Source organism: Acinetobacter indicus CIP 110367 (assembly GCF_000488255.1).
GTDB lineage: Bacteria > Pseudomonadota > Gammaproteobacteria > Pseudomonadales > Moraxellaceae > Acinetobacter > Acinetobacter indicus.
Genome location: NZ_KI530745.1, coordinates 863,525 through 921,195, shown reverse-complemented (window position 1 = coordinate 921,195; position 57,671 = coordinate 863,525). Strand labels below are relative to the sequence as shown.

Annotated in this window: 51 protein-coding genes (2 of these 51 running past the window's edge); 26 read left to right on the top strand and 25 right to left on the bottom strand. The window is 47.1% G+C overall.

Annotation, left to right across the window (positions count from 1 at the left end; genetic code table 11):
* The 5 genes from P253_RS04435 to P253_RS04415 form a co-directional block, all read left to right on the top strand.
* Positions 1-741, top strand: partial view of a phosphotransferase family protein gene (locus P253_RS04435; RefSeq protein ID WP_016658072.1) — the 3' portion only. The gene continues 381 nt to the left of window position 1, outside the view; the window shows 741 of its 1,122 coding nt (coding positions 382-1,122); its start codon lies beyond the left edge, outside the window; it ends in the stop codon at positions 739-741.
* The gene (locus P253_RS04430; RefSeq protein ID WP_016658073.1) at positions 738-1,436 is read left to right on the top strand and encodes a histidine phosphatase family protein; all 699 of its coding nucleotides are present in this window, start codon (positions 738-740) and stop codon (positions 1,434-1,436) included. The genes P253_RS04435 and P253_RS04430 overlap by 4 nt, the downstream gene beginning before the upstream one ends.
* Before the next feature lie 15 nt (positions 1,437-1,451).
* Entirely contained in the window at positions 1,452-2,195 is a 744-nt protein-coding gene (locus P253_RS04425; RefSeq protein WP_016658074.1) for an SDR family oxidoreductase, read from the top strand.
* A 167-nt stretch (positions 2,196-2,362) separates the two neighbouring features.
* Positions 2,363-3,091: an SGNH/GDSL hydrolase family protein gene (locus P253_RS04420; protein ID WP_035363038.1), complete on the top strand. Its 729-nt coding sequence runs from the start codon at positions 2,363-2,365 to the stop codon at positions 3,089-3,091.
* A gap of 15 nt (positions 3,092-3,106) precedes the next feature.
* On the top strand, positions 3,107-3,697 hold the full coding sequence (locus P253_RS04415; protein ID WP_171065083.1) for a uracil-DNA glycosylase family protein: 591 nt from the start codon (positions 3,107-3,109) through the stop codon (positions 3,695-3,697).
* Here P253_RS04415 and P253_RS04410 read toward each other — a convergent pair.
* The 3 genes from P253_RS04410 to P253_RS04400 form a co-directional block, all read right to left on the bottom strand.
* Positions 3,694-4,203, bottom strand: a complete 510-nt coding sequence (locus tag P253_RS04410; protein WP_016658076.1) for a pyridoxamine 5'-phosphate oxidase family protein — start codon at positions 4,201-4,203, stop codon at positions 3,694-3,696. The genes P253_RS04415 and P253_RS04410 overlap by 4 nt on opposite strands.
* A gap of 196 nt (positions 4,204-4,399) precedes the next feature.
* Positions 4,400-4,837, bottom strand: a complete 438-nt coding sequence (locus P253_RS04405) for a hypothetical protein (RefSeq protein ID WP_035363036.1) — start codon at positions 4,835-4,837, stop codon at positions 4,400-4,402.
* 196 nt (positions 4,838-5,033) lie between these two features.
* A complete protein-coding gene (locus P253_RS04400) occupies positions 5,034-6,602 on the bottom strand; it encodes a phospholipase D family protein (RefSeq protein ID WP_016658078.1) in 1,569 nt (522 codons plus the stop codon).
* 123 nt (positions 6,603-6,725) lie between these two features.
* Here P253_RS04400 and P253_RS04395 point away from each other — a divergent pair, with 123 nt between their 5' ends.
* Positions 6,726-7,841, top strand: coding sequence for an S-(hydroxymethyl)glutathione dehydrogenase/class III alcohol dehydrogenase (locus P253_RS04395; RefSeq protein ID WP_016658079.1), 1,116 nt, complete (start codon positions 6,726-6,728; stop codon positions 7,839-7,841).
* Positions 7,842-8,154: 313 nt separating this feature from the next.
* Complete coding sequence (locus P253_RS04390; RefSeq protein WP_016658080.1) at positions 8,155-10,263, top strand: sensor domain-containing protein; 2,109 nt, start codon at positions 8,155-8,157, stop codon at positions 10,261-10,263.
* A gap of 65 nt (positions 10,264-10,328) precedes the next feature.
* Here the strand turns inward: P253_RS04390 and P253_RS04385 are convergent, their stop codons facing one another.
* The 3 genes from P253_RS04385 to hppD all read right to left on the bottom strand — a co-directional run bounded on the left by P253_RS04385 (position 10,329) and on the right by hppD (position 14,156).
* Positions 10,329-11,549: an amino acid aminotransferase gene (locus tag P253_RS04385; RefSeq protein ID WP_016658081.1), complete on the bottom strand. Its 1,221-nt coding sequence runs from the start codon at positions 11,547-11,549 to the stop codon at positions 10,329-10,331.
* A gap of 14 nt (positions 11,550-11,563) precedes the next feature.
* Complete coding sequence (locus P253_RS04380; protein ID WP_016658082.1) at positions 11,564-12,946, bottom strand: amino acid permease; 1,383 nt, start codon at positions 12,944-12,946, stop codon at positions 11,564-11,566.
* A 151-nt stretch (positions 12,947-13,097) separates the two neighbouring features.
* Positions 13,098-14,156: a 4-hydroxyphenylpyruvate dioxygenase gene (hppD, locus tag P253_RS04375; RefSeq protein WP_016658083.1), complete on the bottom strand. Its 1,059-nt coding sequence runs from the start codon at positions 14,154-14,156 to the stop codon at positions 13,098-13,100.
* A gap of 873 nt (positions 14,157-15,029) precedes the next feature.
* On the opposite strand from hppD, the gene P253_RS04370 reads away from it, so the two are divergent.
* Together P253_RS04370 and P253_RS04365 are read left to right on the top strand one after the other, a co-directional pair.
* Complete coding sequence (locus P253_RS04370) at positions 15,030-16,085, top strand: 3-deoxy-7-phosphoheptulonate synthase (protein ID WP_016658084.1); 1,056 nt, start codon at positions 15,030-15,032, stop codon at positions 16,083-16,085.
* A gap of 253 nt (positions 16,086-16,338) precedes the next feature.
* The gene (locus tag P253_RS04365) at positions 16,339-17,532 is read left to right on the top strand and encodes a PilT/PilU family type 4a pilus ATPase (RefSeq protein WP_016658085.1); all 1,194 of its coding nucleotides are present in this window, start codon (positions 16,339-16,341) and stop codon (positions 17,530-17,532) included.
* Positions 17,533-17,590: 58 nt separating this feature from the next.
* On the opposite strand, the gene P253_RS04360 is transcribed toward P253_RS04365, so the two are convergent.
* The 5 genes from P253_RS04360 to P253_RS04340 all read right to left on the bottom strand — a co-directional run bounded on the left by P253_RS04360 (position 17,591) and on the right by P253_RS04340 (position 22,907).
* Positions 17,591-18,772 carry an MFS transporter gene (locus P253_RS04360; RefSeq protein ID WP_016658086.1) on the bottom strand — a complete coding sequence of 394 codons (1,182 nt, stop codon included), beginning with the start codon at positions 18,770-18,772 and terminating at the stop codon, positions 17,591-17,593.
* A 255-nt stretch (positions 18,773-19,027) separates the two neighbouring features.
* Positions 19,028-19,402 (bottom strand): glycine cleavage system protein GcvH, encoded by a 375-nt coding sequence (gene gcvH / locus P253_RS04355; RefSeq protein ID WP_005178176.1) that lies wholly within the window; start codon positions 19,400-19,402, stop codon positions 19,028-19,030.
* Between the two features lie 68 nt (positions 19,403-19,470).
* On the bottom strand, positions 19,471-20,499 hold the full coding sequence (locus tag P253_RS04350) for a helix-turn-helix transcriptional regulator (protein WP_005178175.1): 1,029 nt from the start codon (positions 20,497-20,499) through the stop codon (positions 19,471-19,473).
* A 103-nt stretch (positions 20,500-20,602) separates the two neighbouring features.
* The gene (locus P253_RS04345) at positions 20,603-21,052 is read right to left on the bottom strand and encodes a MaoC family dehydratase (protein ID WP_016658087.1); all 450 of its coding nucleotides are present in this window, start codon (positions 21,050-21,052) and stop codon (positions 20,603-20,605) included.
* 1 nt (position 21,053) lies between these two features.
* Complete coding sequence (locus P253_RS04340) at positions 21,054-22,907, bottom strand: ABC transporter ATP-binding protein (RefSeq protein WP_005178171.1); 1,854 nt, start codon at positions 22,905-22,907, stop codon at positions 21,054-21,056.
* A 29-nt stretch (positions 22,908-22,936) separates the two neighbouring features.
* Here P253_RS04340 and P253_RS15735 point away from each other — a divergent pair, with 29 nt between their 5' ends.
* Complete coding sequence (locus P253_RS15735; RefSeq protein ID WP_155757083.1) at positions 22,937-23,101, top strand: hypothetical protein; 165 nt, start codon at positions 22,937-22,939, stop codon at positions 23,099-23,101.
* Between the two features lie 83 nt (positions 23,102-23,184).
* On the opposite strand, the gene P253_RS04335 is transcribed toward P253_RS15735, so the two are convergent.
* The 8 genes from P253_RS04335 to plsB form a co-directional block, all read right to left on the bottom strand.
* On the bottom strand, positions 23,185-23,547 hold the full coding sequence (locus P253_RS04335; protein WP_016658088.1) for a NirD/YgiW/YdeI family stress tolerance protein: 363 nt from the start codon (positions 23,545-23,547) through the stop codon (positions 23,185-23,187).
* A 204-nt stretch (positions 23,548-23,751) separates the two neighbouring features.
* Positions 23,752-24,990 (bottom strand): mechanosensitive ion channel family protein, encoded by a 1,239-nt coding sequence (locus P253_RS04330; protein WP_016658089.1) that lies wholly within the window; start codon positions 24,988-24,990, stop codon positions 23,752-23,754.
* 177 nt (positions 24,991-25,167) lie between these two features.
* A complete protein-coding gene (locus P253_RS04325) occupies positions 25,168-25,701 on the bottom strand; it encodes a DUF2058 domain-containing protein (protein ID WP_016658090.1) in 534 nt (177 codons plus the stop codon).
* A gap of 15 nt (positions 25,702-25,716) precedes the next feature.
* A complete protein-coding gene (locus tag P253_RS04320; RefSeq protein ID WP_005178167.1) occupies positions 25,717-26,391 on the bottom strand; it encodes a YoaK family protein in 675 nt (224 codons plus the stop codon).
* A gap of 35 nt (positions 26,392-26,426) precedes the next feature.
* Positions 26,427-27,620: a serine/threonine transporter SstT gene (gene sstT, locus P253_RS04315; protein WP_005178165.1), complete on the bottom strand. Its 1,194-nt coding sequence runs from the start codon at positions 27,618-27,620 to the stop codon at positions 26,427-26,429.
* A gap of 229 nt (positions 27,621-27,849) precedes the next feature.
* Positions 27,850-29,574, bottom strand: coding sequence for a SulP family inorganic anion transporter (locus P253_RS04310; protein WP_016658091.1), 1,725 nt, complete (start codon positions 29,572-29,574; stop codon positions 27,850-27,852).
* Positions 29,575-29,647: 73 nt separating this feature from the next.
* Positions 29,648-29,965: an ArsR/SmtB family transcription factor gene (locus P253_RS04305; protein WP_005178157.1), complete on the bottom strand. Its 318-nt coding sequence runs from the start codon at positions 29,963-29,965 to the stop codon at positions 29,648-29,650.
* 161 nt (positions 29,966-30,126) lie between these two features.
* Positions 30,127-32,622: a glycerol-3-phosphate 1-O-acyltransferase PlsB gene (gene plsB, locus P253_RS04300; RefSeq protein ID WP_016658092.1), complete on the bottom strand. Its 2,496-nt coding sequence runs from the start codon at positions 32,620-32,622 to the stop codon at positions 30,127-30,129.
* A gap of 298 nt (positions 32,623-32,920) precedes the next feature.
* Here plsB and cysK point away from each other — a divergent pair, with 298 nt between their 5' ends.
* On the top strand, positions 32,921-33,919 hold the full coding sequence (cysK, locus tag P253_RS04295) for a cysteine synthase A (protein ID WP_016658093.1): 999 nt from the start codon (positions 32,921-32,923) through the stop codon (positions 33,917-33,919).
* A gap of 55 nt (positions 33,920-33,974) precedes the next feature.
* Here the strand turns inward: cysK and P253_RS04290 are convergent, their stop codons facing one another.
* Both P253_RS04290 and P253_RS04285 read right to left on the bottom strand, forming a co-directional pair.
* Positions 33,975-34,982 (bottom strand): ABC transporter substrate-binding protein, encoded by a 1,008-nt coding sequence (locus P253_RS04290; RefSeq protein WP_016658094.1) that lies wholly within the window; start codon positions 34,980-34,982, stop codon positions 33,975-33,977.
* Between the two features lie 2 nt (positions 34,983-34,984).
* Complete coding sequence (locus P253_RS04285) at positions 34,985-35,572, bottom strand: ANTAR domain-containing response regulator (protein ID WP_016658095.1); 588 nt, start codon at positions 35,570-35,572, stop codon at positions 34,985-34,987.
* Positions 35,573-36,016: 444 nt separating this feature from the next.
* Here P253_RS04285 and P253_RS04280 point away from each other — a divergent pair, with 444 nt between their 5' ends.
* The 13 genes from P253_RS04280 to P253_RS04220 all read left to right on the top strand — a co-directional run bounded on the left by P253_RS04280 (position 36,017) and on the right by P253_RS04220 (position 51,692).
* Positions 36,017-37,357, top strand: coding sequence for an MFS transporter (locus P253_RS04280; RefSeq protein ID WP_016658096.1), 1,341 nt, complete (start codon positions 36,017-36,019; stop codon positions 37,355-37,357).
* Between the two features lie 31 nt (positions 37,358-37,388).
* Complete coding sequence (nirB, locus tag P253_RS04275; RefSeq protein ID WP_016658097.1) at positions 37,389-39,935, top strand: nitrite reductase large subunit NirB; 2,547 nt, start codon at positions 37,389-37,391, stop codon at positions 39,933-39,935.
* Between the two features lie 93 nt (positions 39,936-40,028).
* Entirely contained in the window at positions 40,029-41,639 is a 1,611-nt protein-coding gene (gene nirD / locus P253_RS04270) for a nitrite reductase small subunit NirD (protein WP_035363033.1), read from the top strand.
* 297 nt (positions 41,640-41,936) lie between these two features.
* Positions 41,937-44,714, top strand: a complete 2,778-nt coding sequence (locus P253_RS04265; RefSeq protein ID WP_016658099.1) for a nitrate reductase — start codon at positions 41,937-41,939, stop codon at positions 44,712-44,714.
* Entirely contained in the window at positions 44,711-45,340 is a 630-nt protein-coding gene (locus P253_RS04260; protein ID WP_016658100.1) for an NTP transferase domain-containing protein, read from the top strand. The genes P253_RS04265 and P253_RS04260 overlap by 4 nt, the downstream gene beginning before the upstream one ends.
* Positions 45,341-45,517: 177 nt before the next feature.
* A complete protein-coding gene (gene moaA / locus P253_RS04255) occupies positions 45,518-46,555 on the top strand; it encodes a GTP 3',8-cyclase MoaA (protein ID WP_016658101.1) in 1,038 nt (345 codons plus the stop codon).
* A 2-nt stretch (positions 46,556-46,557) separates the two neighbouring features.
* Complete coding sequence (locus P253_RS04250) at positions 46,558-46,809, top strand: MoaD/ThiS family protein (RefSeq protein ID WP_016658102.1); 252 nt, start codon at positions 46,558-46,560, stop codon at positions 46,807-46,809.
* Positions 46,810-46,812: 3 nt separating this feature from the next.
* Positions 46,813-47,337, top strand: a complete 525-nt coding sequence (locus P253_RS04245; RefSeq protein ID WP_016658103.1) for a molybdenum cofactor biosynthesis protein MoaE — start codon at positions 46,813-46,815, stop codon at positions 47,335-47,337.
* A gap of 50 nt (positions 47,338-47,387) precedes the next feature.
* Positions 47,388-48,311 carry a bifunctional molybdenum cofactor biosynthesis protein MoaC/MoaB gene (gene moaCB, locus P253_RS04240; protein ID WP_016658104.1) on the top strand — a complete coding sequence of 308 codons (924 nt, stop codon included), beginning with the start codon at positions 47,388-47,390 and terminating at the stop codon, positions 48,309-48,311.
* Positions 48,311-49,543, top strand: coding sequence for a molybdopterin molybdotransferase MoeA (locus tag P253_RS04235; protein WP_016658105.1), 1,233 nt, complete (start codon positions 48,311-48,313; stop codon positions 49,541-49,543). Before moaCB ends, P253_RS04235 begins: the two co-directional genes overlap by 1 nt.
* Before the next feature lie 11 nt (positions 49,544-49,554).
* A complete protein-coding gene (gene modA, locus P253_RS04230) occupies positions 49,555-50,310 on the top strand; it encodes a molybdate ABC transporter substrate-binding protein (RefSeq protein WP_016658106.1) in 756 nt (251 codons plus the stop codon).
* 12 nt (positions 50,311-50,322) lie between these two features.
* A complete protein-coding gene (modB, locus tag P253_RS04225) occupies positions 50,323-51,009 on the top strand; it encodes a molybdate ABC transporter permease subunit (protein ID WP_016658107.1) in 687 nt (228 codons plus the stop codon).
* Complete coding sequence (locus P253_RS04220) at positions 51,009-51,692, top strand: ATP-binding cassette domain-containing protein (protein ID WP_016658108.1); 684 nt, start codon at positions 51,009-51,011, stop codon at positions 51,690-51,692. Before modB ends, P253_RS04220 begins: the two co-directional genes overlap by 1 nt.
* Here the strand turns inward: P253_RS04220 and P253_RS04215 are convergent.
* Entirely contained in the window at positions 51,689-52,612 is a 924-nt protein-coding gene (locus P253_RS04215; protein ID WP_016658109.1) for a LysR family transcriptional regulator, read from the bottom strand. The genes P253_RS04220 and P253_RS04215 overlap by 4 nt on opposite strands.
* 237 nt (positions 52,613-52,849) lie before the next feature.
* On the opposite strand from P253_RS04215, the gene P253_RS04210 reads away from it, so the two are divergent.
* A complete protein-coding gene (locus tag P253_RS04210; protein WP_016658110.1) occupies positions 52,850-53,905 on the top strand; it encodes an aromatic ring-hydroxylating oxygenase subunit alpha in 1,056 nt (351 codons plus the stop codon).
* Between the two features lie 26 nt (positions 53,906-53,931).
* Here the strand turns inward: P253_RS04210 and P253_RS04205 are convergent, their stop codons facing one another.
* Entirely contained in the window at positions 53,932-55,023 is a 1,092-nt protein-coding gene (locus P253_RS04205) for a zinc-binding metallopeptidase family protein (protein WP_016658111.1), read from the bottom strand.
* 338 nt (positions 55,024-55,361) lie between these two features.
* Here P253_RS04205 and P253_RS04200 point away from each other — a divergent pair, with 338 nt between their 5' ends.
* A complete protein-coding gene (locus P253_RS04200; RefSeq protein WP_035363030.1) occupies positions 55,362-56,249 on the top strand; it encodes a DMT family transporter in 888 nt (295 codons plus the stop codon).
* Positions 56,250-56,369: 120 nt separating this feature from the next.
* Here P253_RS04200 and pcaD read toward each other — a convergent pair whose 3' ends face one another.
* Positions 56,370-57,149, bottom strand: a complete 780-nt coding sequence (gene pcaD, locus P253_RS04195; RefSeq protein ID WP_016658113.1) for a 3-oxoadipate enol-lactonase — start codon at positions 57,147-57,149, stop codon at positions 56,370-56,372.
* A gap of 60 nt (positions 57,150-57,209) precedes the next feature.
* Positions 57,210-57,671: the 3' end of a 3-oxoadipyl-CoA thiolase gene (gene pcaF, locus P253_RS04190; protein ID WP_016658114.1), read on the bottom strand. 744 nt of this gene lie beyond the right edge of the window; only the last 462 of its 1,206 coding nucleotides appear in the window; its start codon lies beyond the right edge, outside the window; the stop codon is at positions 57,210-57,212.

Below are 57,671 nucleotides of genomic sequence, written 5' to 3'. Positions count from 1 at the left end.
GAACTGAACTTTGATGAAAACCAGGTTCAGGAACTGTGCATTAATGTGATTGATAAATTAATCGAGCTGCATCAGGTGCCGTATCAGGGCACTGAACTGGAAAAACTCGGTAAAGGTGAGGGCTATTGCCGTCGTCAGGTGGAAGGCTGGGACAGCCGTTATGAAAAAGCCAAAACCCTGAATGTGCCGTCATTTAAATATGTACGTAAATGGCTGCACGAGAATATTCCGGCAGATTCCACCACCTGCATTATTCACAATGACTGGCGTTTTGATAATGTGATTTTAAATCCGCAGCATCCAACCGAAGTGATTGGCGTGCTGGACTGGGAAATGGCAACTCTGGGCGATCCGCTGATGGATCTTGGTTCCGCTTTGGCCTACTGGGTAGAAGAAACCGATAACCAGATTTTTAAAGCCACCCGCCGTCAGCCGACCCATTTAAAAGGCATGTTCACCCGTAAACAGGTGGTCGATTACTATCTGGAAAAAACCGGCCTGCAACCGGAAAACTGGACCTTCTATGAAGTGTTCGGGATTTTCCGTCTGGCAGTGATCGCCCAGCAGATTTACTACCGTTATTATCATAAACAGACCAATAATCCGGCCTTTAAAGATTTCTGGATTGTGATTCATGCCTTGCATATCCGCGCCTTAAAACTGATTGGGCTGCAAAAAATTGAAGTCAATGAGCTGGCACAAAAATATATGGCCAAATTTAAGGAGCTGCTGCCGAAATGACGACTATTTATTTAATCCGTCATGGTCAGGCTTCGTTTGGTGCAGAAAGCTATGACCAGCTTTCGCCGAATGGGGAATTGCAGGCCAAACTGTTGGGTCAGTATTTTGATAACATCTTAAAAGAAGAGCCCTATGTGGTGGCCGGCTCCATGCAGCGCCATCAGCAGACTGCACAGATCGCTCTGGCCGAATGTTTCCCTGAAGCTCATCTGGTCACCAATCCGGACTGGAACGAGTTTAATCATCAGCAGGTGTTTGCCCAATACGAACCGCGCTTTAATGAACCGCATTTATTAAAGGCCGATGTAGCCAAAGAGCTTAATCCGCGGGCGTATCTGGCAAAAATTTTTGAAGGTGCCATTGAACGCTGGACTGGCGGTGAATATCACCATGAATATGAAGAATCCTGGCCGCATTTCAAGGCCCGGGTCGAAACCGCCTTGCAAAACCTGTGTGATGAACTGGCCCAAACCAAACCGCGTTACGCGATTGTGTTTACTTCGGGCGGCGTCATTTCGGTTGTTGCTGGAAAAATTCTGGAACTGAATCCTAACCGGACTTTTGCACTGAACTGGGCCATCGCCAATACCAGCATGACCACTTTGCGTCTGGTTGGTAATGAGCCACAACTGTTAAGTCTGAATGAACATCATTTTATAAAAGCACAACATCCAGAATTATTAACTTGGATTTAATCAAGGAATAGACAGATGACCAAAACAATTTTAATTACCGGCGCAAGTTCCGGCATTGGTGCCGGTATGGCCCGCGAATTTGCGCAAAAAGGCTATAACCTGGCCATTTGTGCGCGTCGTATGGAACGTCTGGAAAGCTTAAAACAGGAACTGGAAAGCAAGTACGGCGTGAGCGTGGCCGCAAAAACCTTAGATGTGACCAATTATGATCAGGTATTTGAGGTGTTTCGTGCTTTTAAGGAAGAACTGGGCACGATTGACCGGATTATTGTCAATGCCGGGGTTGGTGAAGGCCGCCGGATCGGCAAAGGCAATTTTGCGATTAACCGCGCCACGGTTGAAACCAACTTTATTTCAGCGCTGGCGCAATGTGAAGCTGCGGTAGAAATTTTCCGTGCCCAAAACTCTGGCCATCTGGTGATGATTTCTTCCATGAGCGCAATGCGTGGTATGCCAAAACATCTGACTGCGTATGGCGCCAGTAAAGCCGGCGTTGCGCATCTGGCTGAAGGCATTCGCGCCGAACTGATTGATACGCCAATTAAAGTTACCACCATTTTCCCGGGGTATATCCGTACCGAAATTAACGAAGGCGCGAAAAAATTACCATTTGAAGTGGATGAGCAAACTGGTTCACGCTTACTGGCCGCAGAAATTGAAAAAGCACCGGTAAAAGCTTATGTGCCAAAATGGCCATGGTTGCCACTGGGCTTGGCCATGAAAGTCTTACCTTTAAAACTGGTCAATAAGCTCGGTTAATTCATATTAATATCAAGTGAAAAGTTCCATTTGGCGCTTTTCACTTTTTATTTTAAATGTTTGTTTTAAATATTTGAAAATTTAAAAATATTTCATAGAAAGACAAAAATACGGGGCTTATTTTGGTTAAAATAGGCCCGATTTTTTTGAAGATGATCGACAACGCGATGTTTCTGAAGCTTGCAACCTTGGGTTTAATTCCCGCCCTGATTATTCAAGGCCGCCGGGTCAAGAAAAATACCTTAAGACTGGCAGAGCCAGAAGGCGAACGTGAAGGCACGAGCGGTCAGGGACAGGCCTTATCCATTTTGATTCTGGGTGATTCAGCCGCTGCCGGCGTTGGCGTTAGCCATCAGGAAGATGCCTTGCTCGGCGCGATTCTGGCCGGACTCACTTCCGAATTTCAGGTCAGCTGGAAACTGCATGCCAAAACAGGCAATACCACGGGGCAGGTCATTCAAAGCGTTCAGCAGCTGGACACTGAAAAGTTTGATGTAGTGGTCACCTCGGTCGGGGTGAATGATGTCACCAAATTGATACCAGCCGATATCTGGATTCAAAAGCAGGCGCAGTTGTATCAGCTGATTGCAGCTAAATTCCAGCCACAGCTCATCCTTGCAGCAGGTGTACCACCGATGCAACTTTTCCCGGCTTTACCGAATCCGCTGGCGTGGCTGTTTGGCCAATATGCCAAGCAGATGAACCGTGAACTGCATAAATTTATTCAAAAGCAGCCAAACATGGACTGGATTGAATATGACATTGCACAATATCAGCAGATGAAACTGGAAATGGCCGAAGATGGCTTTCATCCGAGTAAAGAAATTTATCAAATATGGGGCAAAGAAGTAACACTCAAAATTAAACAACGGCTTAAGATGAATAAAGTGAATTGAGTTTGCTGCCTTATGATTGATGATCTTGAAATTGAAACCCATCCCTTTGAGCCTTTTTTACCCTCCAATGCCAAACTGCTGATGATGGGCAGTTTTCCACCGCCCAAAAATCGCTGGAAAATGGAATTTTATTATCCGAATTATCAGAATGATATGTGGCGGATTTTTGGTATCTGCTTTTTTCAGGATAAAAACTATTTTTTAGACCTGCCGAATAAAAACTTTCAGCTTGAACTGATTCAAAACTTTTTAAAAGATACCGGTATTGCACTGTTTGATACCGCCTACCGGATTAGCCGTTTAAAGGGCAATGCTTCAGATAAATTTCTGCATATTCACACCCCGACCGATTTAAATCGGCTGCTCCAGCAAATGCCGCTGTGCCAGTACATTATGACCACGGGTGATAAAGCCACTGATACCTTGATGGAATCAATGCCGGAAGGCACGCCGAAACCGGTAATTGGCCAATCTTCACAGGCGATCTTTGCTGGTCGAGAGCTGCATTTATACCGTATGCCATCTTCATCTCGCGCCTATCCCTTAGCGGTGGAGAAAAAGGCTGAACTTTATTGCGGTCTGTTTAAGGATGTCGGCCTGCTTTAAAAAAGAGAGGATGTCTTTGGCATCATTGATGGATATTCTACCCATCTAAACGCATGAATATGCACCTCCCGAACCTGGGTGAAATCCGACCAGATCAGCTTGCTGCCGCGTGTCCATTTTAACGGCGCAATTCTACGGCGCACCTGATGCATTTCCTCGGCAGTGGCCGGGCGTAACTCACCAATCTTGGCATATAAACGCACACCCGGATAAGTGCAAAATTGACCTGACATCATTGATTTTAGCCAGAACCCGCGGCTACTGTTTACGGCCTGAATACAGGCCTGCGCATTATGTTTGAGATGCTGTTGCAGCGTGGCAGAGTAGGTATCAAAAAAGAAATCGGTAGGAGAGCTGTCGTTTAAAAATAAGGTTCCAATCGGGGTGATATTCGGGATACCTTCTGGACTCACACTGGCGATGGAGCAGTGCATACTGGCGCGCTGCGCCTGCGCAACCACTTGTCGTATTTGCCCCCAGGTTTGAGCATCCATATTCTTGTTCATTTTTATACTCATTTTATAGTTAAAACCAGCATAATAAAGACCAGAACTATTGTTATGCGTGAAAGCGCAACTGCATATTCATCATAAATTGGATTTAAAAATAGAACGAGAGGAAATCTGACGAGCACAGCTCAGAAAAGAGCGAAAAACTTCGCTCTTTTTTCATGTTTCAGCAGTAAAAGCAGAATAAAAGGACTTAAGCTCCGTATTCCACATAATCCCATAAATTCAGGCGAGCTTTAATTTCCTTGCGGATTTGCGGCAACATCGGTAATAAAGTGCCATCAATCCATAAGCTGAGGGCTTGGATTGAGAGCGGTTGCTGTGCATCATCCACCAGTTGTGCACCTTTGACCATCACCAAGGTTTCCTGTTCAGCCGCAGTTTCTACACCCTTAAACAACACCTGCAATTCAAAACCGGTGTCCTGAATCAGCCATTCCAGTTCCAGCTGAATATTCTCATTCGATTGCAACACTACCTGACCTTCAAGCTGCTCCGAGTCGGACAGGCAATCATGTTCGACCCGCACTTTGGCCAGAAACCACTCTTGCTGGCCCAATTCATTCAGGGTTTTAGTCGGGCTGAGAATATCACTTAATTTAAATTGACGGCTTAAATCAAAAAATTGCATGGGGAGAGATCTAAAGAAAGAAGAAAAATAAAGCGTGAATTTTAAAGTAATGTAGCAGGAGAGTAAAACCTTCTGGCGATAAATACGAAGTGAGAGATCACAGAATCTCTCCGGGTATCGGGTTTGCTGCAAACCCATAGAGCAACTCGTATTCAATTATCTTGGTTAATGTATATTTACTGTAATGTGGATGTCATTACATCATCCACTCGATTGGGACATGGGTCATTAAATTCATCACAAAACGCTGGAAACTGGTGGTTTCCGGATCAACCTTGTGCTGAATCACTGAACCATCTTTTTGATAATCCAGCCAGATAATCTGTCCTTTCTCATCTAACCTTAGTTCATAGGCAATTTGCGGCAGGTACTGATTCAATGAATCTGAAATTTCATCCTGGAGTTCATCAGATTCCAGCACCAGCCCGACTTCGGTATTTAAAAAAGCTGAGCGCGGATCAAAATTAAAAGAGCCAATAAATACCTTGCCATCAATATCAAAGAATTTGGCATGCAGGCTGGAAGCACTGCGGCCTTTGGCTGGAATCACGTTACCGGTAATAATTTCATACCAGGTACGTTCTTCGCGCTGAATATAACGCTTGAACTCATACAGTCGAATGCCACTGGCCAATAGCTGCGGCCGGTATTGCTGATAGAAGGCATGTACAATCGGTACATCATTGGCCATATACGAGTTGGTCAAAACCCGGATATCAATGCCGTTTTCTGCCAGACGGCTCATATAATCCGTACCGCGTTGAGTCGGAATAAAATAGGCAGATACTAGTTCCAGATGCTGATCGGGCGTGCCCATAATTTGGATTATCTGATGGTAAATCATCTCTTCATCTTTGGCTTTGCCCTGGATTTTTTCTGGCGGGTCGGCCACAAAATGCGCTTTGGCCCAATGATAGGAACGCTGTTTTAAATACTGCGCCACCTGTTGCTCGGCAAAACTGATCCGGCGTTGCACCTCCTGTTCATCCAGCTGCTGGCTGGCATATTTTTCCCGCAGCAAGGTCAAGCTATTACGATGGTATTTATTGCTGTTCTGGTCCATCAGCTGGACCAGATTAAAACTCAGTTCATGGTTCCAGAAAGCACGGAAATTATCGTTGGCTTTTTTGACCGCATTACCGGCAAAGAGAATATCTACATCGGTAAACTGAAAGTCATCACTGGCATCAAAATATTCCCGGCTGATATTGCGGCCACCGGTCACGGCAATCGCGCCATCGGCAATAATCAGTTTGTTGTGCATGCGGTGATTCACTGCCTGCATCCGGAAGGCATAATCCAGTGCCCGAAAATGACGGAATTTATAAGGATTAAACAGGCGAATTTTAAAGTTCGGATGATGGCTGAGTGCCAGCAAGGTATCGTCCAGTTGGGTGCCATTCTGGTCATCAATCAGTAACCGGACCTGTACCCCGCGGTCGGCGGCTTTGAGTAATTCGGCCAGCACTAAATGACCAATTTCGTCATCGGTCCAGATGTAATATTGCAGGTCTAAATGATGTTTGGCGTTATGAATTAAATGTAAACGTGAAGCAATACTGATAAATCCGTCATACAGCGGTAAATAGGCGGTTTGTCCGCGTTGTAGTTGTGCCTGTGCCTCTGGTCGCGGCATCCAGTGTTCAAAATCTGGTTCAATTGGCGCATCCTGCGCAGCATAGTTCTGTTCAAGCGAATTACAACCGGTACATGCCAGAATCAGACAGCACAACCAGATCATGTTGTAATATTTTAATGGCATCATTTTTATGAAGTAGATTTTTACTGATTCATATAGATTATCATGATGTTATAGGTTGAATCTGTTGATAAAAAGCGGTTACTGTAAGACATCTGTTAAAGACGTATCAAAAGGATGATCAATTTCATGAAATCAAGAGCTGCGGTCGCATTTGGTCCGGGTCAACCCCTTGAAATTGTAGAAATAGACGTGGCTCCGCCAAAAGCTGGAGAAGTCTTGGTTAAAATTAGTCATACCGGTGTATGTCATACGGATGCCTTTACCTTGTCAGGTGATGATCCTGAAGGGGTGTTTCCAGCCGTGTTGGGTCATGAAGGCGCGGGTGTGGTGGTGGAAGTCGGTGAAGGTGTGACCAGCCTTAAACCGGGTGATCATGTGATTCCACTGTATACCGCGGAATGTGGTGAATGTCTGTTCTGTCAATCGGGTAAAACCAACCTGTGCGTGGCGGTGCGTGCTACCCAGGGTAAAGGTTTGATGCCAGATGGCACCACCCGTTTTTCGTATAATGGTCAGCCCATTTATCATTACATGGGCTGCTCAACTTTCAGTGAATATACTGTGGTGGCCGAAGTGTCACTGGCCAAAATTAACCCGGAAGCCAACCATGAACAGGTGTGCTTGTTGGGCTGTGGTGTAACCACCGGTATTGGCGCGGTGCATAACACTGCCAAAGTGCAGGAAGGTGACAGCGTTGCCGTGTTTGGTTTAGGCGGGATTGGTCTGGCCGTGGTGCAAGGTGCGCGTCAGGCCAAAGCCGGCCGTATTATTGCAATTGATACCAACCCGGAAAAATTTGAACTGGCCAAACAGTTTGGTGCGACTGACTGCATTAACCCGAATGATTATGAGCGCCCAATTCAGGAAGTGATTGTTGAAATGACCGGTTGGGGTGTTGATCATTCCTTTGAATGTATCGGCAATGTCAACGTCATGCGTTCCGCGCTGGAATGTGCCCATCGTGGCTGGGGCCAATCGGTGATTATTGGTGTGGCTGGTGCCGGTAAAGAAATCTCGACCCGCCCATTCCAATTGGTGACGGGCCGTAAATGGATGGGCACTGCATTTGGTGGCGTTAAAGGCCGTTCACAATTACCAGGCATGGTCGAGCAGGCCATGAAAGGTGATATTCAGCTGGAGCCTTTTGTTACCCATACCATGCCGTTAGAACAGATTAATGAAGCATTTGACTTAATGCATGAAGGTAAATCAATTCGTAGTGTAATTCATTTCGAGTCGTAATGACCTTATCTAAAAAACACCGGGCTTAGACCCGGTGTTTTTTTGTATCTGCACTCACAGAAACCATCACAACTGATATCTTTTTTCTATCAAAACTGCCCAGTCTCGCTACAAAGTAGAACTAGGCTGCATGCTTAAAGTCAGGAATATGCACAGAAAATTGTATATTTTTAAGCCATTTTAATTACAAAAAGAATATACAAAAACTGGGTATTTTTATTTACCGTGGGTTAAAAATAATTTTTATAGCTCTTATAATACATATTTGTATAGAGGTGTGATCTTGTTGGCACTATAACTTGGAAAATGCGATATGAGTCATATTAATCTGCTTGAGGTATTAAAAGACAAGTCCAAACAGGTCACGCCTAAACTTGAGAAATCTCCTTTTCAGAAAGACTTTATTCGCGCCATTGAAATGATGCCACAACTGATTTGGGTTAGTTCAGCCGGACATCATCTATATAATTCTAATTTTAAACAGTATCTTGCTTCAGATGAGCAAAGCCTGACTGCTCAAAGCTGGCTGAATGCCATTCACCCGGAAGATGCCGAGCATCTGTGTTTTTTATGGGAAAGTGCGCAAAAAAGTGGTCAGAGTTTTGAAAAAGAATGCCGGATTCGGGATCGCCAGCAGCGCTATCACTGGTTTTTGTTAATTGCCCGAAATTCGCAGCAGCTCGAGGGTTGTGACCAGTGGATGATCAGCTGTACCAATATTCATGACAGTGCGGTGAAATATCGGGAAACCAAAGATACCTTACGTGCCCACACCCATATGCTGGATGTCAGTGTTGACTGTATCAAGATTGTCAAACCGGATGGCTCACTGTCGCATATGAACCGTTCAGGTTGCCAGGCCTTGCTAGGCAAAGAGCGGGAAAAGAACTTCGGCATGAAATGGCTTGACCTGTTACCACCCGAAGCTCGTGAAAAAGGTCAGCAGGCCATTCGTGAGGCGATTAAAGGCAAAAATTCCCATTTCCCGGGTATGAGCATTAATCAGGATGAAGTGAAATACTGGGACAATATGCTGACCCCAGTGCTGAACGAACACGGCGAAACCACCAGTATTTTATGTGTGTCGCGTGATGTGACCTTGCAAAAAATTGCCGAAGATAAATTAAGACTCAGCAGTGAAGTCGATGATCTGACCAAGCTGATTAACCGCCGAACTTTCCGGAAAAAAACCAAACAGGCAATTCAGGTCGCCAAAGAAACCCGCACATTGGTCGGGGTCATGCTGATTGACCTGGATCATTTTAAAAATATTAACGATACCCTGGGCCATCAGGCCGGCGATCATTTATTAAAAGTATTGTCCAAACGCTTTCAGAAATATATTTCAGAGCAGGTCAGTATTGCGCGCCTGGGCGGTGATGAGTTTGCCGTGGTGGTGCATTCAGTTGAAAATGAACAGCAGCTGATTGAACTGGCCAAGAAGTTTGTCAAACTGCTGGATGCACCTATTACCTATAGCGGCCGGGTCATTAACTGCGGCATGAGCATTGGCTGTTCGATGTATCCCAAAGATGCCAGAGAAATTCCCGAACTGATGAAATGTGCCGATACCGCGCTGAATGACCTGAAAGCCGGTGGCCGAGGTGGCATCCGCATGTTTGATCATTCTATGCTGGCGGCGGTCCAGAGCAAGGCAGAGCAGTTGCAGACTGCACGCATGATTATTCGTGAACAGCGGATTGTACCGTTTTATCAGCCGAAAGTGTGTATTGAAACCGGTGAGCTGATTGGCTTTGAGGCTTTATTACGCTGGCAGGATGCACAGCAGCGTTACCGTTATCCGAAAGAGCTGCTAGAAGCCTTTAGCGATTATGAGCTGACCACAAAAATCAGCGAATTGATGCAGCAGGCCATTTTTAGTGATTTGCAAAGCTGGATCAAACAGGGTCTACAGACGGTGCCGGTGTCAATTAATGCCTCGCCGGTGGAATTGATGCGCGATAACTACGCAGAAGTGCTGTTAAAACGGATGCAGCATTATCAGATTCCGGCACAATTAATTGAAATTGAAATTACCGAGCAATCACTGGCCGAGCGTGGCTCTGAATGTGTGATTCGTACCATCCATAAACTGAAACAGGCCGGTATTCGCATTTCGCTGGATGATTTTGGCACCGGGCATTCTTCCTTAACCCATTTACGTGATTATCCGGTAGATAGCCTGAAAATTGACTGTGATTTCGTCAACCGCATCAATAGTGATAAATCAATTCAGGCCATTGTCGAAGCGATTATCAAGTTAGGGCCGGTTTTGTCCTTGGATATTATTGCCGAAGGCATTGAAACCAAGGAGCAGTTTGAAACCCTGAAACAGTTTGGCTGCCATTTTGGTCAGGGCTATTTATTTAGCAATGCTGTCAATCAGCTTGAAGCCAAGCAGATGTTAAAAGCCGCTTCATAATCTTCAAATTTCTACGATATAAAAACGGGCACATGGCCCGTTTTTATTTGCGAGGGAACAGAGGTTTAAGCAGTGAGAGCAGTATCACTATGCTGTAATACCTGTGCCATGGCATGTGCCACTGCATCGACATCGTTCTGGTTTAGTCCTGCCACACACATCCGGCCACTACGCACCAGATAAATACCAAACTCCTGCTTGAGCTGATCGACTTGGGCTGCACTCAAGCCAGTATAGCTGAACATGCCGCGCTGCCGGGTCAGATAGTCAAAAGATTGCCCCGGTAAGGCAAGTTCGAGCTGCTGTTTTAAACGCTCACGCATCTGTTGAATGCGCTCACGCATTTCGGTCAGTTCGTCCTGCCAGCTTTGGTACAGCGTCGGCGTGTGTAACACATGCTGAATCAGCATCGCGCCGGTAGTCGGCGGGCTGGAATAAATCCGGCGTACGGTGGCTTTCAGCTGGCCTAACACGCTTTGGGCGGTGGTGGCATCATCACAGACCGCACTTAAGCTGCCAACCCGTTCGCCATATAAAGAGAAAATTTTGGAAAATGAATGGCTGACCAGAAAATTCAGGCCGGCCCTGTCCATCGCCCGGATGGCATAAGCATCTGCGTGAAAATCTTCGGCGAAGCCCTGATAGGCCATATCCAAGAGCGGAATCAGCTGCTTCTGCGCCAGTAGCTCAATCAGCTGATCCCACTGCGCTGGCAACAAGTCGGCACCGGTCGGGTTATGACAGCAGGGATGTAGCAGAACAATACTTTGTGCCGGCAGTTGTTGCAGGCAATCCAGCATGGCAGCAAAGTCCACCTGACCGCTATGCGGATCAAAATACGGATATTCATGACAGCGAATGCCGGCGCCCTGAAAAATCGCAATATGGTTATCCCAGGTCGGGCGGCTGACCCATAATTCAGAGGCCGGGAAATAGCGTTTTAAGAAATCTGCCGCCACTTTTAGTGCGCCCGAACCACCCAGCGTTTGTAAGGTCACTACACGACCGGCCTGACAAGCCGGACTATCTTCGCCAAAAATTAGTGCTTGGACGGCGCTGTTATAAGCCGGCATACCTTGCATTGGCAGGTACAGTTTGACCTTCTGCTGCTCGGCATTTAGGTCCTGATAAGCCTGCTGGATGGCACGCAACTGCGGAACCTGCTGGGCCTCGTTATAATACAGCCCGATACTGAGATTAACTTTATGCGGACGCGGATCATGCTGGAATTCTTCCATCAGGGACAGAATCGGATCGCCGGCATAGGTATCGACATGTTGAAACATACAATCTTCCTGAATTAATAGCTTTTGGCTTTGATGAGCGCAGGATCGCGCGCCAGTTTTTTCTGTTTAAGGTAATAGGCCAGCGATAACAGGCCAATCCATACCGGCAGCAGACCGACTGCAATACGCATCGATGGGGTCTGGCTCATAATCACCAAGATACCGAGCATAAAGGCAATACACAGGTAATTGGTAAACGGATAGGCAATACTTGGGAACAGGGTTTGCTGTTGCTGCGCCAGCATCTGACGTTTAAATTTCAGATGGGTATAGGAAATCACCACCCAGTTAATCACAATGGCTGCCACCACCAGCATCATCAACAGGCTGAACGCCGTTTCCGGGAACAGGTAATTCAGCAGCACACAGAGCAGGGTGAAAAAGGCCGAAACCATCACCGCATTTACCGGAATACCGCGTGAATTGATTTTGCTTAAAAACTTCGGCGCATTGCCTTGTTCCGCAAGACCTAAAAGCATACGGCTGGTACAGTAGTTGGTGCTGTTATAGACCGACACCGCAGCAGTCAAGATCACGAAATTCAATACTGTGGCAACGCCTTGACTGCCTAAGGAGTCAAACATCATCACGAACGGGCTGCCGCCTTGTGCCATCTGGTTCCATGGATATAAGGCCAGAATAATCAGCAGGGTTAAAATGTAGAATAATAAAACCCGGTATACGATCTGATTGACCGCTTTCGGTAAGGTCTTTTTCGGGTTGTCAGTTTCTGCTGCGGCAATACCGACCAGCTCAATACCGCCAAAGGCAAACATGATCATGGCCATTGCCATCACCAGGCCCATCACACCATTGGGGAAAAAGCCGCCAAGTTCCCATAAATTGCTTAAATGCGCCTGTGGACCGCCCGTGCCTGAGGCCAGCAGATAGCTACCAAACGCAATCATGGCGACAATCGCCAGCACTTTAATAATCGCCAGCCAGAATTCCATTTCGCCGAACAGTTTGACATGCAGCAGGTTAATCACATTAATAAAAATAAAGAAGCCCAGCGCCGAGACCCAGGTCGGGATTTCCGGCCACCAGTAATGGATATACAGGCCAATGGCACTCAGTTCGGCCATGCAGACCAGCACATTCAGTACCCAGTAATTCCAGCCCGACATAAAGCCGGCAAACTTGCCCCAGTATTTATAGGCAAAATGACTAAAAGAACCGCTGACCGGTTCTTCGACAATCATTTCACCCAGTTGACGCATCATTAAAAATGCAATCAGGCCAGCAATGGCATAACCCAGAATGACCGACGGGCCGGCCAGTTTAATGGTTTGGGAGATGCCGAGGAATAATCCGGTGCCAATTGAGCCACCGAGGGCAATGAGCTGGATATGCCGGTTGCTCAAACCCTTATGTAGTTTGCCATCATGTTGTTGCATCTTTTATCATCCATGTAAAATCGACATCACTGTGTTGTTATTGTTTTGGCGCAGGTGATGTGATTGCTGAAATTTAAACATGCGTCGCCCCTGACACATGCCAAATCGCATGTGCAAGAGCGGCGTTGTCGGGATTTAGAACACCTGAAAATCAGGCAGAGACGTCAAGCACGCCACGTTTAATCTGGTCGCGCTCAATCGATTCGAACAGGGCTTTGAAGTTTCCTTCGCCAAAGCCATCATCTGCTTTACGTTGAATAAATTCGAAGAACACCGGGCCAATCATATTTTCCGAGAAAATCTGTAGCAGCAGGCGTTTTTCACCATCTTTGGTATTGCCATCCAGCAAAATGCCACGCTGTTGCAGCTCTGCAGTCGGTTCGCCATGTTCCGGTAAACGTTCTGCCAGCATTTCATAATAGGTTGCCGGCGGTGGGGTCATAAACTTGGCACCCAAGGCTTTGAGTTTGTCCCAGGTCGCCAGTAAGTCATCGGTTGAGAAGGCAATATGCTGAATGCCTTCGCCGTTAAATTCTGACAGGAACTCGGCAATTTGTCCGTTGCCTTTGTCCGAGTCTTCATTCAGTGGAATACGGATTTTGCCATCTGGTGCAGTCAGCGCTTTTGAGGTCAAACCAGTGTATTCACCTTTAATATCGAAGTAGCGGATTTCCTGGAAATTAAAGATTTTTTCATAGAAATTGGCCCAGTACTGCATCCGGCCTTTGTAGACATTATGGGTTAAATGGTCAATTTCTTTTAAACCAGTACCCACCGGGCGCGGATCAACACCTTCAAAGAACTCGAAATCCTGCTGATAAATATCGCAGTCGACCAGAAAGATTGGTGAGCCACCAATGCCTTTAATCGCTGGAATATTCAGTTCCATAGGACCAATCACGTTTTTGATTGGTTCGGCACCGAGTTCGAGCGCTTTCTGATAGGCACGGGTTGCATTTTTGGTCTTAAAGCCCATGGCACAGGCCGATGGACCATGTTCATTAAAGAAATACGATGCATAGGATTCTGGCTGATAGTTCAGAATGATATTGATGTCGCCCTGACGCCATAAGTAGACATTTTTGGATTTGTGCTTAGCCACTTGGGTAAAACCGAGCGTTTGAAAAACTGAATCCAGAGCGCCATTTTCCGAGACAAACTCAATAAATTCAAATCCGCATAGCTCTAAAGGGTTAGCTAAGTTGTGCATGTTCCATCCTCATGTATGGTGAGCAATCCAATTGCTTCACTTGTTGTTTTTGCAGGAATTTCCTGAAATCAGGGAGTTCCAGATGAAAATATCTTAGCAAGAGTTAATCTTTGTTCAATACGTAATATGATTACGTATTTCGTAATTTAAAACTCAAATCAGGCTTAATGATAAATTAAAGTAATGATATTTATAAAATATTGTTTTGTGTTTTATCGGTAAATAGGTAGGAAATATAATTGTAACTTTTTGTTAAAATGATGGGTAAGCTACGATTTAGAGTTGATTAGTTAATGATTTTAAAAGGTTTTTAGTGATGGTGTTTTGAATGTAAATTTTCAATAGAAGGTGATTTTGATGTGAATGATTTTTTATCCAAAAGTCGTTTGAGTTCTTCGACGCGATTTAAGCCGGAAGATAAGAGAACAATCGGGGAGAGTTGTGTTTTGCTAAATGTGAAAGGAAATCCGGAAGAATGCTAAAAAACATCCAGAAAACTATTGTCAAAGCTGGAAATAGCGCGTATTTTATTTTTCAGACACATACTTTTTTGAAGAAATAAAGATGTTAAAGCAACCTGTAATCTCAAACGCATACTATTACTTCTGGCAGTTTAGATAATTGCCTGAACGCGTTCGGGCAAAATAAGGTTGCCCACCAGTTGATACCTGATCGGCAACCCTGATCAGGTTTTTTTATATCTTTAATTTAATCAATCTATTGGAGATTATCATGCGTACATTTAACTATTCATACTTTAGCAACTTTTATTGGTTTTACTTTAGTCAAGCTATGACCAACCTGACCTGTATTAGACCCATATCGCTCAAATAAAAGTTCGGACTGTCAGACCACAGTCCAAAGGAAGAATCAATGAACGCTTTAAATACTGCATTACAACAATCCTCAGCCAAAGAAACAATTTTAAGCTTACCTTATCAGCTCAAGGCACAATTGCCGCTTTCTGGCGCGCTGGCACAGCAAATTGCCGAGCAGCGTCAAACCATTCAGAATATTCTTAACGGTATCGATTCACGTTTGCTGGTGATTACCGGCCCATGCTCCATCCATGATCCTGCGGCAGCACTGGAATACGCACAAAAATTACAACAACTGCAAAGCCAGGTGGCAGACCAGATTTTCCTGGTAATGCGCGCCTATATCGAAAAACCGCGCACCACGGTTGGCTGGAAAGGCTTCTTATACGATCCAGAATTAAACGGTTCATCCAATATGCAATTGGGACTGGAAAAGTCACGTGAACTGTACTTGCAAATTATTGAAATGGGGCTGCCTATTGCCTCGGAAATTCTAAGCCCGATGGCAACGGCCTACTTTGACGATTTACTGGCCTGGGGTGCGATTGGCGCGCGTACCAGTGAATCTCAGATTCACCGTGAAATTTCTAGCCACATGCCGTACAGCATTGGCTTCAAAAATGGTACCGATGGTTCGGTACAAATTGCTTTAGACGCAATTCAATCGGCTTCACATCCGCATCAGTTCTTAGGCATGAGCCAGCAAGGTTTACCGTGTATTTTAGAATCACAGGGCAACCCGAAAGCACATCTGATTTTACGTGGTGCCAATGCTGGCCCGAACTACCAGCTGGCTGAAATTGAAAAAATCAAAGCCAAAGTCAAAGGCGAGATGCCAGCGCTGGTGATTGATTGCAGTCATGGCAACAGCAGTAAAAATCCGTTATTACAACCAGAGGTGTTAAAAACCATTGTGGCAGAGCGTGCACAGACTCAGGTTCGCGGTGTCATGCTGGAAAGTCATCTGGTCGATGGACAACAGAAAATCTCGGATCAGATGACCTATGGCCAGTCCGTGACCGATGGCTGTTTAGGCTGGAACAAGACTGAACAGTTATTGTTTCAGGTCGCACAAGAACTGGTCTTACGACCGTTAAAACGTAGTGCTTAAACTGCAATTGTATTGAATGAATAGCCCCTGAACCTCAGGGGCTTATTTTTTATCAGCACCTTAAAATTAAAATAGAAAAGTTTGATGAAATTGGCAGATTATCTTGAATTTTTTGAATAAGTTGAAATTTTTATTGATTGTGAAATCAGGATGATTGATGCAATATCGACAACATGCTCAGCGCTGCCAATCGGTTGAATACCGGCGCGTTGGGGCCAAAAATGATGACAGAACAGATAGTGAATAATTGATGATGTACAGTGCAGAATTACTCGAAGATGCGCGTAAGTTTATGTTTCATATGCTCAGCAAAGTGGTTGAGTTTGGGGGATCAGATTTATTTATTACCGCGGATTTTCCACCGAGCATTAAACATCAGGGCATGATGAAAGCGCTGGGACAACAGGCGCTGACCGCAGAAAAAACCAAGCTGTTTGCCTACAGCCTCATGAATGAAAAACAGCGTAGCGAGTTTGAAACTGATCTGGAATGCAACTTTGCCATTAGTGTGCCGGAGGTATCGCGTTTTCGGGTCAATGTGTTTCAACAGCAGCTGCATGTCGGGATGGTAATTCGAACCATTAGCGCGGAAATTCCAAACTTTAGTCAGCTGAAACTGCCGGAATCGCTGAAGCATATTATTATGGAAAAGCGTGGTCTGGTGCTGGTGGTGGGGGGAACCGGTTCAGGTAAATCGACCTCTCTGGCGGCGATGATTGATCATCGTAATGAAAATTCAGCCGGGCATATTATTACCGTGGAAGACCCGGTGGAATATGTGCACAAGCATAAAAAGTCGATGATTACCCATCGTGAAGTCGGGGTCGACAGCCATTCCTGGCACAATGCGCTGAAAAATACCTTACGTCAGGCACCGGATGTGATTTTAATTGGCGAGATCCGCGACACCGAAACCATGGAACATGCGATTGCCTTTGCTGAAACCGGGCATTTATGTTTGGGCACCTTGCATGCCAATAACGCCAACCAGACGCTGGACCGGATTATCAACTTTTTCCCGGAAGAGCGCCGTAACCAGTTGCTGATGGATCTGTCGTCCAATATGAAGGCCATTATTTCCCAGCGTCTGGTGCGTACCGAAGATGGTAAAGGCCGCCGTGCGGCAGTCGAGATTATGCTGAATACGCCGCTGATTTCTGAACTGATTTTAAAAGGCCAGTTCCATGAGTTAAAGTCGATTATGGGCAAATCGCGTGAACTGGGCATGCAGACGTTTGATCAGGCTCTATTTGATTTGTATAATGAAGGCGCGATTTCCTATGAAGAAGCAATTCGTAATGCCGATTCGATGAATGAATTGCGCTTACAGATTAAATTGAAAAGTAACCGGCCAAGCGAAGCTTCGCCAGCTATGAGCTTTAGCATGCTGGAAGAGCCAAAACCGGAAGATGAAGATACGGAATCTGCTCCTCAACAGAGTGCTTAAGCTGAAATTTATCTAGCATCACTTAAAAAATAAAACGCCCAATTTGGGCGTTTTTTATTTAGGCCGTGGCTGGGTGATTAACCACAAACTTATAAAAGAGCAGACTCGACAACACCACCCCGGCACAGACCAGATAGGTGATACTATAGCCTTGCCAGCTAATCAGTAAGCCGACCAGTAGCGAACCGAGGGCAATGCCAATATCGTAGCAGGTGAAGAAAGTTGAGGTGGCATGGCCAATCCGCGATTTAGGCGCGCGCTGAATCGCCAAGGTTTGTAAACATGGTTGCAAGGTGCCGAATCCCATCCCAATAAAGATCGCAGAGACCATAAAACTGACCACACCCTGCATCTGGCTGAGCAATGCCAGACCTGCGGCAAACATTAAGATTGAAGGATAAATCACATAGCGCGGACCATAACGGTCATAAATTTTCCCGGTAATCGGGCGCAGGCTCATCATGGAAATGGCGAACACAATAAAGAACATACTGGCATAACTGAGCAGGTCTTTTTCTTCGGCATAGGTGGAAATAAAAGACATGATACTGGCATAGGAAAAGGCCACCAGCATCGCCATCACTGAAACTGTTAAAGCCTTTTTCTCCATAAAGTCATGCAGCGATAGCTTACGGCGAACAGTTGCAGCAGTATCGGTTTTTTCTGGCTCACGTAGCGGAATCATAAAACAGAAGGCAAAGCCCAGGCTAATAATCACCGCCAATACAGTAGCAATAATGCTATAGGACCAAGTCTGGATTAAGGAAATGCCCAGCAAAGGTCCGAGGACAATCCCTAAATTCACCGACATAACAAAATAACCCATACCTTCACCTTTACGCTGCTCCGGAATAAAGTCATTGGCAATTGGTACGGTAACGGTGGTTAAAATACTGAACCAGATACCATGAATAAAACGGATGATCAGCAGCAGGGTCAGGTTGTCAGCAAAAATATAGGCAAAAGACAGCAGGCAGAACATGCTTTCGGACAGGAACAAGGTCTTTTTACGGCCCAGCTTTTCAATAATCAACCCGCTAAATGGCCGCACCAGAATAGAGGACACCATAAACAGGGTCATGGCCAGACCGGCCTGTGCCAGTGAACCGTTCAGCTCATTCAGGATATAAATTGGCAAAATGGTGGTCTGGGCAAAATAGAAAATAAACAGAAACAGGTTATTGGAAAAACACAGAAGAAAAGGTTTGTTCCATAAAGGCTGTGACGCGGTGTTTGACATATTAAACCTTTGTGCTGGGATCAATAGGGCGTTTGTTGTTGTGCTGATCTGCCGCTATTGGTACATGGGAGAGACAAGGCCTATCTTAAATTACTTTATGGTAAAAATATAGTATTGCTATAATCTATGTTTATTTTAATGGTGTTTATTAGATTTCATTAATTAAATTATCTCAATATGATATTTATTGCACTTAATTTGGCTTTTAAGCTAAAAAAATCAGCCCGTAGGCTGATCTTCTTGCAAGATTATTTTTTATAAACCGGCTTCATATTCGCTGCTTGAAAGCAGTTTTTCGACATCGGCCAGGTTGTCTGGCTTGATTTTATAAATCCAGCCTTTGCCATACGGCTCATCATTCACAAAATCCGGGTCATCTTCCAGCGCAGGGTTAATTTCAACCACTGTGCCGGATACTGGTGCGTGAATGTCAGACGCAGTTTTCACAGATTCCACCACACCAGCTTGTTCACCCGCGGTCACTTGCTGGCCCACTTCAGGTGCTTCGACATAGACCAGATCGCCCAGTGCATCTTGAGCATGATCAGAAATACCTGTAACAACAAGATCACCTTCAATGCGTACCCATTCGTGTGTACGTGCATATTTCAGTTCTGAAGGGTGATTCATGATGACTCCTTAACTATTTAAATCATTTTTGGCATGTTTATACATGCTTTTGCAGAAAAACAAAAGTTTTATAAATACGGATCTTTACGCCAGTTGCTTGGACTGCGGCCACTCCAGCGCTTAAAGGCGCGGCTAAAATTGGCGACATCGCTATAACCCAGTTCATCGGCAATCTGTTCCAGGGTGTAATCGGTACGTGACAGCAGCGAGGTGGCATGCCGGTAACGGACTTCATCAACCAGGGTAGAAAAAGAGGTGCCTTCGGCTGCCAGCTGGCGTTTCAGGGTGCGATCTGACATATGCAGCTGGTCGGCGACATGCTCGATACTTAAATAATGCTGTTCGGAATTGGTCAGAATATCGCGCACGCGCATCGACAGGCGGCGCCGTTCACCCAAGGCAGAAAGTTCGGCTTCGCACTGGTTAATGGCAATCTGGCTGGCAATAGGATCGGCATGAATCATTTTCAGCCCCAAATACTGCTTGTCAAAACTCAAGATCAGATAGGGCTGGTCAAAACGGAAACTGTGATTCGGGAATTTGGCTGCATATTTTTCAAAGCCCAGCGGTTCCGGGAAATCAAAATCGACTTCACCAGAAAGATGCTCCATGCCGGTAATGGCTTTGGCCATGGTGATCATGCCAATAATCAGTGCAATCGCAATTTCGGTTCTGAGCGGTTCCAGATCAATTTCACCTTGCAGCTGCAGGGTGGCTTTTTCACCAAAGGTAGAGAAAAACAGCTGTAAAAAGGGCATCCGCAGCTGAATAAAGCGGTTGGCCAGCATTAAAGCATCACTAATATCATTGGCAGTCATAATCGCATAGCCGATAAAGCCATGAATCGAGATGCGCATTTGCGTGCCTAAATGATAGCCCAGCGTCGATTCACCGGTGAGATACAGCGCATGTTTGACCATGTCATTGGCCATGCTGGTCGGAATCCGAAAGTCAGGATCGGCCAGTTGTTCAGTGGTCAGATGGAAGGGAGCAAAAAAGGTTTCAGCGTTATATCCCCAACGGGAAACAACATCCAGAATAAGTAAGCCATAAACACCAGGAACACCCTGATCCTGACGCGGTAAAAGTGTTTTCATGCACGGTCCATTGCACTAATGAGTATTATTTTTTAAATTTGCTTGCCTATATTGGCATGAAAAAAACCGGAAAACTAGAAAAATTGTTTGACAAAATGACTGCTTAGGCCACCTGTGCATCCCGCCGGAACACCACAATTTTGGTGGTCGAAATCAGTAAAACTTCACCATGCTGGTTTAAGGCCTGTGTCACATAACTGACCAGACCACGGTCCAGCTTGGTTTTTGATGGACTGATGGCGGTAATTTCAACATCAACATGAATCAGGTCACCCGGACGGGTCGGACGCGGCCAGCGCAGACTGGATTCTGAACCAATCAGGCCATGTGCCACCGGAAAACATTCGGTCCATAAACGCATGGTTACCGCGGCAGTATGCCAGCCACTGGCGGCAATGCCTTGAAATACCGGATGCTGCGCGGCTTGCTGCACATCGGTATGGAAAATTTGTGGGTCATACAGGTGGGCAAACTGCTGAATTTCTTCTAAAGTCATTTCGTAGTCACGACTGACAAAGTGATCACCCACCTTCAAATCTTCCAGATACAACATATCAGGTTCCTTGTTTTTGCTTTAATTGTTGTTGCTCAATCAGAAAGCCACCAGTTTGGCGTTGCCACAGCTGAGCGTAAATTCCGTTCAGTGCCACCAGTTCATCATGCGTGCCTTGTTCGGCAATCTGACCCTGATCCAGCACAATCAGGCGATCCATCTGCGCAATGGTCGATAAACGGTGAGCAATCGCAATAACGGTTTTACCTTGCATCAGTTCATCCAGACTGGACTGAATTGCGGCTTCAACTTCAGAATCCAGCGCACTGGTGGCTTCATCCAGAATTAAAATGGGCGCATCTTTTAAGAATACCCGGGCAATCGCAATCCGCTGACGTTGTCCGCCCGACAGTTTCACGCCGCGTTCACCCACATAGGCTTCATAACCGCGTTTGCCACGTAAATCGGTCAGCTGCGGAATAAATTCTTCAGCCTTGGCTTTGGCCACTGCAGCATACATCTCTTCATCGCTGGCATCAGGGCGGCCATATTTAATATTTTCAGCCACGGTACGATGCAGCAGCGACGTATCCTGTGTTACCAGCGCGATATTCTTACGCAGGCTGTCCTGGGTGACATCGACAATATCCTGACCATCAATCAGAATCCGGCCCTGATTAATCTGATAAAAATGCAGTAACAGCTGGATGAGGGTCGATTTCCCGGCACCGGAACGTCCGACAATCCCGATTTTTTCACCCGGACGGATGGTCAGGTTAAACTGCTCAATTACGTTTTTGTCATTATAGGCAAAGCTGACATTTTCAAATTTGATTTCACCTTGCGCGACATTCAAGGTTTTGGCATCCGGTTTATCTTCAATTGTGATCGGGCGGCCGAGGGTTTTCATCCCGTCTTGAATGGTACCGACATTTTCAAACAGCGCCGAGGTTTGCCACATCATAAATTCAGCAATGCTGTTCAGCTTGAGAATCATGGCGGTGGTGGCGGCAATAATGCCGAGTTCTGCCTGGCCATTCATCCATAACCACAGCGCCGTACCCAGCACACCGACATACAGCACAACCGTCAGCAGGTTAATGCTGATTTCATACTGTGCGCCCAAACGCATCTGCTTATAGACCGTGACCATAAATTCCTGCATGGATTCTTTGGCATACTGGCTTTCGCGGCCGGCATGGGCAAACAGTTTCACGGTCTGGATGTTGGTATAGGCATCGGTCACGCGGCCGGTCATGACGGCGCGGGCATCAGCCTGGCTATTGGAGATTCTGCTTAAACGTGGAATAAAATAACTGGCTGCGGCAATAAACAGGCCCAGCCATACCAGCAACGGGATAATCAGCATAGGTGAAATGGCGCCTAACACCACGCTGATGGTAATAAAGTAAATCACCACATAGGCCAGCATATCGCCCAGAATAATCCAGAATTCTCGTACCGCCAGCGCTGTTTGCATGACTTTGGCCGATAGCCGCCCGGCAAAATCATTATGGAAAAAATCCAGACTTTGACGCAGCAGTAAGTTGTGAAAACGCCAGCGCAGGCGCATCGGGAAATTACTATATAAAATCTGATGTTTGATAATGGATTGCAAACTAGCAAAGAAAATATTGGCCAGCAGGATAAAAGTCAGAATAGTCAGATTGGTTTGATGTTCGGCCAGAAAGGTATCTGGCTGACTTTGACTGAGCCAGTTCACCAGCTCGCCAATTTTGGCATAGAGCAGGGCTTCAAAACTTGCAGCACCTGCGGTACACAGCACCAATAGCAATAAGTACGGACGAACACCGCGCGCGGCCTGCCAGACAAAAGGAAAAAAACGGGTAGGTAGTGGTTTATTTAAACCTTTGGTGGGGTATGGATTAACCAGGCTCTCGAACCACTTAAACATACACAATGTCCTTTTGAGCAAGCAGATTGATGATCATCATTGGTATCGGCCATGCGGCTTGTACAGACGAAGAGCATGTTCTATTCAATGCGCTACTGATCACGATTACCGCTTGCGAGATAAACAACAGATTTATTGCCAAGAATACCCAGTTTAAAAGAAAAGTAAAACTTTTCAGGGCGGTGCTGCTTTAAAATCAGGCAGATAAATAAGGCTTTGCAGTTGAAAGAAACCTCATATTTTTGCGAGCTTCGATCAGAAAATATCTGCCTGAAACTTACAGAATTTCAATCTCGACTACATCAATATCGGTTGGTTTATAACGGTGTGTATCCACTTCACCGACCACCCGGACTTTTTTACCCGGATTCAGCAATTGCGCCGGTGTCGCCAGATCATGATCAATTTCGACATGGATGATGCCGGTCTGATCCTGAAGCTGGTACATATCATCTTTAATATGTTTATGAATAGTGCCATATACCGTAACCGGTGTTTCAGCCGCGGCTTTCAGTGCCTGCGCAGTGGTCATAATATTTTTTGCTGCTTGCGCAATAATTTTCTGATCATCATCCGCAAAGGCAGGAGCTGAAAGTGCAAGCAGAACACTGGCGAAGATCAACGGCATTTTAATTTTCATGCAGGATGTACCTCTTTCTTTTATAAGCTTAATTTCAGTATACGTGGAAACAGACTGCTGCAATGCTGTGTCATTGTAAACATCTGCGGGCAGTGTTTAGGTAAGAAAGAACAGGGAAATGAGTCTGATACATTCGAAAGGGAAGATGAAAAAGAAAACCCACCAAGCGGTGGGTTCTCATGTGTTTAGTTTCAGTCTAAAAACTTAAGATGCTTTAAACGACTCTTTAAAATCGGTTCCAGATGGCGCCTGATATACCTGTAAACCAAACTCCGGAATAATTGCCAGTAAATGATCCATAATATCTGACTGGATATTTTCATACTCTTTCCAGACCGTGGTATTGGTAAAAGCATAAATCTCCAGTGGTAAGCCTTCGCTGGTCGGTTGCAGCTGACGCACCATCAGGGACTGGTTTTTGCTAATGCCCGGATGCTGCTGAAGATAAAACTCAACATAGGCACGGAACGTTCCCAGATTGGTCAGACGACGATGATTGTACTGGGCATGGTTGTTCAGTTGCTGGTTAAATTTCTCCAGTTCTTCCGCTTTGGTATTTAAATACTGATCCAGCAAAATAAACTCTTTCAGCTTGGCCTGTTCTTCAGCGCTCATGAAATGCACGCTGCTCTGATCAATATGAATCGAGCGTTTAATCCGGCGTGCACCGGCTTCCTGCATACCGCGCCAGTTTTTAAAGGTGTCGGTAATTAATTTATTGGTCGGAATGGTGGTAATGGTCTTGTCAAAGTTCTGTACTGTGACGGTATGTAATGACATATCAATGACATCACCATCGGCATTTAAAGATGGCATTTCAATCCAGTCCCCTAAACGCACCATGTCATAAGAGGCAATCTGTACCGAAGCCACCAGCGATAAAATCGTATTCTGGAACACCAGCATCAGCACCGCAGCCATGGCACCAAAACCGGCCAGCAAGGTGAATACATCTTTTTTCAGGAAAGTGCCCAGAATCATCAGACCACAGACAATAAAGATAATCAGCTTGACCAGCTGCAAATAGCCCTTAATCGGTTTATTGCGTGACTTAGGATTACGCTGGTAAATCAGATTAAAGATATTCAGCAATTCGCCAATGGCTAGGGCAATGGTCAGGAAGATAAAGGCCTGCGCGCCCATCTGCACAAAGGTGATGGCTTTATCGGACAAATGCGGAACGGTGGTAATCCCGTTCATGATCACAATCGCCGGCACAATATTGGCAATACGGCGGATAACGCTGTGTTCGGCAATAATTTCGTTGTGGGCAAAAGGAAGTTTGGAAATAAGCTTGCGAATGCCGCGTACCACCACTTGCTTGGCAATAAAATTGGCAATAATTGCCAATAAAATCACAATACTGAGAGATGACAGCATTTCTAGCCATGGGTATTGATCTATCCAGTCTTGCAGATTCTGGATGACGTCAAACTGTTCCAAGTGATCCTCGCTTAATTCATTTTAAAAATGTGATAGAGTTTAAAGGTTTATATTTAAATTTATAACCTCTAATAAAATTTTTATACATATCTTGTGCATCTGCTTACGTTCAATCGTGTCTGAATCACATGAAACGGCCCATAAAAAACCGGCCTAAGCCGGTTTTCTTGGAAATGCTTACCACATCAGGTCATCAGGAATCACATAAGCCGCATACGGATCTTCTTCATCGGTGGTATCTGCGTTGCTTTGTGAATTATTCACCAGAATAAAGCCTTCCATTTTCTGGTTAATACGCTCTGCCAACGCTTTTGGCAAGAAGGCATAAGCTTCATTTTCCTTGGCAATCACCAGACTGCCGGCCACCAGTGCATTATAAATCTGCTGGTTGATGTAGACTTTTTTAATGGTGCCATCAATAAACTGATACACGCTGTCGCCATCGGTGTCGCGGATTTTATGCTGGTTGATCATTTGCATGATGGCAGCTTTCAGCTCTTTTTCCTGCAAGGCGGCTTTTTTCTCTTGTTCCAGCGCCTGATCACGGGCCATTTTCTGCTGTTTGTCCTGCTCGATTTTGGCTTTTACTTCAGCATCTTTACTCACACCTGTGCGCTGCTCATGTACGGCCTGTTTAGACAGTTTTTTAGCCTTTTTATTATCGACTAAACCTGCTTTGAGTAACTGTGCCTGTAATGCATTTTTGACCATGAGAAAATGTCCGAACTATTTCTGAAAATGTCGATAACGAAAATAAATCACCCAGTACACCAGACTTAAGCTAAAGCTTAAAGCCACCGGCACCAGGAAAGAGTTTAATTGTAATAAAGGATAAACCGCTGTCGCAACCAGACCGCCAATAAAGAAGCCAATTAAAATCAGCAGGTGCAAAATCACCCGGCGTTTGCCAACATGCAGGCCACGCACGCGATAGCCCAAGGCCAGACCCAAATCGGTCAATACCCCGGATAAATGCGTGGTCCGGATGATGGTGCCTTTGTAATAGCTGATCATGGCGTTTTGAACGCCCATCGCTACACAGGCCCAGAGCAATGCATAACGCGGGAAATACGGCAGTAAAATCCAGCACAGCAGAATAAAAATAGCCACTAAACTCAGCGGCAGCCCATAACGGCGTCCGAGGAGAAAGTGGCTATTTCCCAAGATAAGTCCACTATAAAATGAACCAATCACATAACAGACAACGACCAGAAACAGATAAATTACCTGTGACCATTGCCAGTCCAAAAGTGCCATTGCCAGCATGCTGACATTACCGGTCATGTGGGAAACGGACTGGTGCAACACAGTCACCAGTCCTAGAACATTAATGATTCCTGCATTCACAGAAAGAAAAAATGCACCCAGCTGAACCCAGAGCGGTAATTTTTGAAATGGCATAATTCATTGATTAATCAACAGACGTAGTGCATATATTAACGCAAACTACGATCAACTGCGGCAGTAAATAATACATCGGTAGATGAGTTTAGTGCAGTTTCAGTTGAATCCTGCAACACGCTAATCACCATACCAATGGCCACCACTTGCATAGCGATGTCCGATGAAATTCCGAACAGGCCACATGCTACCGGAATCAGCAGCAATGAACCGCCGGCCACACCTGATGAACCACAAGCCGAAACTGTTGCGACCACGGATAAAATCAGCATGGTGCTAAAGTCAACCTGAATGCCTAAAGTATTTACCGCCGCCAGTGACAGCACAGTAATGGTTACAGAAGCACCAGCCATGTTAATCGCAGCACCCAATGGAATGGCGACACTGGCAGTTGATTCCTGTACCCCTAAACGCTTGGCCAAATCCAGGTTTACCGGAATGTTAGCGGCAGAGCTACGGGTAAAGAAGGCGGTAATGCCACTTTCACGTAAACATTTGAATACCAGTGGATACGGATTTGAACGGGTGACAAAGCCCACCATCATCGGGTTAATCACCAGCGCCACAAAAATCATGGTACCAATCAGCACAGTTAATAATTGTGCATAGCTAACCAGCGTACTCATACCCGATTCGGCAAAAGTCACCGCCACCAGACCGAAAATACCAAACGGCGCAAAGTTAATGACCAGACGGATCACTTTATTCACAGCATCTGCAGCATCGGTCAGGAAGGCTTTGGTATTGTCTGTTGCATGACGGAAGGCCACACCTAGAGCCACAGCCCAGGCCAGAATACCAATAAAGTTGGCTTCACTAATTGCTGTTACCGGGTTAGCCACAAAACTTAATAGCAGATTCTTTAAAATCTCAGCCAGACTGCCCGGTGGTTGCATGTCGGTATTGGCCGGAATATCCAGGAACAGCGTGCTTGGGAACAGGCTGCTGGCAATTACTGCAGCCAGGGCAGCCAAGAACATACCTGCGGTATACATCACCATAATCGGGCGGATATGCGCACTATGGCCAACCTTGAAATTGGCAATAGAGGATAACACCAGGACAAACACCAGAATCGGTGCCACGGATTTAAGCGCTTTAATGAACAAATCGCCGAGCAGGCTTAAGTAGGGCGCAAATTGTGGAAAAGCCACCGCAACTATCACGCCTAAAATGATAGCGATCAGAATTCGAGTGACTAAGCTCAAGCGCAGAAATGCTGAGAACATAGGAAGGCCTTGTCTGAATTACGGACAATATAGGGAAAAATTAGCGATGTATTTTATACCGAAAATTTAAATAGCTTACAAAAAAAATCATATAAAAATCAAATGGCTGTTTTTAAATAGAATATTCGAAAAATTAAGCTGTTCAAAAGTCATGATTTTTTCATATTTTTATGCTTATGCCTGCTTTTTAGGGCGAATAATTGCCTGAAAAGCAGGCAGTGCCGGCATTTTAGGTGATGTCCGGACTCAGCTCGCGAATGGCCTGATAATGGGTCAGGAAAATTTTACCGCTTAAATGATTCAGTAATTTAGAGCGTTGCAGTTTGTCCATGACCGGGCCTTTAACTTCGGAAAAATGCAGCTGGATATTCAGTTTTCTCAGTTCATTGTCCAGATCTTCCAGCATTTCCAGCGCACTTAAATCAATGGCACTAATACTGGAACCGTTAATTACCACATGCTCCAGTTCCGGTTTCTGGCTGACTGCATTAATCAGGAAACCTTTTAAGGTATTGGAGTTTAAAAAGGTCAGGTCTTCATCAATCCGGATCGACAGCACTTTGGCCGAGGTGATGACCTGATGACGCTGAATATTACGGAAATGCTGGGTGCCTTCGACCAGTCCAATTTCGGCAATATGCGGCCGGCTAATACGCCACAGCAGCAGAATAAAGGTTGAAACAATCCCGATAATCAGCCCGGTAGAAATATCAATAAATAACACGCCGAAGAAGGTAATCCACATCGCCAGACCATCAGCCTTGGAATAACGCCAAGTGTCGATAAACGGTTTTAGCTCGACCAGTTTCCAGATTGACACAATAATGGTTGCCGCCAGTACAGTCAGTGGCAGATCACGGAAAAAACCGGTGAAATACAGACTGACCAGCACAATAAACAAAGATGACAGCACGCCAGCCATAGAGGTTTTGGCGCCAGCATCGGCATTGACCACGGTACGTGATAGGCTGCCGGTCACCGGAAAGGCTGAACTGAGGCCGGCCCCAATATTGGCTGCACCCAAGGCAATGAGTTCCTGATTGCTATTCAGCTGGCTACGTTGCTGCAAGGCGGTGGCCTGGGCAATGGATAATGACTCCACAAAGCTGATCATGGCAATCATCGCGGCGCCGGGTAACAGTTGCAGTACCAGCTCCAGATTCCAGAACGGCATCGACAGCGCCGGGAAACCGGAAGGAATTTCACCGACAGTTTTAATGCCGACCTGTTGCAGATTGAAGAAATAGACCAGGGCAATGGAGACCACCACCAGCACCAGCGGTAAAGATTTAATAATAAATCCGCTGGCCCCGAGGCGCTGTTTGACTGCTTCCAGATTAAAAAACTTCGGCATGAAGACCAAAAACAGAATGGATGCAATACCAAAGATCAGGCTTTCCCAATGCATCAGGCCGATATATTCAAAGACACTCAGCACAAATTCCGGAATATTGTTGGTTTGTAGCGGCACATTAAACAGAAACTTTAACTGACCCAGCGCAATCAGCAGCGCCGAAGCAATAATAAAGCTTTTAATAACCGGATGGCTGATCAGCTGGATCAGGAAGCCAAAGCGCAGCATACCGAGCAGCAGGGAAATGACCCCAACCATCAGCGCCAGCAGACAGGCGGCCTGAATATACACCGGTGAGCCGACTTCAAATAAGGGATTTAAAGTGGCAAAGGTCATCATGGAGATGATGGCCACTGGGCCAATCGAAAGCGTAGGACTGCTGCCGAAAAAGGCATAGATGATCATCGGCAGTACACTGGCATACAGTCCCATCACCGGTGGAAGTCCGGCCAGCATGGCATAGGCCATACCTTGTGGCACCAGCATTGCAATGACAATCAGCGAGGCCAGCAGGTCAGATTTCAGGGTCACGGTATTATAATGTTTTAACCATTGCCAGGCGGGTAAACGATCGAGCAGGCGTGACTTAAAATCTGACATATAAAAATCTAAATCATAAATTTAGATATATTATGCATAAAAAATGCTAAGAAATCTGCCTATGCAAAATTTATTAAAGTGGGGTAGCCGGGCAATACAGTCGATAGAGCGTGCTGAGAACTTCAACCAGTTTCGGATCTTTAATGGTGTAATAAATCTGTTTACCGTCTCGGCGGGTGTTCACCACATCACTTTTACGCAGCATCATCAGCTGTTGCGACAGGGTTGGCTGGCGAATTTGAGTAATTTCCTCAATTTGCGATACATTCAACTCTTGTTGGGAAAGATGGCAAAGAATCAATAGACGGTCGGTATTGGCAAGCGATTTTAAAATCGTTACGACAGTTTCAGCAGAATCACGCATTACGTCTATTTCAAGACCATCACTCATAGTTAATTTCTCTAAAACACGTTGCTGCTAGTATAGAGCGAGTCGGGGCAAAGCGCTGAATAAAAGCGCCAAAACCCCATTGTTTTTTGTGAATAAATATATCAAATTAACTGATAATGTCGTGTGATTAGTATCACAATAATATCTGAGAATCTGATACTTTATTTTTTACTATACTCTTTAAACTGTTTGATTTCTTTCTCGGAGAACAGCAGCTTATCTGCAATCTGCTGTTGCAGCTCAGGGGCATACCAGCCCAGATAATCTGATATTTCTGTATCAAATTGTGGTTTCAGTTGTAACTGCTGACCTTGCATCTCCAGCAGTCCAAGCTGTTGTAAACTGCCCATAAAGCTCTTTAACGTGGCACTGTCGAAGTAATAGCCGCTGTTTAAATTGCCTGACTCTGCCAGCCGTTTAAATACGGTTTTGGCCATTTTTTCCAGCGCTTTTAAATCTAACTGATACGGCTCGGCATATTCCTGCAATAATTGGCTAATCAACACAAAGTTGTTCAGGCTGCTGCGTGCCAGCGTTGCCAGACTGTGCATTGGATGTGTTGATTGGAGTTCAAGCAGCTGAATGTTCTCCGATACCTCAATCCAGCCCAGTTGCTGCATGCTGTCGAGAATACGGTCAATCTGTGCAGGAAGTTCTGTGGCCGACCATTTTAAAAACAGCTCCGATTTCAAGAATGGATATAAGCGGCTGACGTGCTGCTTAAGCTGCGCTGTGGTGATCGCCGGCATATCCTGCACGAGCAGGGCAATCAGTGCCGGTAAGCTTAAGCAGTGCAGAATATTATTGCTAAAGTAGCTGAGTAAAATACGCTGACTCTCGGCCACACGAATCCAGGTCTGGTTATCCTGCTGATAATGCTCAACCTGTTTCAGTTTCAGCGCATATTCAATAATTTCCGGTGCCGACAGCTGGGTGATAATCATGCGATCATCATAATGCGTCGCTTTAAGCAGCTCACGATACTGTTCAATCTGGCGCAGTAAATCATCCTGGCTTAAGGCGTGTTGCGGTGCATTCAGCAAGATGGTGGAAATCAGCGAAATCGGGTTAATTACAACCGCTTTATTGATATTTTCCAGAATTTCCCGTGCTGCCTGATCAACCGTGTTGATGACTGGACGTGGCAATTCATCATGAATTGAAAGCTGGATTTGATCGGCCTGATTCTGTTGCAGAATATGGTCCAGGAACACCGGTTCGCCGAAGTTGACATAGACCTGGCCAAATACTTTTTCAATTTTCCGCGCCGAGTTCAGAATGCCCCATAACGATTCAGCTTCTTTGGGCTTGCCATTCAGCTCATTTAAATAAGAGGTACCTTCCATCAGCTTTTCATAGCCAAAATAGGTCGGAATAAAGGCAATCGGTTTGGTGGCACCGCGTAAATGGCTTTGCACCGTCATCGACAGCATGCCTTTTTTCGGTGGCAGCAATAAGCCGGTACGGGAACGGCCACCTTCAATAAAATATTCCAGCGGGGTATTGCGTGACAGCAGGCTGTGCAGATATTCCTTAAATACCGATGTATATAGTGCATTACCACTAAAGGTACGGCGAATAAAATAGGCACCGCCACCACGTAAAATTTGCCCAACCACCGGTAAATTCAGGTTAATGCCGGCAGCAATATGCGGCACCATCAGGCCACGGTTAAAAATCACATAGGACAGCAGCAGATAGTCAATATGACTGCGATGACACGGCGTATAGACAATTTCATAGTCTTTGGCCAGTTCACGCACGGTATCGAAATGATGCACTTCAATCCCGTCATAGAGCTGGGTCCAGAGTTTGGTCAGTGCCAGCTCGGCAAAGCGTAAAGTCGAATAGGAAAAGTCCGATACAATTTCGGTCAGATAGCTTTTGGCACGGTTTTCTGCCTCAAACATGCTGACTTTTTTATCAATACTTTCTTTACGAATCGCCTGTTGCACCGCCTCGGTTTTCATTAGTTTATTGATCAGGTTGCGGCGGTCGGACAGGTCAGGGCCTAAAATGGCTTCTTTATATTGGTTAAAGTTCTGGTCCAGGGTTTGCACCACAAAATGCGCCGGAGAAAAGTTCGGGCGCTCGGTCTGCGCGGTTTCCAGCAAAGCTCTTAACGATACCGGCTTGTGAAATTCAATATAGTTTTCACGGCCATATAAGGAAATATTCAGGGTTTGTTTCAGCTTGTTCGGTTTGGCCCAGGCATCGGCAAACAGGGCTTTAAACCAGGAATCTTCATATTCCGGCGCACGACCCCAGAGCACAGTTACCGGCACTAGCTGCACATCCTGATCCGGATGCTGCTGCAAGGCCTCAATTAGACGAATCAGTCGGGCTGAATAATGATAGCTGTCATGCGGATGATCCTGCTCATTCAGTGCCAGCATCGAGTTATCTTCATTGTACTGGCCTAAAATCAGTGGTGAAAACACCGAAGGCAGGCCACGCGCTTGCGCTTCTTTATCAATCAGTACAGTATTACTTAAAGAGGCATCTTGCAGTACATAGCAGATACGGGTATGTAGCTGATTCTGCGCCAGATTCTGTTCCAGTTCGCTGGTGCTGCCCAGGACTTGCGGGGTCACAATCTTATCTAGAATTTTTTGCGTCAGGTTACGATAAAGTCGGCTGTAACTCTTGTTAGACATTGCATTCCCTAAATATTTTCATGGGCCGGATGGGCTGTTTTTACAGTAGAACCTGAGGCCGGTGGGCTGACACGGTTGTCAGTCAAGATCAAAATTGAACTAAGTTTACAGCGATTTATAGGCTGGACTGAATAGATTTCATGGGGTGATCACCTAATTTAACGAAAAACTGGCCGTATTTGTGTGAAACTTATTCAGTTTTTATTGTAACTAATCTTAGAGAAATCGAATTTTAAAATTTAAAGAAGCCTGTATGATAGAAGGTGAGGTAAATGAAAAAAGACTTAAGGAAAACATGATGACAACAGATACAGCTTTTACCGCCCCGGACAATTTGGGGATTGCGGTTTATGCCAACAATGCCGAAGCCATTGGCAATACACCACTGGTGCGCATTAATCGTGTCATTGGCGGGGGAGCCAATGTATTTGCCAAAGTGGAAAGCCGTAATCCGGCATTTTCTGTGAAGTGCCGGATTGGTGCAGCGATGGTGGCCGATGCAGAACAGCGTGGCGCGCTTAAAGCTGGCATGCATATTGTTGAGCCAACCAGCGGCAACACCGGTATCGCGCTGGCTTTTGTAGCAGCAGCCAAAGGTTATCCGATTACTTTAACCATGCCGGCCAGCATGAGTATTGAACGCCGTAAAGTATTAAAAGCGCTGGGGGCCAATCTGGTACTGACCGAGCCAGCCAAAGGCATGAAAGGCGCGATTGAAGAAGCTGAGCGTCTGGTGGCCGAGCAACCGGATGTCTATTTTATGCCGCAGCAGTTTGAAAACCCGGCCAACCCGGACATTCATGAAAAAACCACCGGGGTAGAAATCTGGCAGGCCACAGGCGGTCAGGTCGATATTCTGGTTGCCGGCGTGGGCACAGGCGGTACGCTTACCGGTATTTCGCGTTATTTCGAAAAAGTGCAGAACCAGCCGTTGTATTCGGTGGCGGTTGAGCCGGCAGAATCGGCCATTATTGGTCAGGCCAAACGTGGTGAAGCGATTAGCCCGGCACCACACAAAATTCAGGGTATTGGCGCCAACTTTATTCCTAAAAACCTCGATTTAGACCTGGTTGATGAAGTCATTGCCATTCCAAGCCAGGAAGCAATTGATTTTGCGCGTAAGACGGCAACCCAGGAAGGCATTCTGGTTGGAATTTCCAGTGGTGCCGCAATGGCGGCTGCGGCACAGCTGGCTGCACGTCCGGAAAATGCCGGTAAAAATATTGTGGTGATTTTGCCAGATGGTGGCGAGCGCTATTTATCTTCAGTGCTGTTTGAAGATATTTCTGCCGACTAAGTCTGTCGACTGCAAAAATAGCCATAAAAAAGCTCGCCATCGTTGCGGGCTTTTTTTATTCGGCGTGACCTGAGGGTAGCGGATAAATACAGCGTTGACTGACCGCAGCACTCTCCACCTCGGGCACATCCAGCGCATCCCATTTCAACATTTGTTCGGTGAGCCAGACAAAATCCTGCGCTTGCGGCTGGGCTGACGATTCATCCACCAAACTGCGAATAATATTCTGAATAAAATAATAGCGCTCGACATGGACCTGTGCGGAGCAAGGAAACTGGATGATGCCGGCCTCATTTAGCATTTGCCAGACCGCTTGTACATCTTCCAGCTGTTGCAATTCGGCTTGCGCGCGCTGAATGGCAGAGGTCATGGCATTTAAGGTATTCGGATGCTGGGCGGCCCATTCTGCGGTTACCGCCAGTACTTTATCAGCCACTTGCGGAATAACCTGCTGACCCGAGAGCAGGATTTTAGAATAGCCTTGTAATTCGGCCTGGGTATTCCAGGGTTCGCCAACGCAAAAGCCATCAATCTGCTGCTGGGAAATCGCTTCGACCATATACGGTGGTGGCAGCGTAATGAGCTGAATATTTTTCGCCAGGATCGGGTCGGCCAAGGCCAGCCATTCTCTTAAACAGTAATGATGAATCGAGGCGTGAAAGACGTGCGCCAGCTGTATCGGGCGTTGCTGATGCGCGTTTATCAGTTTTTTGGCAATGTGTGCGGCATCATCTTCCGGCTGGATGCCCAGTTCAAAACACAGCGATTGACTCAGGCTGATGTAAGCCTGATTGGTACTTAGCACCAGCGGCGTTTGCAGCGGAATCCCCAGTTGGTCGGTGCCGAGCGCCGCCGCCGGTAACATGGCCGACAGGCAATGCGCGGCATCCATAAAACCAAAGGCCAGCCGGTCTCTTAAACTGGCCCAGGACGGTTCTTTTAGCAGTTCGACATTGAGGCCGGCATCGGCAAAAAAGCCACGCTGTTTGGCCCATAAAATGGCGACGCAGTCGAGCAAAGGAATATAGCCAATCTGAAGTTTGGTTTTTTCTAAGTTATGCATGGCTAATCCTTAAATTGTTTTTGCAGGAGTTGCTGGGCATCGAGCAGGCGCCGTGCCATTTCACCAATGGTCATCCGGTGGCTCATGGCATTTTTGCGTAGCAGGCCAAAGGCATCTTCTTCGCTTAAGGCATGCATCTGCATCAGCAAGACCTTGGCTTTTTCGATATCTTTACGGTCAGCCAGTTTGCCTTTGGTTTCTTCCAGATCGTGCAGCAGCTTTTTGTGTTTTTTAAACTGCTCGATGGAAATTTCCAGAATGCTGTCCAGTTTGGCCGGATCAATCCCATCGACAATATAAGCCGTAACACCGGCATCAATGGCATTTTTGATGGTGTCTTTGTGGCTGTTTTTGGTGAACAGCACGGTTGGTAAATCAAACTGGCTGACGCAGCTTTCAATAATGTCCCGATGTGGATGGTCCATATCCAGCAGAATCACATCGGCATGCAGTTGCTGTAAATGGAACATATTGGAATGATTGATAATTAAACAGGCAACCACCTCAAATTCATGCTGAATTAAGGAGGTTTTGATGAACTCTGCGCGCTCGAGATCATCATCAATTAACGCGATTTTCAGTTTTGGCATGCAACTCTCAATAGAGTCTGTACAACGAGTACTTTTAATAATGCAAAGATGGTGCCAAACCCGAATTTATTAAAATAAAACCTTTAAAATCAAAAATTAAATCTGAGCTTGACGGGAAGATGCACTTGCATGAAACAAAACGCACCAAGATAAGGCAGGGGACTTCAAAAAATAAAACAGGAGGCTGCCAGAACCGTGAAATCGGGAGGTAGACAGCATCTGAATACATTCACCCAGAATAAATAACTTTCAAAACCCAATAAAAAACAGCAAGCTAATGGGCTTTTCTAAAAAGTTGGCACACTATCTGCATTATTCCAGCTGAGTCAAAGAAGACTCCCAAAATTTGAAAGACGGCCAACGACGTCCGCTCTGTTCGAATCTGTTATGCAGCTATCCGTATAGCAGGTTAACCCACACGTTCAGTTCAGGTAGGAGATGGTTATGTCTTCAAATTTGCAAGCGAATAAAGCGACAAAAATAAGTCTATTTAACTTTAAAACTTCAGCGATGAGAGCCTTCCATATGAGTTGGCTCGCATTTTTTGTCTGTTTCTTTGCCTGGTTTGCCTGCGCACCGTTAATGCCAGTCATTGCCGGCGAGTTCAACCTAACCAAAGATCAGATCGCCAATATCAATATTGCCGCGGTGGCCATCACCATTCTGGTCCGTTTAATTGTCGGGCCGCTGTGTGATAAATACGGCCCGCGCAAAACCTATACCGCCTTGCTAATTATCGGCAGTATTCCGGTGTTTGGGGTGGCAGCTTCCAACAGTTATGAATCCTTCCTGTTTTTCCGTTTGCTGATTGGCGCCATTGGTGCCAGCTTCGTGATTACCCAATATCACACCAGCATCATGTTTGCACCGAATGTGGTGGGAACAGCCAATGCCACTACGGCAGGCTGGGGCAATGCCGGCGGCGGCGCTACCCAGGCGCTGATGCCTTTGCTGTTATCTGCCTTGGTGATGTTTGGGGTCGAGCAGGCCATGGGTTGGCGTATTGCTTTGCTGGTACCGGGCATCATGATGATTATTGTCGGCATCCTGTACTGGAAACTGACTCAGGACTGTACCCAAGGCAACTTTAAAGAATTACGCGAACAGGGCATTCAGGTCGGCAGCGACAAAAAAGGCGGTATGGCGATTCTGCTGCATGCTGCACGTAACTACCGCGTCTGGATTTTATTTGGTGCCTATGCTGCCTGTTTCGGGATTGAAATCTTTATTCACAACATTGTGGCGATGTATTACGTCGAACACTTCAGCTTTGGCCTGAAAGAAGCTGGCATGGCAGCGGGCATCTTCGGTTTGCTGGCCCTGTTTGCCCGTGCATTGGGCGGCATTGTCTCTGACAAGGTGGCACTAAAAAGCGGTCTGGATGGGCGTACAACAGTGCTGTTTGCCATGATTTTAATGGAAGGCTTGTTCCTGATTCTGTTCTCGCAAATGAACAGTGCCATGCTGGCCATTTTAGTCATGACCATTTTTGCCCTGTTTACTCACATGGCTTGCGGCGCGACCTATGCACTGGTGCCATTTATTGACCGCGATGCACTGGGCGGTGTGGCCGGCATTATTGGTGCCGGTGGGAACGTCGGCGCAGTCGCCGCAGGCTTCCTGTTAAAAGGCGTACTGGATATTCAGACCTGCCTGATGGTTCTGGGCGGACTGGTGGTAATTGCCGCAAGTTTTGTCCTGATGATTCGCTTCTCGGTGGAGCACAAAGAAAAAGAACAACGCCTGTTCGAACAGGCCATTGTTGAACGCAATAACGCAGCCTAAGCCAACACAGAATATTATTGAGGAGAACTGTATGAAACTTGTCATGATTGGCCACGGTATGGTCGGCCACAAATTTATCGAATCGGTTTTGGAAACTGCGGGCGATGAAGTTGAAATCACCATTTTGGCAGAAGAACCGCGTTTGGCTTATGATCGCGTACATTTAACTGAATACTTCACCGGCAAGTCTGCCAAAGACCTAAGTCTATGCCGCAGTGACTTCGCCGATGCCTATGGCATTGATCTGCGCCTCAATACCAAAGCCACGGCTATTGACCCGGTACATAAACTGGTCACCACCAATCAGGGTGATGTGATTGCCTATGACAAACTGGTACTGGCGACGGGCTCTTATGCCTTTGTGCCACCTATTCCGGGCAATGACCGTGAAAACTGCTTTGTTTACCGCACTATTGAAGATCTGGATGCAATTAAAGCCGCTAGTCTGAATGCCAAATCTGGTGTCGTGATTGGTGGCGGTTTACTTGGTCTGGAAGCAGCCAAAGCCTTAAAAGACCTAAATCTGGAAACCCATGTAGTCGAGTTTGCGCCGCGTCTGATGGCGGTGCAGGTTGATGACCTGGGCGGTAAGGTGCTGCGCAGCAAAATTGAAGATCTGGGCGTGAAAGTCCATACCCAGAAAGCCACCTCCTCAATTGAAGATGGCGCGTCGGCCAAGCATGTGATGAAGTTTGGTGATGGCGCTGAACTGGAAACCGATATCATCCTGTTTTCTGCCGGGATTCGTCCACGTGATGAACTGGCGCGCCAAAGCGGACTCAGCATTGGCGAGCGCGGCGGGATTGTGATTAATGATTACTGTCAGACTTCCAATCCGGATATTTATGCGATTGGGGAATGTGCGCTGTGGCAAAACAAGATTTACGGTCTGGTCGCACCGGGCTATGACATGGCTCGAATTGCCGCCAAGCATGTGATGCAGCAAAACCCGAACTGCTTTGCTGGCGCCGACATGAGCACTAAATTAAAGCTGATGGGTGTGGATGTGGCATCTATTGGTGATGCACATGCCATGACTCCAAATTCACTCAGCTATTTTTATGCCGATGAAGATGCGCTGATCTACAAGAAAATTGTGGTTAATGCGGAAAAAAACCGATTGCTGGGTGCGGTGCTGGTTGGCTGTGCTAAAGAATATAACGATCTACTGCAAATGATGCTGAATGGTCTGGCAGTTCCAGAACAGCCAGAAAGCCTGATCATGCCGGGCTTTGCTGAGTCAGGTGCCAAAGCCGGTGGCAGCGGTGTCGATTTGCTGCCAGACAGCGCCACCATCTGTTCCTGTAATAACGTGTCTAAAGCCGATATCTGCCAGGCGATTGAAGCCGGTTCAACTTCACTCGGTGCACTGAAGAAATGTACCCAGGCCGCAACTGCTTGTGGGGGCTGTGCACCTTTAGTGACTCAGGTATTAAAAGCCGAATTGCAGCGTCAAGGGGTGACGGTCAATAACCATCTTTGTGAACACTTTGCCTATTCGCGTCAGGAACTGTATCACCTGGTGCGTGTGAACGAGATCAAGACTTTTGAAGATTTAATCCAGCAACATGGTCACGGTCTGGGCTGTGATATCTGTAAACCAACTGTGGCCAATATTCTGGCCTCCTGCTGGAATGACTTTGTGCTAAAACCAAGTCATGCCGGCCTGCAAGATAGCAATGACTACTATCTGGGCAATATCCAGAAAGATGGTTCTTATTCGGTGGTCCCACGAATGGCCGGTGGTGAAGTGACTCCAGATGGCCTGATTGCCATTGGCCAGATTGCCAAGGAATACGGCCTGTACACCAAACTGACCGGTGGTCAGCGCGTGGATATGTTTGGGGCGCAGGTACATCAGTTACCGGAAATCTGGCAAAAACTGATTGATGCCGGTTTTGAATCGGGTCATGCCTACGGCAAATCACTGCGTACCGTGAAATCTTGCGTGGGTAGCACCTGGTGCCGTTATGGCGTGGATGATTCAGTTGGCTTGGCGATTTTCCTGGAAAACCGTTACAAAGGCCTGCGTTCTCCGCACAAACTGAAAATGGCGGTATCTGGCTGTACCCGTGAATGTGCCGAAGCACAAAGTAAAGACGTGGGCGTGATTGCCACTGAAAAAGGCTGGAACCTGTATGTTTGCGGTAACGGTGGCATGAAACCGCGTCATGCCGAGCTGCTGGCTTCCGATCTGGATACCAGTACCTTAATCAAATACATCGACCGCTTCTTTATGTTCTACATTCAAACCGCAGACCGTTTACAACGTACTTCGGTTTGGCGCGACAACCTGGAGGGCGGGCTGGATTATCTGAAAGACGTGATTGTGCACGATTCCTTAGGTCTGGCCGAAGAACTAGAACGCCGCATGCAGCATGTGGTGGGTACTTATCAGGATGAATGGCGTACCGCGATTGAAGATCCGGAAGTACGTAAACGCTTTAAAACCTTTATCAATGCCAAAGCCGAGCAGCAACACGATCCGCACATCCAGTTTGCCACCGAACGTGGGCAGATTCGCCCGAAAACGGCGGCCGAGCGTGATGAAAGCCGGATTCCGGTGATGCAGGCATAACCTTCAAGATCAAGACACATCTTCTGAAGCAAATCCGCCAGAAAAACCAAATGAGATATGCAGCAGAAGATGCCAAAGCACAGGATAACGATGATGACAATTTTAAAAGATATGAATGAATTGGATTGGGTAGAGGTCTGTCATCTGGAGGAGATTACACCACATACCGGCGTGGCAGCCTTGGTGGAAGGCCAGCAGATTGCAATTTTCCGTGTGGGGCAGGAACAGCGTGTTTATGCCCTGAGTAATCAGGACCCGTTTAGCGGCGCCAATGTGATGTCGCGCGGTATTCTGGGTGATTTGCAAGGTGAGCGTGTGGTGGCATCACCAATCTATAAACAGCATTTCAGTCTGGCCACCGGCCGCTGTCTGGAAGATAAAGACCAGAAATTACTGGTGTTTCCAAGCAAAATTGAACAGGGCCGGGTTTTTGTCAGTCCGACCGCACAAAAAACCTATATCACCAATAATGGCGTGCAACAGGAAAAAATGAAGCTGGTGCTGGTGGGTAATGGTCTGGCGGGCATGCGCTGTCTGGAAGATTTGCTGGATATGGCACCTGATCGTTACGAGATTACCGTGATTGGCGAAGAACCGTGGGGCAACTACAACCGGATTATGCTGTCCCCGGTCTTGGCCGGTGATAAAACGGTGGACGATATCATGTTGCATCCGCATGCCTGGTATGCCGAAAAAGGTATTCAGCTGATTGCCGGTGATGCTGCGGTGAAAATTGATCGTCCACGCAAGCAAGTCTTCACCCAGTCGGGGCAGGTGGTGAATTATGACCGGCTGATTTTAGCCACTGGCTCGCAGCCCTTTATTCCCCCAATTCCGGGCACAGAGCTGGACGGTGTGCTTAGCTTCCGCGATATCTATGATGTGAACCGGATGCTGGAATATTGCGAACAGAAACGAAATGCTGTGGTTATTGGTGGTGGTTTACTTGGACTTGAAGCGGCCTATGGTTTGAAACAGCGTGGCATGAACGTTACCGTACTGCATCTAATGGACCGTATTATGGATCGTCAGCTGGATAGCAAAGCCAGCTTAATGTTGAAAAACAGTATTGAAGAAAAGGGTATTCGCGTACTGACCGAAGCCAATACCGAAACGCTGCTTGGTGAAAATGGCCATGTGACACAAGTCCGGTTAAAAGATGGCACGCTGCTCGATGCCGATCTGGTGGTGTTTGCGGTGGGAATCCGTCCGAATATTGCCCTGGCGCAAAGTGCCGGCCTGCGCTGTCAGCGTGGGGTGCTGGTCAATGACACCATGCAAAGTTATGACCCGAGTATTTATGCAGTCGGTGAATGTATCGAACATCGTGGCCAAACTTTTGGTCTGGTAGAGCCACTGTGGGGACAGGCCTTCATTTGTGCCTCGCATCTAGCAGAGCACGGCAGCCTGACCTTTAAGGCACCTACTGTTCCGACCCAGCTCAAAGTCAGTGGTTGTGATGTGTTCTCGGCCGGTAATTTTGAACCGGAAGATGATTTTGAAGACATTGTCCTGAATGATGAAAAACGTCAGATTTATAAACGCATCATCATCCAGAAAGACAAAGTCATTGGTGCAGTACTGTTTGGTGATACCGAGGATGGTGCATGGTATGCCGAGCTGATTGCAGATCAGACCCCGATTCATCAAATCCGCAACAAACTGCTGTTTGGTAAAGATTTTGCATTAAAGAAAGCGGGTTAAGAACAAACTATTCTGTCCTGTACTTAAGCGGATACACGGAAACGTCATCCGCAACTGTTTGAGCCAGGACAAAATATGAAAATGAATGTTTCTGCAACCTTTTTGATAAATGCCCGATGAAGGCGAGTTTTGCGGTTCTTACGCCACAGTGTGGCTCAGGTTTTGCCTACTTTTCCCGAAAGAAAAGTAGGTCGAACCGAAGCTTAATCCAGATAAATGAGTTGCATTGAAAAGACAGCGTTGGAATGAATCTTTTTGAAAAGAATTAAATTGTGTTTCAGCACCTAAGGAGCATCCATGAACAGCATTCCCGTTGTGGAACTTGAAAGCTCCACAGAATTAAAAACGATGACTACGCAAACCACCTGTCCTTATTGTGGGGTTGGTTGTGGGGTGAGGACTCATGTCAGCCATTCACCACAAGGCGTGCAGGTGAAAGTCGAAGGCGATGTGCAGCATCCAGCCAACTTTGGCAAGCTGTGTATTAAAGGTAGCAATCTGGCCGATACCTTGGGGCTAGAGACACGGGTATTAACCCCAATGCTGGGCCGTAAGGACAACCGTCAGCCAACAGACTGGCAGACTGCCACCACCGAAATTGCGCAAAAATTCCAGCATTGTATTGAGCAATATGGCCCGGAAAGTATTGCTTTTTATGTTTCGGGGCAATTGCTGACCGAAGACTATTATGTGGTCAATAAATTCGTCAAAGGTTATTTGGGCACGGCTAATATTGATACCAACTCGCGGCTGTGTATGTCTTCTGCGGTGGCGGCGCATAAACGGGCCTTTGGTGAAGATCTGGTGCCTGCCAGCTATGCAGATTTTGAACAGACCGAGATGGTGGTGCTGGTCGGTTCCAATACTGCCTGGTGCCATCCGGTTCTGTATCAGCGTATTATGCAGGCCAAAGAACAGCGCAATCTGTTTGTGGTGGTGGTCGACCCACGCTTTACCGCGACCTGTGAAGCGGCCGATTTACATTTGCCGATTATGCTCGGGCAAGATGTTGCATTATTTAACGGCTTGCTGCAGTACTTACAGCAAAATGGTCATCAGGACCACAATTTTACCGCTGCCTATACCGAAGGTTTGCAGCAGGCGTTAGAAGCCAGCGCCGCGGAGCAGCAGCTGGAAAATGTGGCAGCGCGTACCGGGATTTCTGCCGAGAAATTACAGCTATTTTTTGAAAAATTTGCCCAGACTGACAAAGTCATGACCCTGTTTTCGATGGGGGTGAACCAGTCTTCACAAGGGGTCAATAAAGCCAACAGTATTATCAATTGTCATATGTTGACCGGCAAAATTGGCAAGCCGGGCGCAGCACCGTTTTCCATGACCGGACAACCGAATGCAATGGGCGGGCGTGAAGTGGGTGGACTGGCCAATATGCTGGCCGCGCATCTGGATCTGGATCAGCCAGCCCATCAGCAGCTGGTACAACAGTTCTGGAACAGTCCAAAAATTGCCACCCAAGCGGGGTTAAAAGCGGTCGATCTGTTTGAGGCGGTAGAAGCCGGGAAAATCAAGGCACTGTGGATTATGGCCACCAATCCGGTGGTGAGTTTACCCAATGCCGATCAGGTCAAACGCGCCTTGGCGCAGTGTGATTTTGTGGTGGTGTCGGATATCTGTCAGGATACCGATAGCACCGCCTATGCCGATATTTTATTACCGGCTTTGGGTTGGGGCGAAAAAGAGGGCAGTGTTACCAATTCCGAACGGCGCATTTCCAGACAGCGTGCCTTTTTGCCCGCACCGGGTCAGGCCAAGGCCGACTGGTGGGCGATCAGTCAGGTAGCCAAGGCTATGGGCTTTCACGGTTTCGATTATCAGCATGTGCATGAGATTTTTCTGGAACATGCGGCTTTATCGGCCTGTGAAAATGCTCCGGTGACACAGCGTCAGGACTATCCGCTATTTCGCTACTTTAATTTAAGTGGTCTGAGCCAGCTAAGCCTGCAACAGTATGAACAGCTGCAGCCGCTGCAATGGCCGGTGTTGACCACTCAGCAGAATCCACCGGTTGAACAGCTATTTGCTCAGGGACAGTTTAGCTTTCCGAATGGCAAAGCCCGTTTTATTGCCACTCAGGCCATCGACCCGGTGCATGGCGCTTGTGAAGATTATCCTCTCATTCTAAATACCGGCCGGATTCGTGACCAGTGGCACACCATGAGCCGTACCGGTTTATCGGCCAATTTAAGCACTCACAAAGTTGAACCCTATTGTGAAATTCACCCCAATGATGCACTGAAATATGGCTTGAAAGATGGGGAACTGGTGGAGCTGAAATCCCGTTGGGGCAGCTGTGTACTGCGGGTTGAAGTCTCGACTGGTATTCGCCGTGGCCAGCTGTTTGCACCCATTCACTGGAATGATCAGGTCGCTTCCGATGCGCGAATTGGAAAAGTGGTCAATCCGGTGGTCGATGCCATTTCCGGCGAACCGGAATTTAAAAATACCCCGGTCAGCATCCAGCCATTTTATACCGACTGGCAGGGCGTGCTGTATATTCGCCACGGTCATGAAGCGGCAGTTCAGGCTACTTTGGCGCAGGTGGCGTGGTGGAGCAAGATTCAGACCGCCAAAGCGGTGCGTTATGAACTGGCCGACCGGAAAAAATTTAAACATACCGCTGCACAGATTAAACAGCTGCTGCAGCTGGAAGATAGCCGCTTTGAATGGCTGCAGCTGGAAGATCCATCGGCATTCATCAGCCATAGCGTGGTATTACAGGACGGCATTTTAATCGCCAGCCTGTATATCGCGCCCAAAGCCTTATTGCCCGATCGGGACTGGGTCGCCAGCCTGTTTAAACGTGAGCGTTTAAGTGCCACGCATCGTAAAGCTTTGCTGGCCGGACAGGCCATGTCGGTAAAGAACAATGAAGGGCCGTTGGTGTGTAGCTGCTTTAAAGTCGGTAAAAACCGTATCATCCAGACCATTCGGGAGCAGCAGTTAAGCCATGAAAAACAGGTCACGGCCTATTTAAAAGCTGGCGGCAATTGCGGCTCATGTTTACCGGAAATTCGTGGCCTGATTAAAGCCTGTCAGGTGGAGGAAATGCCATGAGTCGCAACTCCGCCACCATGCAGGCAGATTATCCTGCCACGGATCTGGTCATTCTGGCGGGCGGCCAAGCCCGCCGCATGAATGGTATGAACAAGCTGCTGCAAAAGTTTGATGATGATATCCAGCTGCTCAAAATCCAGCGGCGCTTTAAAACGGAAATTCAGCAATTGTGGATCAATAGCCATCGTGATCGTTCCATTTATGCCAGATTGCTGCCGCAACTGCATTGTTATCATGATGATGAAGGCGGTTTTCTAGGCCCGTTGATGGGCATGAAAAGCGCCTGGGGCCATGTACAGGCCGACTATGTGCTGTTTATTCCCTGTGATGTGACCTATATTCCGCCCGATGTGCTGCCACGGTTGCATCAGCGTCTGGCCAGACAGCCGCAGGCCGACGTGGCCTATGTGATGATGAACGGGCAGGCGCTGTATCCATTTTGTCTGATGAAACGCAGCAGTTTGCCCACACTTCGCGCGCATCTTGCACAACATCAGCGCAGTTTAAAGCATTGTTTCGCAGAAATGCATGCTCAGGTGGCAAAATTTAAAAATCGTGCGCTATTTTTTCACAGTATTAACTCGCTGGATGAACTGCAACAGTATCGTCAGCTGAAATTTCTTTAAAAATCATCTCATTTCTTCGCTTCTAACATGTGCTGGGCAGAATTTAAACACTCTCTTTATCAAAAGCCCAAAGTTGGAACATTAATTGCAAATTCAAGCCTAAAGCGCGGCATGTGATCCGTGCAAACCTATTGCCCATTGCACAGCCATGAAGCAATTGCCCAGAGGATAACAGGCGTGATCAATCCCCAGATTCCCGTGAGACCCGCATATTTTCAGGATCAGTTTGGCCGGAGCAAACGCAAGCTGCGGATTTCTGTGACCGATCGTTGCAATTTTAAATGTGTCTACTGCATGCCTGAACATCCTGAATGGATGAAGAAACATCAGCTGCTGAGTTTTGAGGCCTTGCTGCAGTTTTGCCAGTTGATGGTTGAGCAGGGTATTCAGCATATCCGCATTACTGGCGGCGAACCGCTGATGCGCCAGGGTGTGGTGCATTTTATCCGGGATTTACAGCCCTTACGCCAATTGGGCTTGGCGCGAATTTCCATGACCACAAATGGCCATTATTTAAGCCGCTATGCGCAGGAATTAAAACAGGCCGGTCTGGATGATTTAAATATCAGTCTGGACAGTTTAGATCCGCAGCAGTTTTTTACGCTAACCCAAAAACAGTTACAGCCGGTACTCGACGGGATTCAGGCCGCGCAGCAGGCGCATTTGCCCATCAAACTGAATAGCGTGCTAATCAAAGGCATTAATGACGACCAGATGGTGCCACTTTTGCAGTGGAGCAAAGCCCGGCAGATTGCGCTACGTTTTATTGAATTTATGCCGCTGGATGGTGATGGTCACTGGAGCGCCGCGCATGTAGTCACCGAGCAGGAAATTTTGCAGCGCTTAAGCCAGCATTTTCCGGTCGAAGCCATCCACAGTCAAGGCGCGAATCCGGCACGGGAATATCGGGTCGATGGCCACCCGGTAGGGATTATTTCCACCATCAGTCATGCCTTTTGTGGCCAGTGTGACCGGTTGCGTTTAAGTGCCCAGGGTGAACTGTATAACTGCCTGTTTGCCGAACAGCCTGTGCCCTTAAAAGTATTGATTGAACAGCTACAGACTCACACGGCGCCCGTGGCACGTGAGCAGTTACTGCAGCAATTACAAAGCTATATCTGGCAGAAAAAAGCCGGCTTTCATGCCATTCATTCTCAAGCCACAACCACTGCCGGGAGTACCCGGAAAATCAGCATGTATATGATTGGAGGTTAAGTATGCACGATATCCTGATTCAGATTGAAGCCTTTGGCGCTGTAAAACAGGCGCTGCCAGAAACTATTCAGATGCAGTGCCTGCCCGGTACGGCCATTGCGGACTTGTTGCTGCAGTTAAACCACAGTTATCCAGCGGCAGCGTCTCTGGTCGAACGTTGTGCCTGCGCGATTGGTGAAGATATTGTGCCACGCCAGCAGACTTTGCAGCACAGTACCACGCTGGTGTTGCTGTCACCGGTGGCAGGAGGTTAAACGATGCAACATCTAAAACAGTTTGCCCGGATTCAGGATATGCCACTCAGCCAGTCCAGCTTCGATGAGATTCAGCACTTTCCCGAATGTGGTGGCATTGGCATTTTTGTGGGCACAGTCCGCAACCATCATGAAGGTAAAGCGGTGCAGTCGCTGAAATATACCGCCTATGCACCGGTGGCAGAAAAAATGATCCGGCAGATTGAGCAGGAAATTCAGCAGCAATATGGCGTGTCGTATGTGCGGGTCATCCACCGGATTGGGGATTTAGCTATTGGTGAAACCGCAATTATTGCCATGGCGTATGCACCGCATCGCCGTGAAGCCTTTCAGGCCTGTGAGGTGGCGGTGGAGCGGGTCAAACATGAAGTCCCGGTCTGGAAAGAAGAATTTTATTGCGATGGCAGCAGCCAGTATGTCGAAGGCTGCTGTATTCGTAAAGATCATCCGCCAGTGGAAGCGAATACGCATACCGATTGCTGCAATCACTCCCATGCAGGCGAAAACGCCTATCAATGGCCGCTTTAAATTTGATGTTAAGCCTAATTTTTTTAAATCAATAATTCCGGAATACCGTCATGAAAAATGTAGGCATGAAAGCCGAAACCTATCGTACTGCGGTGGCCAGCGCCATTTTATATGCGCCGCCGCATTGTATCGAGCTGCTGCGTCAGGGCAATACTGAAAAAGGCGATGCGCTGAAAACCGCGCGTATTGCCGGTATTCTGGCGGCTAAACGTACCGATGAGCTGATTCCGCTATGCCATCCTTTACCCATTTACCGGGCCGATGTGGATTATGAACTGCATGAACAGCATGTCGAGATTATTGCCACGGTAGAAACTATTGGTCCGACCGGTGTCGAGATGGAAGCCTTAACCGCAGCCAGTCTGGCCGGACTGACCTTATACGACATGCTGAAACCGCACTGTGAACCGGAAGATTTGTGTCTGGATCAATGCAAATTACAGCAGAAAAAAGGCGGTAAATCCCATTTTAGCCGGGTCTTGGCGCAGCCGATGCCGGCTTCGGTGATTGTGCTGTCCGATACCGTCGCCGCGGGTAAAAAACCGGATACCGCCGGCCAGAATATTCTGGAAATATTGGCAGAGGCCAATTTCCAGCAGGTTCAGTATCAGGTGATTCCGGATAGCCCGGAACAGCTGCTGGCTTTAATTGAACAGCAGAAAAATCAGTATCCGCTGATTTTAACCGTCGGCGGCACCGGTCTTGGCCCGAAAGATTTAACCGTAGAAACCCTGGCTCCGCTATTAGAACGGGAAATTCCGGGGCTGATGGAAGCCTCGCGCAGTTTTGGCCAGAAACGCACGCCGTATGCAGCTTTAAGCCGTGGGGTCGCTGGCTATATTGAAAATAGTCTGGTGATGACTTTACCGGGCAGCCGTCAGGGTGCCCAAGAGTCCTTGCTGGCGGTATTACCGGCCTTGGTGCATGTCTTTGATGTGCAGAAAAACATTCCACATGCAGGAGGCTATCAATAATGTCAGGCTGTGGTGCAGAAAGCGGGCTGATCAGTCTGGATCAGGCGCTAGACAAGATGATTACGGCAACACCCTGTCTGGAGGTGGAAACCCTGCAACTACAACAGGGCTTGCATCGCTATTTAGCTGAAGATATTTATGCGGGGATTGATCTGCCTTTATTTTCGCAAAGCGCGGTCGATGGCTATGCACTCTGTACAAGTGGAGAGATAGCGGCAGGCGAGCAGTTCCAGCTAATCGGTGAAATCAGGGCCGGACAGTCAGCCGATGTGACGCTGCAGCGTGGACAGGCGATGCGTATTTTTACCGGCGCGCCTATTCCTGCCGGTACCACCACGGTGGCACGTCAGGAAATTGTGCAGCGGATGTCGAGCCATCTGATTCAGCTAGAGACTGCGCTCAAACTGCATGCCGATATCCGGGATGTGGGCGAAGAAATTAGCCAAGGTCAGTTACTGGCATCAGCCGGACAATATTTAAATATCGGCGCAATTGCCGCCTTAAGCATGGCCGGTATTGATCAGGTACAGGTCTATCAGCAGCCTAAAGTTGCCGTGCTGATTACCGGCGATGAAGTCGCGCAGTCGGCTGCAGATCTGCAAGCAGGAAAAATTTTTGATGCCAATGCGCCTTTAATTGCAGCCTGGTGTCAGGCACGGCATCAACCTGTGCATATTGTGCATGTGGAAGATAATAAAATTGCCTTAATCCGATACTTTCAGCAACTTCAGGAGGAGTATGATGTCATCATCAGCACCGGCGGAATTTCGGTTGGTGATTATGATTTTATCCGTCCGGTGGCTTTAAATGCAGGCTTTGAGCAGGTGTTCTGGAAAGTGAAACAGAAGCCGGGGAAACCGGTTTTATTTGCCAAATACCGAAAATCGGCTAACAAATTTTGTCACTTATTGGCATTGCCGGGCAATCCTGCGGCGGTATATGTTGGAATGTCGATCTATACGCAAACTTTATTAGAAGTATTACAAGGGCAAAGTCAGCCGCTCGCGTGGTGGACAGGGCAAATACAACATGACTTAAAGCCCGATGCGAGAGAAAGGATTTTAAGAATGGCCGCCTGTTTTGAAGATGGGGTGTTGAAACTGCACAGTTTAGCCAAGCAGCAGTCGCATATGCTCAGTAATCTGATGTATGCCAACTGTCTGGTGCGTGTGCCGGCCCATCAGCCGATTCAAAAAGGCCAATGCTTAAAGGGAATATTCATACAGCATTGAGGGAGTGCGTTTTGAAGACCATCCAACTGGGTTTAATCTGTGTCGCCTTGTGCTTAAGCACATTCAGTCGAGCCAATTCCGTTCAGGTGTATGCAGCTGCAAGTCTGGGCCCGGCATTGACGGATGTGATTCGGCATTATCAGCTACAATATCCAGAAGCCAAGATTGTACCGGTTTTTGGCGCTTCATCGACCCTGGCCAAACATATTGTCCGCGGTGCAAAAGTCGATCTTTATTTTCCGGCCGATCAGGACTGGATGACCTATCTGGTGAAACGCAACAAGGTCAAAGCCAGTCAGGTCAAACCAATTATTTATAACCAGCTGGTGGCAATTGCCCTGAAAGATGCGCGGATTCCGTTTCGGGCGCATCCTACCTTTAATTTTCCTCAGGCCTTTACAGGGCGGTTGTGCACCGGACAGGTCGATTCGGTGCCAGTTGGAAAATATGCCAAACATAGTCTGACCAAGCTGGGCTGGTATAAACGGCTGGAAAAACGCATTATTGGCGCGTCGGATGCCCGGGCTGCTTTGGCCTTTGTCGAGCGCGGTGCCTGTCAGGTCGGCATTGTTTATCGCAGCGATGCCGTCAGTAGCGATAAAGTAAAAGTGCTGGGCACGTTTCCGGTGCAAACCCATCCGGACATTCTCTATACCGTGGCTTTAACCAAACAGGGTGAAAAGAATCGTCAGGCGATCAAGTTCGGGCGCTATTTGGGTAGCGCCGCGGCTCACAAGATTTTTGTTCAACATGGTTTTCGCCCCTAGGTTGCTGCTTTGATGCTGAGTCCCGAAGAACTAAGTGCCTTGTATCTGTCTGCCAAAGTGGCCAGTGTTGCGACCTTGTTTTGCCTGCCATTTGCAATTTGTCTGGGCTGGATGCTGGCACGCTATGAATTTCGCAGCAAGTTTTTGATCGAAGCCATGTTACAACTGCCGATGGTTTTGCCGCCAGTAGTGTTGGGCTATGCATTACTGGTGCTGTTTAGTCCGCAAGGTTGGATTGGGCAGGTTTTGGCCCACTGGGGTATTGAGCTGGCATTTAACTGGAAAGGTGCAGTACTGGCTGCCATGCTGGTTGCATTTCCCTTGCTGGTTCAACCGATTCGTTTGTCTTTTCAAATGCTGAATCCACAGCTGGAACAGGTGGCGGCCTCACTTGGGGCTGCGCCGCTGAAAGTCTTTTTCAGTATTAGCTTACCGCTGGTGCTGCCCGGGATTCTCATGGGCAGTATTTTAGGTTTTAGCCGTAGTCTGGGTGAATTTGGTGCCACTATTACCTTCGTTGGCAATATTCCGGATGAAACCCGCACCATTCCCATCGCTATTTATACGCTCATTCAACAGCCCGATGGTGAAGCCGCTGCCATGCGTCTGGTGCTGTTATCTACCGGCTTGGCTTTTGCCGCCTTGCTGGCCAATTATTTTATTTTGCACAGATATCAACGTAAATTGGGGCAAAGCTGATGCTGGATTGTCAGATTGATTATCAGAATGCGCAGTTCAAATTACAGCTGCAGCTGGCCTGTACAGAGCAGATTGTTGGCATTCTGGGGCCCTCCGGTTCTGGTAAAACCAGCTTTTTGCATCTGCTGGCTGGACTGTTACGGCCGCAACAGGGCCGGATTGTGCTGAATCACCGTTTACTGCTCGATACCCAGCAGCAGGTGTTTGTGCCCGTGCATCAACGTAAAATTGCCCTGATTTTTCAAAAGGCCCTGTTATTTCCGCATTTGAATGTTGAGCAGAATTTAAGATATGCAGAAGGTTTACAGCCGCTAGCACAGCGTAAATTTGAGTTTGAGCAGATTGTTGAGTTGTTAGAACTGTCCAGGCTGATTCGACGCAAAGCGCATCAATTATCCGGTGGGGAAGCGCAGCGCGTTTCGATTGGCCGGGCTTTATTGTCTGCACCGCAGTTATTGCTGCTGGATGAACCTTTAAGCGGACTGGATCAGCAGTTAAAACAGCAGATACTGCCATTTTTAAAACGTATTCAGCGCGAACTGCAGCTGGGCATGATTTATGTGACCCATCATCCGGAAGAATTGCTGGAACTTCAGGCCACGGTGTATCAAATGCAAAAAGTGCAGGGCATCAGTCGTTTGCAACGGGACAATGTAGTACCTTTGATTCAGCCGGTTTTTTAAAGCTGGGCAATCTGCTGTTGCAGCTGCTCCAGCTGCTCGGTTAACTGTTTCATCATGATTTGCGCAATCCGGGAAAGTTGCCGTTTCGGTGCCACACACAGGGCCAGCGTCAGTGGATATAAACCTTTGTCCTGAACCGGTTTAAAGATGGCTGTTTGATGCTCCAGGAGCGGCAGAGCATCTAAATAACTCATTAGCCCCAGGCCCAAATTCTGCTTTAACAATGACATTAACATACGAATGTCATTACATTCGATGCGGCTGCGCGGACTAAACTGATGGTGCTTATACAGCGCGCTGACATATTCATGAATAATCAGCGGTGGTGCTGGCATTAAATGGGCATAAGGCAAGGTATCGGAAAAATACAGCGGTGTTTGTTCTGCCAGAGGATGCTCAACCGGAATCACAAAACCCAGCGGAATTTCCACAAAAGCCACCACCTCTAAATGCGGATGTGCTTGCGGATTCAGCAGCAGACCAAAATCCAGCTCCGCGGCCTGAATCATCTGCGCGACTTTTTCACTGTCCAGCACATGCACGTGAAAATCAATCCAGGGATAATGCTGGCTCATGTGTTGCATGGAATGCAGCACAAAACTTTCGCTGAGCGCTGAAATTAAGCCAAATTCAATGCTGCCACGATGCAGGCCCTGAATTTCATCAAAACGGATGCGGGTCTGCTGAAATTCTTTTTGCCATTTTAATAGATCGGCATACAGCAACTCTCCGGCCAAAGTCAGCCGTAGCCCATGATTCAGACGTTCAAACAGCGCAATCCCAAGTTCCTGTTCGGCCAGTACAATTTGTCGATGCACGGCAGATACCGAAATAAACAGCTGTTCGGCTGCCTTACGCAAGCTGCCGGTTTGCGCCACTGCAATAAAATATTCTGAAAAACGCGAAAATGGGGTATTCACTATTTAAAACCTGGCCAGCGTGATATTGATAGATTTTAAAAGAGCAAGATCTGCGCCAGTTCAGGCCAATTTTGACTAAAGTGTTCGAATTTTTAGAACAGATCATCAAAAACATTCTAATAGACAGAAAAAGCAGAAGCTCTTAATTTAAAACAGGAAATTAACAATAAACGACATGAGAAAACCGCGGATTTCCGTTTGTTCTTGACCCTGTATAGCTTAAAAGTGAGTCAGCCTATGAATGCGATTCCTGTAATCAACCTGTTTGACCAACCCCATGACAGCCGCTTTGATGCCAGTGACTGGCATATTCTGGCGCAGCATTGGTATCCGGTGGCACGAATTCAGGATGTCAGCAGCCAGCCACAACAGGTGACTTTACTGGATGTGAAGATGGCACTGTACCGGACGGAAAGCGGTGATATTCAGCTGGTGCGGGATATTTGCCCACATCGCGGTGTGCCTTTAAGCAAAGGCTGGGTAGAGGGCGATGAAATTGTCTGTCCTTACCATGGGCTGCACTATAACCGTGCCGGTAAATGCACCAAAATTCCGGCCCAGCCCGACCTGGCCCAGATTTCGGAGCGTTTTAGCCTGACCACGTTTCCGGTGGTGCTGAAATATGGCTTGGTCTGGACCAGCCTGTTCGAGCGGGATGAACAGGCGGCAAATTTTCCGGTGCTGGATACCTGGGAAGATGCTGATCATCAGTCGATTTTACCGCCCAGTGTGGATATTGCCGGTTCTAGCGGCCGTCAGTTAGAAGGCTTTATTGATGTTGCACATTTTGCCTGGGTACATCATCAGGCCTTTGCTGATCGGGACAATCCGGTGGTGCCGAAATATCATACTGAACGTACCGACTATGGCCTGAAAAGTATCTATATTTCTAATGTCAGCAATTATCCGCATGGCATGCAGCATTTAGCACCTGAAGGCTTTTTATGGACGCGTGAATTTGATGTTTATCCACCCTTTGCAGCGACCTTGACCATTTATTTTCCGAATAATGGCATCTTGAAAATCTTAAATGCCTGCTGTCCGGTATCGGCCAATCAGACCCAGTTATTTGTGCCTTTAACCCGGAATTTTGATACCACCGGCGACCTGCAAGCAGTTTACGATTTTAATGCGCAGATTTTTGCCGAAGATCAGGATATGGTAGAAAGTCAGAAACCGGAAGAACTGCCGCTGGATTTAAGCATGGAAGCCCATTTTGAAGCAGATCGCGCATCGGCCTTATACCGCCGGATTCTGGCCGAATGGGGCCTAAGTAAACGCTATATCGTGTAGCAAATCTCATTGAATTGAAAGCGATCTTAAGCAGGATGACTGGCCTGACTGGATTTAAAGGCTTTATCCAGCACATGCCGGTGAATAAAACGCAGCTTGTCTTTTACCGGCTCGGTCAGTTTAAACGGATAGGCATCATCCAGCCCGATACTACGATTCAGCGCATTCAGATTAAAGGTCAGGGCAATCCAGTTTTCTAGAATATGTTCAATATCCTTGCCGCCAATCGGGCATTCGGTAAAGTACAGATTGGCCAGGGTACGGCCGTTGCCTTGCACCCGGATTCCGGCAAAATAGGCGGTTTCCAAAGTATCCATCATGTGCAGATAATGCGCCCAGGTTTCAGCCCAGTCTTCCCAGGGATGGGTGGTGGCATAGGTGCTGATATAGCTGTCCTGCCAGTCGGAGGGTGGGCCTTGTTCATAATGGCGTTTGAGCGCCATGCCATAATCCTGACGTTCATCACCAAAATAGTAGCGGAATTCATCGACCAGTTCCGGATGGCGGTTTTGCATCACATCAAAATAATAATGGCCGCTTTCATGGCGAAAATGGCCGAGCAGGGTGCGGTAGTTTTCTCCCATGGTTACGCGCGTGGTTTCCCGATAGACCACATCGGCTTCAATGGCATTGAGGGTAATTAGACCATTGGCGTGGCCGGTCAGCACCGGTTGGCCTTCCATGGGCATTAGAAATTCATAGCGCAGGCCATAGCGGTCATCTTCAGAACGTTTTGGCCGCGGCATAATATTCATGCGCTGCGCCAGATATAAAAACCGCCGTTTGGCCTGTTCCAGATAACGCCAGTACTGGATATTTTCCGGTTCATCTAAATTGGGGATGGTGTGGGTAAGCTGGCAGGACTCGCAATAGATATTTTCATCATCGACAGGAATCATCCAGTTGCAGACCTGATAGTGACTATAATTAAAACAGGGCTTAAATTTCTGATTACGATAGCTTTCATTCAGGCTGACCCATTCATTTTCGCTATCCTTACGAAAGGTGCCCATATCTTTTTCGGAGGCGACAAAGCCAATGGGCGCCTTGCAATATTCACAAAATGAGGCACCAAAAAAAATCTGCTGATGGCATACCGCACATTCAAAATACTTCATTCTTGATCCTCAGCCTGCAGGATACATCCATTTATCTAAACATAGATTGAGTCAGGAGGGTATTTGAAACCCGCTATAAAATTGTAGCAAATTTACAAAGTTGCCTGATGCGATCAGTCGCTTAGCCTCATTTTGAGTCAAAAAACCATGTAGATGCAAACCACAAGCATGTGCCTTGCAGTCATCGCATTCCGGGTTAAAGGGAACATAAAAGCCGCAAATTGACAGAATTGAAGATTTATTCAGCAAAGCCACGGTAAATGGATGAAAAATGGTCGAATCTGTGCCATGAAAGGAGTAGATTAAACCTTATTCCCGATCATATTTTTCATACTCGTATGGCCAGTACCTGGATTCTTTTTACCCTGATGGCTGCATTTATGCAGGCCTGGCGCAATGCCTTTCAAAAACAGCTCAGCATGACGGTTGATGTTTACGGCGTCACCCTGGCACGCTTTATTTTTGCCTTACCGTTTGCGGTCGGTTATTTGAGTTTTTTATATCTGCAGCAGCCTGTCGCAAAGCCAGTTAGCTTTAGCGGGAAATTCTGGCTGTATATTGCCGTGGCAGCTTTTAGCCAGATTCTGGCCACCATTCTCATGGTGCAGCTGTTTAAGCAGAAAAACTATGCCATTGGTGTTGGACTGGCCAAAAGCGAGGCGATTCTGGCGGCCTTAATTGGCGTGGCACTACTGGGCGAATATTTAAGTCCGCTGGGCTGGGTGGGTGTTGTGTTAGGTGGCGTGGCGGTCTTTTTACTTAGTAAAGGGCCGGCCCATACCAAGCTTTCTGTCAGCACGTTGGCGATTGGGGTGGGCAGTGGTCTCAGTTTTGCCATTACCTCACTGCTGGTGCGTGAAGCGAGTCTGGAACTGGAGAATTTACCCTTTTCACATCGTACCGGCTGGGTATTATGTTTTGTGATCGGGCTGCAATGTATCAGCATGTTGTTGTATTTGGGGCTGTTTAGCCCGCATACCTTACAGGCCATGTGGCAGCGGCTGGGACTGACCTTTAAGGTGAGTATTTGCAGTTTTCTGGCCTCCCTTGGCTGGTTTAGTGCCATGAGTATGCAGACTGTGGCCTTGGTCAAAACTTTGGGACAGATTGAAATTCTATTTAGCTTGCTGATTTCTGCCTTTTTCTTTAAGGAAAAACTGGCCCGAACCGATCATCTGGGCTTAGTACTGGTGGTGATTGCCGCGATGCTGGTGATCTGGGCTTAAAGTTGAAGTAGATGGGCAGGGCATCTCAGTAGAATCATCAATCTTTTTAAAAATTGCCTAAAAACAAAAAAAGATAATCCGGAGATTATCTTTTTTTAAATGCTTTCAACCGAGCTGGGTTTAGCGTTGAATAAACGCCTGCACCGCCTGATTAAAGGCTTTTGGCTGTTCAATATTGGAAATATGCGAAGCATTAATTTCAAACAGTTCAGCATTGGCAATGCGTTGTTGCATAAATTCACCATCGGCTACAGTTGTTACCGGGTCTTGCTGACCAGCAACAATGAATACCGGTACCTGAATGTCTTTTAACTGTTCACGTACATCCGCTTTAGCCAAAGCTTCGCAGCAGCTTGCATAACCCTCAGGGCTGCCAGCTCCCAGGTCGTTTGAAAGAGTCGCTACAGTTGCTGCGTTACTTTGGATAAAGGGTTCGGTAAACCAACGACCGGCCGCCGTTGATGCAATAGGGGCCAAACCTTGTTCACGGACCAGTGTGGCACGCTCATTCCAGGCCTGTTCCTGACCAATTTTAGCGGCCGTATTACAGACCACAACATGGCTAAAACGTTCAGGCTTGTTAATTGCCAGCCACTGACCGGTCAAACCACCCATCGAAATACCACAGAAGGCTGCTTTTTCAATATTTAAATGATCGAGCAGATTCACCACGTCTTGGCCGAGCTGGTCAAGCGTATATGGACCTTGTGGAGCAGAAGATGCGCCGTGACCACGGGTGTCATAGCAAATGACAAAAAAGTCCTGCTGGAAGTGGTCAATTTGCGGTTGCCACATTTTAAAGTTGGTACCTAGCGAGTTAGAAAATACCAGCGCAGGTTTTGTCGCATCACCAAAGGTTTGGTAATTAATTTCAGCATCTTGAGATGTAAATGTTGGCATTGAATCCCTCCCGACCTCCCTTTAAAAAAGGGAGGGGAAATTTAATTTGTTATCGTATCTTTAAACGCGTTCAATAATCAAAGCGATGCCTTGACCGACACCAATACACATTGAGCACAGGCCATATTTGCCGCCAGTGGCTTCCAGCTGGTTCAGGGCCGTGGTGACCAGACGCGCACCTGATGCACCGAGTGGATGACCCAGTGAAATGGCACCGCCATTCGGGTTTACTTTCGCAGCTCCATCTTCCAGACCAAGGTCGCGGGTACACGCCAGTGCTTGAGCAGCAAAAGCTTCGTTTAGCTCAATCACATCCATCTGCTCTAACGTCAGACCGGTTTGGGCCAACAGTTTTTTAATGGCTGGCGCTGGACCAAAGCCCATAATGCGTGGTTCTACACCGACTACTGTTGCACCAATAATTTTGGCACGTGGTTTTAAACCGTATTCCGCTACCGCTTCATCAGAGGCAATTAATAATGCTGCTGCACCATCGTTAATACCTGAGGCATTCCCGGCAGT

Bases quoted from the DNA above. Each gene is read 5' to 3' on its own strand.
- P253_RS04280 (WP_016658096.1), top strand. From the start codon at position 36,017: ATGTCTTCAAATTTGCAAGCGAATAAAGCGACAAAAATAAGTCTATTT.
- P253_RS04370 (WP_016658084.1), top strand. From the start codon at position 15,030: ATGAACGCTTTAAATACTGCATTACAACAATCCTCAGCCAAAGAAACA.
- P253_RS04395 (WP_016658079.1), top strand. From the start codon at position 6,726: ATGAAATCAAGAGCTGCGGTCGCATTTGGTCCGGGTCAACCCCTTGAA.
- P253_RS04205 (WP_016658111.1), bottom strand. From the start codon at position 55,023: ATGAAGTATTTTGAATGTGCGGTATGCCATCAGCAGATTTTTTTTGGT.
- P253_RS04290 (WP_016658094.1), bottom strand. From the start codon at position 34,982: ATGCATAACTTAGAAAAAACCAAACTTCAGATTGGCTATATTCCTTTG.
- P253_RS04285 (WP_016658095.1), bottom strand. From the start codon at position 35,572: ATGCCAAAACTGAAAATCGCGTTAATTGATGATGATCTCGAGCGCGCA.
- moaCB (WP_016658104.1), top strand. From the start codon at position 47,388: ATGAAAAATGTAGGCATGAAAGCCGAAACCTATCGTACTGCGGTGGCC.
- P253_RS04235 (WP_016658105.1), top strand. From the start codon at position 48,311: ATGTCAGGCTGTGGTGCAGAAAGCGGGCTGATCAGTCTGGATCAGGCG.
- modB (WP_016658107.1), top strand. From the start codon at position 50,323: ATGCTGAGTCCCGAAGAACTAAGTGCCTTGTATCTGTCTGCCAAAGTG.
- P253_RS04390 (WP_016658080.1), top strand. From the start codon at position 8,155: ATGAGTCATATTAATCTGCTTGAGGTATTAAAAGACAAGTCCAAACAG.
- P253_RS04350 (WP_005178175.1), bottom strand. From the start codon at position 20,499: ATGAAAACACTTTTACCGCGTCAGGATCAGGGTGTTCCTGGTGTTTAT.
- sstT (WP_005178165.1), bottom strand. From the start codon at position 27,620: ATGTTCTCAGCATTTCTGCGCTTGAGCTTAGTCACTCGAATTCTGATC.
- P253_RS04320 (WP_005178167.1), bottom strand. From the start codon at position 26,391: ATGCCATTTCAAAAATTACCGCTCTGGGTTCAGCTGGGTGCATTTTTT.
- plsB (WP_016658092.1), bottom strand. From the start codon at position 32,622: ATGTCTAACAAGAGTTACAGCCGACTTTATCGTAACCTGACGCAAAAA.
- P253_RS04245 (WP_016658103.1), top strand. From the start codon at position 46,813: ATGCAACATCTAAAACAGTTTGCCCGGATTCAGGATATGCCACTCAGC.
- P253_RS04420 (WP_035363038.1), top strand. From the start codon at position 2,363: ATGTTTCTGAAGCTTGCAACCTTGGGTTTAATTCCCGCCCTGATTATT.
- P253_RS04310 (WP_016658091.1), bottom strand. From the start codon at position 29,574: ATGTCAGATTTTAAGTCACGCCTGCTCGATCGTTTACCCGCCTGGCAA.
- P253_RS04430 (WP_016658073.1), top strand. From the start codon at position 738: ATGACGACTATTTATTTAATCCGTCATGGTCAGGCTTCGTTTGGTGCA.
- P253_RS04410 (WP_016658076.1), bottom strand. From the start codon at position 4,203: ATGAACAAGAATATGGATGCTCAAACCTGGGGGCAAATACGACAAGTG.
- P253_RS04200 (WP_035363030.1), top strand. From the start codon at position 55,362: ATGGCCAGTACCTGGATTCTTTTTACCCTGATGGCTGCATTTATGCAG.
- P253_RS04220 (WP_016658108.1), top strand. From the start codon at position 51,009: ATGCTGGATTGTCAGATTGATTATCAGAATGCGCAGTTCAAATTACAG.
- P253_RS04340 (WP_005178171.1), bottom strand. From the start codon at position 22,907: ATGTTTAAGTGGTTCGAGAGCCTGGTTAATCCATACCCCACCAAAGGT.
- hppD (WP_016658083.1), bottom strand. From the start codon at position 14,156: ATGCACAACTTAGCTAACCCTTTAGAGCTATGCGGATTTGAATTTATT.
- pcaD (WP_016658113.1), bottom strand. From the start codon at position 57,149: ATGCCAACATTTACATCTCAAGATGCTGAAATTAATTACCAAACCTTT.
- P253_RS04325 (WP_016658090.1), bottom strand. From the start codon at position 25,701: ATGGTCAAAAATGCATTACAGGCACAGTTACTCAAAGCAGGTTTAGTC.
- gcvH (WP_005178176.1), bottom strand. From the start codon at position 19,402: ATGAATCACCCTTCAGAACTGAAATATGCACGTACACACGAATGGGTA.
- P253_RS04385 (WP_016658081.1), bottom strand. From the start codon at position 11,549: ATGTTTCAACATGTCGATACCTATGCCGGCGATCCGATTCTGTCCCTG.
- P253_RS04405 (WP_035363036.1), bottom strand. From the start codon at position 4,837: ATGCAATTTTTTGATTTAAGCCGTCAATTTAAATTAAGTGATATTCTC.
- P253_RS04365 (WP_016658085.1), top strand. From the start codon at position 16,339: ATGTACAGTGCAGAATTACTCGAAGATGCGCGTAAGTTTATGTTTCAT.
- P253_RS04210 (WP_016658110.1), top strand. From the start codon at position 52,850: ATGAATGCGATTCCTGTAATCAACCTGTTTGACCAACCCCATGACAGC.
- P253_RS04400 (WP_016658078.1), bottom strand. From the start codon at position 6,602: ATGATGCCATTAAAATATTACAACATGATCTGGTTGTGCTGTCTGATT.
- P253_RS04360 (WP_016658086.1), bottom strand. From the start codon at position 18,772: ATGTCAAACACCGCGTCACAGCCTTTATGGAACAAACCTTTTCTTCTG.
- P253_RS04250 (WP_016658102.1), top strand. From the start codon at position 46,558: ATGCACGATATCCTGATTCAGATTGAAGCCTTTGGCGCTGTAAAACAG.
- P253_RS04425 (WP_016658074.1), top strand. From the start codon at position 1,452: ATGACCAAAACAATTTTAATTACCGGCGCAAGTTCCGGCATTGGTGCC.
- P253_RS04260 (WP_016658100.1), top strand. From the start codon at position 44,711: ATGAGTCGCAACTCCGCCACCATGCAGGCAGATTATCCTGCCACGGAT.
- P253_RS04265 (WP_016658099.1), top strand. From the start codon at position 41,937: ATGAACAGCATTCCCGTTGTGGAACTTGAAAGCTCCACAGAATTAAAA.
- P253_RS04305 (WP_005178157.1), bottom strand. From the start codon at position 29,965: ATGAGTGATGGTCTTGAAATAGACGTAATGCGTGATTCTGCTGAAACT.
- nirB (WP_016658097.1), top strand. From the start codon at position 37,389: ATGAAACTTGTCATGATTGGCCACGGTATGGTCGGCCACAAATTTATC.
- P253_RS04380 (WP_016658082.1), bottom strand. From the start codon at position 12,946: ATGCAACAACATGATGGCAAACTACATAAGGGTTTGAGCAACCGGCAT.
- cysK (WP_016658093.1), top strand. From the start codon at position 32,921: ATGACAACAGATACAGCTTTTACCGCCCCGGACAATTTGGGGATTGCG.
- nirD (WP_035363033.1), top strand. From the start codon at position 40,029: ATGACAATTTTAAAAGATATGAATGAATTGGATTGGGTAGAGGTCTGT.
- P253_RS15735 (WP_155757083.1), top strand. From the start codon at position 22,937: ATGATCATCATTGGTATCGGCCATGCGGCTTGTACAGACGAAGAGCAT.
- P253_RS04345 (WP_016658087.1), bottom strand. From the start codon at position 21,052: ATGTTGTATCTGGAAGATTTGAAGGTGGGTGATCACTTTGTCAGTCGT.
- P253_RS04335 (WP_016658088.1), bottom strand. From the start codon at position 23,547: ATGAAAATTAAAATGCCGTTGATCTTCGCCAGTGTTCTGCTTGCACTT.